The organism is Deinococcus piscis (assembly GCF_014653275.1).
GTDB lineage: Bacteria > Deinococcota > Deinococci > Deinococcales > Deinococcaceae > Deinococcus > Deinococcus piscis.
The window spans coordinates 1-54,294 of record NZ_BNAL01000022.1; the positions used below are offsets into that span (position 1 = coordinate 1).

48 protein-coding genes are annotated in these 54,294 nt (G+C 64.5%); 19 read left to right on the top strand and 29 right to left on the bottom strand.

What is annotated here, in order from left to right:
* Positions 1-44 precede the first annotated feature (44 nt).
* The gene (locus tag IE158_RS08985) at positions 45-1,646 is read right to left on the bottom strand and encodes a hypothetical protein (RefSeq protein WP_189643331.1); all 1,602 of its coding nucleotides are present in this window, start codon (positions 1,644-1,646) and stop codon (positions 45-47) included.
* 306 nt (positions 1,647-1,952) lie between these two features.
* Between IE158_RS08985 and IE158_RS08990 the strand changes: the two genes are divergently transcribed.
* Positions 1,953-4,130: a protein kinase domain-containing protein gene (locus IE158_RS08990; RefSeq protein WP_189643332.1), complete on the top strand. Its 2,178-nt coding sequence runs from the start codon at positions 1,953-1,955 to the stop codon at positions 4,128-4,130.
* Here IE158_RS08990 and IE158_RS08995 read toward each other — a convergent pair.
* Genes IE158_RS08995 through IE158_RS09005 form a run of 3 tightly spaced genes read right to left on the bottom strand, consistent with a single transcriptional unit; the run spans position 4,120 to position 5,880 of the window.
* Entirely contained in the window at positions 4,120-4,794 is a 675-nt protein-coding gene (locus IE158_RS08995) for a YczE/YyaS/YitT family protein (RefSeq protein WP_189643333.1), read from the bottom strand. The genes IE158_RS08990 and IE158_RS08995 overlap by 11 nt on opposite strands.
* Complete coding sequence (locus IE158_RS09000) at positions 4,791-5,525, bottom strand: SDR family oxidoreductase (RefSeq protein WP_189643334.1); 735 nt, start codon at positions 5,523-5,525, stop codon at positions 4,791-4,793. Before IE158_RS09000 ends, IE158_RS08995 begins: the two co-directional genes overlap by 4 nt.
* Before the next feature lie 31 nt (positions 5,526-5,556).
* A complete protein-coding gene (locus tag IE158_RS09005) occupies positions 5,557-5,880 on the bottom strand; it encodes a hypothetical protein (protein WP_189643335.1) in 324 nt (107 codons plus the stop codon).
* A gap of 203 nt (positions 5,881-6,083) precedes the next feature.
* On the opposite strand from IE158_RS09005, the gene IE158_RS09010 reads away from it, so the two are divergent.
* Together IE158_RS09010 and IE158_RS09015 are read left to right on the top strand one after the other, a co-directional pair.
* Positions 6,084-6,854, top strand: coding sequence for a DUF2259 domain-containing protein (locus IE158_RS09010; protein WP_189643336.1), 771 nt, complete (start codon positions 6,084-6,086; stop codon positions 6,852-6,854).
* Positions 6,851-7,411 carry a DUF2721 domain-containing protein gene (locus IE158_RS09015; protein WP_189643337.1) on the top strand — a complete coding sequence of 187 codons (561 nt, stop codon included), beginning with the start codon at positions 6,851-6,853 and terminating at the stop codon, positions 7,409-7,411. The genes IE158_RS09010 and IE158_RS09015 overlap by 4 nt, the downstream gene beginning before the upstream one ends.
* An 81-nt stretch (positions 7,412-7,492) precedes the next feature.
* Here the strand turns inward: IE158_RS09015 and rpoC are convergent, their stop codons facing one another.
* From rpoC to IE158_RS09045, 6 genes are all read right to left on the bottom strand, one after another.
* Positions 7,493-12,148, bottom strand: coding sequence for a DNA-directed RNA polymerase subunit beta' (gene rpoC / locus IE158_RS09020; protein WP_189643338.1), 4,656 nt, complete (start codon positions 12,146-12,148; stop codon positions 7,493-7,495).
* A gap of 166 nt (positions 12,149-12,314) precedes the next feature.
* A complete protein-coding gene (gene rpoB, locus IE158_RS09025; protein WP_189643339.1) occupies positions 12,315-15,764 on the bottom strand; it encodes a DNA-directed RNA polymerase subunit beta in 3,450 nt (1,149 codons plus the stop codon).
* Positions 15,765-16,141: 377 nt separating this feature from the next.
* Positions 16,142-16,573: a CoA-binding protein gene (locus tag IE158_RS09030; RefSeq protein ID WP_189643340.1), complete on the bottom strand. Its 432-nt coding sequence runs from the start codon at positions 16,571-16,573 to the stop codon at positions 16,142-16,144.
* A gap of 28 nt (positions 16,574-16,601) precedes the next feature.
* Positions 16,602-17,963 carry a glutamate-1-semialdehyde 2,1-aminomutase gene (gene hemL / locus IE158_RS09035; RefSeq protein WP_189643341.1) on the bottom strand — a complete coding sequence of 454 codons (1,362 nt, stop codon included), beginning with the start codon at positions 17,961-17,963 and terminating at the stop codon, positions 16,602-16,604.
* A gap of 122 nt (positions 17,964-18,085) precedes the next feature.
* Positions 18,086-18,835, bottom strand: a complete 750-nt coding sequence (locus tag IE158_RS09040; RefSeq protein ID WP_189643342.1) for a desiccation-associated late embryogenesis abundant protein — start codon at positions 18,833-18,835, stop codon at positions 18,086-18,088.
* A gap of 95 nt (positions 18,836-18,930) precedes the next feature.
* A complete protein-coding gene (locus IE158_RS09045; RefSeq protein WP_189643343.1) occupies positions 18,931-19,317 on the bottom strand; it encodes a hypothetical protein in 387 nt (128 codons plus the stop codon).
* 129 nt (positions 19,318-19,446) lie between these two features.
* On the opposite strand from IE158_RS09045, the gene IE158_RS09050 reads away from it, so the two are divergent.
* A complete protein-coding gene (locus IE158_RS09050; protein ID WP_229839028.1) occupies positions 19,447-20,556 on the top strand; it encodes a DUF1517 domain-containing protein in 1,110 nt (369 codons plus the stop codon).
* 244 nt (positions 20,557-20,800) lie between these two features.
* On the opposite strand, the gene IE158_RS09055 is transcribed toward IE158_RS09050, so the two are convergent.
* The 9 genes from IE158_RS09055 to IE158_RS09095 all read right to left on the bottom strand — a co-directional run bounded on the left by IE158_RS09055 (position 20,801) and on the right by IE158_RS09095 (position 30,933).
* Positions 20,801-21,652 (bottom strand): phosphatase PAP2 family protein, encoded by an 852-nt coding sequence (locus IE158_RS09055; protein WP_189643344.1) that lies wholly within the window; start codon positions 21,650-21,652, stop codon positions 20,801-20,803.
* A gap of 24 nt (positions 21,653-21,676) precedes the next feature.
* Complete coding sequence (locus tag IE158_RS09060; protein WP_189643345.1) at positions 21,677-24,568, bottom strand: GAF domain-containing sensor histidine kinase; 2,892 nt, start codon at positions 24,566-24,568, stop codon at positions 21,677-21,679.
* A gap of 4 nt (positions 24,569-24,572) precedes the next feature.
* On the bottom strand, positions 24,573-25,232 hold the full coding sequence (locus tag IE158_RS09065; RefSeq protein WP_189643346.1) for a response regulator: 660 nt from the start codon (positions 25,230-25,232) through the stop codon (positions 24,573-24,575).
* A gap of 153 nt (positions 25,233-25,385) precedes the next feature.
* Complete coding sequence (locus IE158_RS09070; RefSeq protein ID WP_189643347.1) at positions 25,386-27,323, bottom strand: putative bifunctional diguanylate cyclase/phosphodiesterase; 1,938 nt, start codon at positions 27,321-27,323, stop codon at positions 25,386-25,388.
* 81 nt (positions 27,324-27,404) lie between these two features.
* Positions 27,405-28,028, bottom strand: a complete 624-nt coding sequence (gene aat / locus IE158_RS09075; protein WP_189643348.1) for a leucyl/phenylalanyl-tRNA--protein transferase — start codon at positions 28,026-28,028, stop codon at positions 27,405-27,407.
* Positions 28,028-29,059, bottom strand: coding sequence for a DNA topoisomerase IB (locus IE158_RS09080; protein ID WP_189643349.1), 1,032 nt, complete (start codon positions 29,057-29,059; stop codon positions 28,028-28,030). The genes aat and IE158_RS09080 overlap by 1 nt, the downstream gene beginning before the upstream one ends.
* A 99-nt stretch (positions 29,060-29,158) precedes the next feature.
* Entirely contained in the window at positions 29,159-29,548 is a 390-nt protein-coding gene (locus IE158_RS09085) for a hypothetical protein (RefSeq protein WP_189643350.1), read from the bottom strand.
* A 12-nt stretch (positions 29,549-29,560) separates the two neighbouring features.
* Complete coding sequence (locus IE158_RS09090; RefSeq protein ID WP_189643351.1) at positions 29,561-29,815, bottom strand: hypothetical protein; 255 nt, start codon at positions 29,813-29,815, stop codon at positions 29,561-29,563.
* Positions 29,816-29,856: 41 nt separating this feature from the next.
* Positions 29,857-30,933 carry a peptidoglycan DD-metalloendopeptidase family protein gene (locus IE158_RS09095; RefSeq protein WP_189643352.1) on the bottom strand — a complete coding sequence of 359 codons (1,077 nt, stop codon included), beginning with the start codon at positions 30,931-30,933 and terminating at the stop codon, positions 29,857-29,859.
* Between the two features lie 131 nt (positions 30,934-31,064).
* Between IE158_RS09095 and nhaC the strand changes: the two genes are divergently transcribed.
* Positions 31,065-32,519, top strand: coding sequence for a Na+/H+ antiporter NhaC (gene nhaC / locus IE158_RS09100; RefSeq protein WP_189643353.1), 1,455 nt, complete (start codon positions 31,065-31,067; stop codon positions 32,517-32,519).
* A gap of 134 nt (positions 32,520-32,653) precedes the next feature.
* Positions 32,654-33,172, top strand: coding sequence for a hypothetical protein (locus IE158_RS09105; RefSeq protein ID WP_189643354.1), 519 nt, complete (start codon positions 32,654-32,656; stop codon positions 33,170-33,172).
* On the opposite strand, the gene recG is transcribed toward IE158_RS09105, so the two are convergent.
* Positions 33,169-35,538 carry an ATP-dependent DNA helicase RecG gene (gene recG / locus IE158_RS09110; protein WP_189643355.1) on the bottom strand — a complete coding sequence of 790 codons (2,370 nt, stop codon included), beginning with the start codon at positions 35,536-35,538 and terminating at the stop codon, positions 33,169-33,171. The two genes, IE158_RS09105 and recG, sit on opposite strands and share 4 nt — an antisense overlap.
* Positions 35,539-35,655: 117 nt before the next feature.
* Here recG and IE158_RS09115 point away from each other — a divergent pair, with 117 nt between their 5' ends.
* On the top strand, positions 35,656-36,354 hold the full coding sequence (locus IE158_RS09115) for a hypothetical protein (RefSeq protein WP_189643356.1): 699 nt from the start codon (positions 35,656-35,658) through the stop codon (positions 36,352-36,354).
* A gap of 12 nt (positions 36,355-36,366) precedes the next feature.
* On the opposite strand, the gene IE158_RS09120 is transcribed toward IE158_RS09115, so the two are convergent.
* Positions 36,367-37,203 carry an SDR family oxidoreductase gene (locus tag IE158_RS09120; protein WP_229839029.1) on the bottom strand — a complete coding sequence of 279 codons (837 nt, stop codon included), beginning with the start codon at positions 37,201-37,203 and terminating at the stop codon, positions 36,367-36,369.
* Positions 37,204-37,264: 61 nt separating this feature from the next.
* On the opposite strand from IE158_RS09120, the gene IE158_RS09125 reads away from it, so the two are divergent.
* Both IE158_RS09125 and IE158_RS09130 read left to right on the top strand, forming a co-directional pair.
* Positions 37,265-38,059, top strand: coding sequence for a YdcF family protein (locus tag IE158_RS09125; RefSeq protein ID WP_189643358.1), 795 nt, complete (start codon positions 37,265-37,267; stop codon positions 38,057-38,059).
* Between the two features lie 25 nt (positions 38,060-38,084).
* Positions 38,085-38,687 (top strand): DUF1572 family protein, encoded by a 603-nt coding sequence (locus IE158_RS09130; protein ID WP_189643359.1) that lies wholly within the window; start codon positions 38,085-38,087, stop codon positions 38,685-38,687.
* Positions 38,688-38,748: 61 nt separating this feature from the next.
* On the opposite strand, the gene glmM is transcribed toward IE158_RS09130, so the two are convergent.
* The 7 genes from glmM to gyrA form a co-directional block, all read right to left on the bottom strand.
* On the bottom strand, positions 38,749-40,086 hold the full coding sequence (gene glmM, locus IE158_RS09135; RefSeq protein ID WP_189643360.1) for a phosphoglucosamine mutase: 1,338 nt from the start codon (positions 40,084-40,086) through the stop codon (positions 38,749-38,751).
* A gap of 126 nt (positions 40,087-40,212) precedes the next feature.
* Positions 40,213-40,827 carry a DNA-3-methyladenine glycosylase gene (locus tag IE158_RS09140; protein ID WP_189643361.1) on the bottom strand — a complete coding sequence of 205 codons (615 nt, stop codon included), beginning with the start codon at positions 40,825-40,827 and terminating at the stop codon, positions 40,213-40,215.
* An 11-nt stretch (positions 40,828-40,838) separates the two neighbouring features.
* Positions 40,839-41,249: a 2Fe-2S iron-sulfur cluster-binding protein gene (locus IE158_RS09145; RefSeq protein WP_189643362.1), complete on the bottom strand. Its 411-nt coding sequence runs from the start codon at positions 41,247-41,249 to the stop codon at positions 40,839-40,841.
* Positions 41,250-41,253: 4 nt separating this feature from the next.
* A complete protein-coding gene (locus tag IE158_RS09150; RefSeq protein WP_229839030.1) occupies positions 41,254-41,493 on the bottom strand; it encodes a YgjV family protein in 240 nt (79 codons plus the stop codon).
* 147 nt (positions 41,494-41,640) lie between these two features.
* The gene (locus IE158_RS09155; RefSeq protein ID WP_189643363.1) at positions 41,641-42,060 is read right to left on the bottom strand and encodes an organic hydroperoxide resistance protein; all 420 of its coding nucleotides are present in this window, start codon (positions 42,058-42,060) and stop codon (positions 41,641-41,643) included.
* Positions 42,061-42,265: 205 nt separating this feature from the next.
* Entirely contained in the window at positions 42,266-42,904 is a 639-nt protein-coding gene (locus IE158_RS09160) for a helix-turn-helix domain-containing protein (protein WP_189643364.1), read from the bottom strand.
* 501 nt (positions 42,905-43,405) lie between these two features.
* Positions 43,406-45,832: a DNA gyrase subunit A gene (gene gyrA / locus IE158_RS09165; protein ID WP_189643365.1), complete on the bottom strand. Its 2,427-nt coding sequence runs from the start codon at positions 45,830-45,832 to the stop codon at positions 43,406-43,408.
* Positions 45,833-46,175: 343 nt separating this feature from the next.
* On the opposite strand from gyrA, the gene IE158_RS09170 reads away from it, so the two are divergent.
* The 3 genes from IE158_RS09170 to IE158_RS09180 are packed head-to-tail and all read left to right on the top strand — an operon-like array spanning position 46,176 to position 47,256.
* Positions 46,176-46,523, top strand: coding sequence for a roadblock/LC7 domain-containing protein (locus IE158_RS09170; RefSeq protein ID WP_189643366.1), 348 nt, complete (start codon positions 46,176-46,178; stop codon positions 46,521-46,523).
* On the top strand, positions 46,523-46,936 hold the full coding sequence (locus IE158_RS09175) for a roadblock/LC7 domain-containing protein (RefSeq protein WP_189643367.1): 414 nt from the start codon (positions 46,523-46,525) through the stop codon (positions 46,934-46,936). Before IE158_RS09170 ends, IE158_RS09175 begins: the two co-directional genes overlap by 1 nt.
* Complete coding sequence (locus IE158_RS09180; RefSeq protein WP_189643368.1) at positions 46,933-47,256, top strand: roadblock/LC7 domain-containing protein; 324 nt, start codon at positions 46,933-46,935, stop codon at positions 47,254-47,256. The genes IE158_RS09175 and IE158_RS09180 overlap by 4 nt, the downstream gene beginning before the upstream one ends.
* Before the next feature lie 80 nt (positions 47,257-47,336).
* Here IE158_RS09180 and IE158_RS09185 read toward each other — a convergent pair whose 3' ends face one another.
* Positions 47,337-48,137: a PIG-L deacetylase family protein gene (locus tag IE158_RS09185; RefSeq protein ID WP_189643378.1), complete on the bottom strand. Its 801-nt coding sequence runs from the start codon at positions 48,135-48,137 to the stop codon at positions 47,337-47,339.
* Between the two features lie 145 nt (positions 48,138-48,282).
* Here IE158_RS09185 and IE158_RS09190 point away from each other — a divergent pair, with 145 nt between their 5' ends.
* From IE158_RS09190 to greA, 7 genes are all read left to right on the top strand, one after another.
* Positions 48,283-48,894: a nucleotide-binding protein gene (locus IE158_RS09190; protein WP_189643369.1), complete on the top strand. Its 612-nt coding sequence runs from the start codon at positions 48,283-48,285 to the stop codon at positions 48,892-48,894.
* On the top strand, positions 48,894-49,214 hold the full coding sequence (locus tag IE158_RS09195; protein WP_189643370.1) for a hypothetical protein: 321 nt from the start codon (positions 48,894-48,896) through the stop codon (positions 49,212-49,214). The genes IE158_RS09190 and IE158_RS09195 overlap by 1 nt, the downstream gene beginning before the upstream one ends.
* The gene (gene gluQRS, locus IE158_RS09200; protein WP_189643371.1) at positions 49,215-50,189 is read left to right on the top strand and encodes a tRNA glutamyl-Q(34) synthetase GluQRS; all 975 of its coding nucleotides are present in this window, start codon (positions 49,215-49,217) and stop codon (positions 50,187-50,189) included.
* A gap of 77 nt (positions 50,190-50,266) precedes the next feature.
* Positions 50,267-50,635: a phage holin family protein gene (locus tag IE158_RS09205; RefSeq protein ID WP_189643372.1), complete on the top strand. Its 369-nt coding sequence runs from the start codon at positions 50,267-50,269 to the stop codon at positions 50,633-50,635.
* Positions 50,635-51,504 (top strand): pantoate--beta-alanine ligase, encoded by an 870-nt coding sequence (gene panC, locus IE158_RS09210; protein WP_189643373.1) that lies wholly within the window; start codon positions 50,635-50,637, stop codon positions 51,502-51,504. Before IE158_RS09205 ends, panC begins: the two co-directional genes overlap by 1 nt.
* A gap of 169 nt (positions 51,505-51,673) precedes the next feature.
* Positions 51,674-52,822 (top strand): type IV pilus twitching motility protein PilT, encoded by a 1,149-nt coding sequence (locus IE158_RS09215; protein ID WP_189643374.1) that lies wholly within the window; start codon positions 51,674-51,676, stop codon positions 52,820-52,822.
* 136 nt (positions 52,823-52,958) lie between these two features.
* Positions 52,959-53,426 (top strand): transcription elongation factor GreA, encoded by a 468-nt coding sequence (gene greA, locus IE158_RS09220; RefSeq protein ID WP_189643375.1) that lies wholly within the window; start codon positions 52,959-52,961, stop codon positions 53,424-53,426.
* Positions 53,427-54,294 lie beyond the last annotated feature (868 nt).

A 54,294-nucleotide genomic window follows, 5' to 3' on the forward strand; every position in this document is an offset into this window, starting at 1 on the left:
GAAGTGGCTTGGCTGCCATCCGGACATATACGAAGTGTAGCAACTCAGACCTCCACCGTTATCAATAGGGTCGTACGGGTTGCCGGCCACTCCAGCAGGGCGAAGGTCCGGTGATCTGGAAAGCCGCCGCTGTCCAGGGTGCGGGAATCGAAAATCATATCGGGGAGGTGCGCGGTGCCCAGCAGTTCGGACATCAGCAGGCCCTCGGCAGGGCTAAGGCTCAGCGCCTGCGCAGCTTCTTGGAACTTTTGCGTACGTTGCCACTCGGGCAGGGGGCTGCTCAGGGCCAGCAGGGCTTCGAGTGCCCGTGCCGCCAGCTGGCCCATCTGAGCCGGGGTGGCCGGGGCGTAGCGGGCGGCGCTGGCCGCCGAGAAATCGTTGCCTTCCAGTGTGCGTCCCCGCAGCAGCAGTGCGGCGGCGCGGGCCAGCCGCATAGACGCATAAGCTTGGTGCGGTTGCGCCAGATAGGTACACAGCCGCGCGCGGTTGGCGATGACTTGCAGCGCCCGTGGAGCGGCCCGCTCGCTCCGCAGCAGCAGCAGGTCATCTTCAAGCGCCGCTTGGATCAGCTGGCCGCCCAGGTCGAAGTTCCACAGGCGCAGTTCGGCGGGCAAGTCACTTCTGAGCGACAAGGTACGCTCTTTCTCGTCGGGAGCTGCCAGACGCAGCTCGGTGTCTGTGCCGCTGCGGCGCAGGTTCAGCTTCAGTCCCCGCCAAAGGAGTGGGCGCGGACGTTCCTCCAGCTCCGCGAGGTTGACAGCCAGCGCCGACGCTCCAGTTTCATGCAGGTCTGGGGTGAGCAGTTCGGCACTGCCGCGCACCGGATTACGTGTTGGCCACTGTCCGAGCAGGCCCTGAATCGCGCTGACCGTCTGACCGAGGAGCTGCTGTTCTGCGGCCCAGACCGGTGTTTGGTCGGTGAGCAGCAGTTCGGCGCTTCCTGCATTTTCGGCTGGATCGTAGAAGGCGGCAGCCGGTTTGTCGCGGGCATCGCTCTCTCCCCACTGCGTTGGCGCTGTGTGCTGACCTAGAGGAAGTTGGTACGCGTGGCCACCCTGCGACTGCGCGAGGTCCTCAATAGCCCGGTTCAGTCGTTGCCGCCCGGCGGCGGTAGAGAGGACCGACAGCAGAGCGTCGGCCAACGCTGCGATTTGGGTCGGTCTGGTCAGGCCGGTGCCGAGTGCGCCTTCCAGAGTCATCAGTGGCGCAGGGGCCTGGCCGTGCTGTGAGCGGCGCAGGTTCTCGCTGGCACTGGCCAGGATTCGCAGGGCCATCAGGCGCGGTTCACAGCGGGTGGCCCATAGGCGCGCGAACACCCAGCGCTGGGCGTCCGCTTCCCAGAGCCGGTCACTGAGGGCCTGTAGGGTTCCTTGAAGGTCCGATGCCGGGTCCATGGTGGGCGCGGCCCGCAGCTGCGAGGCCACCGCAAAATGCACTCGGCCCTGACGCTGAAGGTCACGGAACTGACGCTCGGTCTGCATCAGTCGCTTGCGGGCGGCGCCATCCAGAGCGTCTGAAAAGAGCAGAGTCTCGCGCAGGGCCTGAAAGCTGTGGCGGTCTCCCCGGGGACTGCGGCCAAAGGTCAGGTCTTCTACCCGGTATTCATACAGCTGCACCAATTCTTCCAGCCACTCATCCGCTCTCATCCGGCTCAGTATAGTGACCTGGTGGGCCATACTTGGCGCTTTTTAATTCGGGGCTGCGCTTGGGTCCCTGTTCCATAGGCGTTCCGTCTGCTCTGCGCACCGTTGTGAGAGCGGCGAGACGTTCGGCTGTTTAAGGTTGAGGCCATGAGCTGCCAGGTTCCCGGCGAAGAAGCCGCCTGTGGCCAGCTCCGCCACGGACCGGCATAAGACAGGAGCCCGCCCTGCGGGTAAGCTGATGGGCACGGAATGGGGCGAGGAGATGAGGACGAGAATGCGTAAAGTAGGCTGCCCCCAAGGGGTGCAGAAGTGACTGAACTGCTCAACGGTGTGTTGCTGCTGGGACTGTTTGCCGCTGGGCTGCGGCTGATGCTGCTGCCTGCAGAAAAGACCCTGCGCGGGCTAATCTTGCTGCTCATGCTGGGTCTGCTGGCGCTGGTGGCAGCGGTCAACTGGCAGGTGGATGCTGAGCAGGCCCTGGGACGTGTACAGGCGGCGCTGATCCTGCTCGCGGTGGCATTGCCGGGCCTGCTGGGACTGCGGATACGGCAGACCGACTGGTTGCAGCAGCTGGTCCGCGGCCCCGAGGGGGTGCCCCGGCGCGGGCCGGGACTGCCGATGGCCCGGCCTGGACCCAATCGCCGAACCTGGATTCCCGGTGCGCCCCCTGTTTCTCCACAGGGAGATACCGAGATTCCGGTCTTCGCTGAATATGAAGTAGAGCGGCGCGTGGGCGTGGGCGGTATGGGAAGCGTGTATCTGGCGCACCGGCGCAGCGACGGGCAGGCAGTGGCCCTCAAAGTGCCGCAGGAGCGCTACTTGGCCGACGAAAAATTCGTGAAGCGCTTTTTCCGTGAGGCTGAAATCCTGAGTCAGTTCAACCATCCCAACATCGTGCAGGTATTCAATTACCGCATGGGTGGGGGTGAGTATTACATCGCCATGGAGTACCTGCAGGGCATATCGCTGGAGGACGTGCTGGAAAGCCGCACCATGACCCTGCCCGAAGCGGTGCAGGTGTTCCGGGCGCTGGCCGACGCCCTGCGGCATATCCACCTGCACAAAGTGGTTCACCGTGACCTCAAGCCGTCCAACGTGATGCTGCTCCAAGATGCTTGGGACGGCTCAGAGTTGCAGCCTGGCGGAGTGAAACTGATGGATTTCGGCATCGCTGTGGGGCAGGCCCTCTCGCGCCTGACCATGACCGGGGCGCGGGTGGGCACGCCCACCTACATGGCTCCTGAACAGGCCAAAGGCATTCGCACCGATGCCCGCAGCGACCTGTATGCGCTGGGCTTGTTGGGATACGAAATGGTCACTGGCCGGGCCGCTTTTGAGGGCAGCTATGAGTCGGTGGTCCACCAGCAGGTGTTCGAGGACCCCAAACCTCCCAACCAGGTGCGGCGCGGGATTCCTAGCCGCCTGAACGATCTGATTCTGTCCATGATCGAAAAAGACCCCGATCACCGCCCCAACCTGGATGAAGTGATCGCGGCCCTGGACGATGACATTCTGGTCGATGAAGCTTTTGAAGACCCCGATGTATTGATGCTGGCGGTGGATGACCCCCAGGGCACCCTGCGGCTGCTGGACACCAGTGGCAAGCTGCGCCAGAGCTGGGGCAGTAGCGGAGCCGAGCAGGGCCAAGACATGCGGTTGCCGGCCATACCGACGGCGCTGGGGCGAGGGAGCGCGGGGCAGCTGCTGGTGGCTTTTGGACAGCACCGGCGGCTGGAAGGTGGCATGGTGTGGGTGCTGGATTCACGGGGCCAGCGGGTGCGGCATTTTGGAAGCTACGGCCTGGGCGAAGCCGAGCTGCTCCGCCCGGTGGGTCTGGCGACTCTGGGTGACCAGTACTATGTGCTGGACGGTGAATCCCAGCAAGTCAAGGTGTACGGGCTGGACGGCAGCTTCCGTTTCCGCTTTGGTGGACTGGGCAGTGAAGAAGGCGAATTTCGCCAGGCGCAGTCCCTGTGTGCCGGTGGGGGATACCTGTATGTGCTGGACTGCGGCAATCACCGGGTGCAGCGCTTTAGCCCACAGGGCAAGTACGTGTCACGTTTGGCCTTCCGGCTTGAACGCGGCTCGGATGATCTGCGCCCTCTGACGGGCCTGACGGTAGACGCGGGCGGCGCGGTCTACCTGGTGGACGCCATCGCTGGCAAGGTGCGCCGCGTGGATGCCGACGGAGCCCCCAGCGCTCCGGTGGCCCTGCGCCGCGAGGTGGGAGAAGGTGCCGACGCCCTGTGGCTGCTGGGAACCGGCCCCCGTGGGCAAATTTACGCTGTGCCGCGTGGTGGGCAGCTGCTGCGGATCTACAGCCCGTCCGGTGATCTGCTGGGCACCCGCAACATGTACACCCCGGTGCAGGCGCTGAGCGCTTTTCGCCGCGATGTGGACCAGTCCGGCCCAGCGCAGTCCAGTACAGGTCAGAGCAGTCCAGAAGAGGCTGCGCTGCTGCCGGACGCGCAGAGCATTAGCGGGTAGGGGGCGGCGGGGCCTGGGGAGCTTGGCGGCTGCCCTGGCCCTGCCCTAACCCGTAGAGGCCCAGGCCCCAGCCCATCGCTGGGCCGCTCAGCAGAGCGAAAGCAGCGGTGCCCAGGCCCACCTGGCCGCCGAGCAGCCAGCCCACCCCCAGCACCCCCAGTTCAATGCAGATGCGCACTGCAGCCACAGGCAGGCCGCTCAGCTGCGATAGCCCCATGACCAGGCCGTCGCGGGGACCGGCACCCATGCCGGCGGCCACATAGGTGCCGGTTGCCAGTCCCAGCAGCAGGGTACCGCCCAGCAGCTCGGCCCAGCGCAGGCCCAGCCCAGTCGGCTGCGGCAGGAAATCGAACAGGTCCAGAAACAGCCCGACCAGCAAGGTGTTCAGTACTGTGCCCAGGCCCACCGGTTGGCGCAGCAGCAGCCAGCTGAACGACACCACCAGCACGCCCATCAGGATGCCAGCCTGTCCCACCGTCAGCGGCAGTCGTCTGGCCAGGCCCGTATGCAGCACGTCCCAGGGGGCTACGCCTACCCCCGCGTCAATCATCAGGCGCAGGCTGAGGCCGTACAGCATCAGCCCGGTCAGCAGGAGGGCCAGCCGGGGCCCAAAACGCCAGCGGGAAACCCCGGCCAGGGGAGCAGCGGTCTGAGCAGGGGTCAAATCGAGAAACCGCCGTCGACCAGCAGTTCCTGTCCGGTGATGTAGCCCGCTTCCTCCGAAGCTAGAAAAGCGATGGCTGCCCCAACTTCACGCGGCTCCCCGAAGCGGCGCAGCGGAATGGTGCGGGCCAGCGCTGCCGCCTGCTCGGGGTCAGTGTGCAGGTTTCTCAGGCGCTGGGTGGCGGTGTAACCGGGTGCCACCGTGTTGCAGGTCACGCCATCTGCACCTACTTCCAGGCTGAGGGTCCGCAGGTGATTGGTCACGGCAGCCCGCATGGCGTTGCTGACAGGCAGATTGAGCGCCGGGTGCCCCACCGTCATGGACGTCACCGCAATGATCCGGCCCCAACCCCGCCTACGCATTCCTGGCAAGGCACCGTCCGCCAGCCGCACAGCGCTCAGAAAATTGGTCCGGTAGCCCTGGTCCCAGGCGTCTTCGGTGACTTCGCTGGGGAGCGCCGGCGGCGGCCCCCCCGCATTGGCGACTAGAATGTCGACCTGCCCTGCTGCGTCCAGGGCGGCCTGCACGCCTTGCGGGGTGCCTACATCCGCCACGGCCCAGTGGGCTCCAATGCTCTTGGCTGCCGCCTGCACCTCCTGCTCGGTGCGGGCCGCCAGGGTCACCTCTGCGCCCAGTTCGCGCATCAGGGCCGCCGCCGCAAAGCCGATGCCCTTGGAGCCGCCCGTGATCAGGGCTCGCTTGCCGTCCAGCCGGAAAGGAGTCGGGGTCATACCGCAGTGTAGCGGCCAGGGCGGGAAGTGGTCAGGTCAGCAGGCTGCGCCCAAGAAAGACCGCCCCCAGCCCCAGCACTGCCAGCAGCGCCGCTCTGCTGATCTGGCGGTCTGTCTGCCAGGCGGTGGCAGCCACCCACAGCGCAGCCAGCACGGGTAGAGACGCTGTCCACCCAACGGCGTAAGGGCTGAGTGGCGGCCAGATCAGCGCGGCGGCCATCAGGACCATGGCCGATGTGGTGCCGGAGGCGTACAGCTGCGCCAGCCGGGAAGAAGTCCGTTCGGGAAGATGTGCGGGAGCGTCAGCAGCGGCCCCAGCGGACCCGGAAGGGGGCGGCGCAGATGGAACGGGCATGGCGGCAGTCTAGAACATTCGACAAAAAGACGGACCACTTTCCCGCAAGCAGGGCGCGTGCAGGACTCCCTGCAGACCGCATTGTTGGGACTTGCAAAGCTGCGCTGCAGCGAACTGCTCTGGCGGTGTATTCCCAGCGGATGCGGCGGATGCTGGTTAAGGCAGGCGCGGGGAGCTGGGCGGGTGAGCGGTATTCTGGGGCCATGAAACGCGCCATATCCCTGTTGCTGACCCTCCTGACGGCCCAGGCGACTGCGGCCAACTTGCCTCAGCCGTACCGCTACGGTTTTAGTCAGGATGGGGCCTATCACCTGATGTTGACCACCTGGACCGAAGACGGCAGCGGATTTCCAGCAGCCAGCTTGCGGGTGGTGCGCCAGGGCGTAGGGGTGGTGCTGGAAGACCGGCAGGTCGTCCGCGAGGAAGCCGCCACTGAGCAGGCCACCCGTGACGTGGCCGATGGTCTGCTGAACCGGCACGCCGCTCGGCTCAAAACCCTGGGACTGGAGCAGCCGGTGCCGGGACAGGTGCTGTGGGCCCAGGCTGTGCCGCTGCCGTCTCTGGCAGGCTGGCCGCCCCAGGAGCCGCAGACCGTGACCCTCGGTAGGGGACTGCCCAGCCGGGTGCAGAGCCTAGAAGTGCGCCCCCAGGCCGCCTACAACACCTGTCAGTCCCCTGGCATCTTGCCTGCTGCGCCCGTTGGCCTGCGGCTGAAGGTGAACGGAGCTGACTGGTTCCGTGACAGCACCCGCCTGCCGGAGAACCGCGCCTGTGTGGCTGGGTACCGCTTGGAAGCGGTCTGGCAGCACGGTGACGCTGTGGCTGTCCTGCTGCGTGCCTATGGTCCAGGCTTCGAGGGACCTGACGCGTTGCCCCTGACCCTGCTGAACCGCCTACCGGCTCAGGCGGCACCGGTCCAACCTGCTTCAGCGCGGCCCAATTCACTTCAGGGAACTTCATCCGCTCAGCCATGATAGACCCCGGCCTGACCATCCTGACCGCCATGATCACGCCAGCGGTGTTGATCAGTGGCGCAGGGGCCATCCTGATGAGTACCACCACCCGCGTGGGCCGCGTCACTGACCGGATCAAGCATTACACCGACCGCTTCCGTGCCCTGGTTGAAGGCGACCACCTGGACGGCACCCTGGCCACGGCGGAAAAGGAAATGATTATGGGACAGCTGGAAATTCATTCGCAGCGCAGCCGCATGCTGCTGCGGGCGATGACGGGGCTGTATGTCGCCATCAGCCTGTTTGTGCTCGCAAGTGTCCTAATCGGTGCCCGTGAGCTGACCCAGGGCACCACCGGCGTGCTGCCGACGGTGGTGGCGGTGCTGGGCTCGCTCTCATTGGCCTACGCCACTTTGATGCTCAGCGTAGAGGTGCGCCTGAGTGCCAAGGCCACTCGCCAGGAGATGAACTTCATGCTGCGCCTGGGCGAGCGCTACGCCCAGTTGTACGACGAGTCCTATCAGCGCTCCGCAGTTCGGGAAGGCGGTGCATCTTCTGTGCCTGCTGAGTCGCCATGAAGCGTGGCTGCCAGCCTATCTGAAGTAGCAAATCCAAAAAGCCCCCGCTCACTGGCGGGGGCTTTGTTGTGAGGGAAAGGCTTAGAGCGTGATGCCGGAAGCCGGAGCTTCGGCAGGCTCGCGCTCCTCGCTGCGGGGAGCTGGGGAGGCGGCCACAGCAGCGGGATTGTAGCGTTCCAGCGTGCGGTCGTCGGCCACCTGAATGTCGCGCACGGCGTTCAGGCCGGTACCGGCAGGAATCAGCTTGCCGAGAATCACGTTTTCCTTCAGGCCGATCAGGTCGTCTACCTGACCGCGCATGGAGGCTTCGGTCAGCACGTGGGTGGTGTGCTGGAAGCTGGCCGCCGACAGCCAGGACTTGGTGGTCAGGCTGGACTTGGTGATGCCCAGCAGCACCGGTTTCCAGCTGGCTGGAGTCTGGCCCGCTTCGAGGGCGTCGTTGGCGTCCTGCACATCCCAGCGTTCTACCAGCTGGCCTTCGAGCAGGTCAGTGTCGCCGCCTGAGGTGATCTCCACAAAGCGCAGCATCTGCCGCACGATGATTTCGATGTGCTTGTCGTGCACCTTCACGCCCTGGCTGCGGTACACACGCTGCACTTCCTCTACCAGGTAGCGCTGCACAGCGTCAATGCCTTTGTATTCCAGCAGGTCGTGCGGGTTCACGGCGCCGCGCGTAATCGGCTGGCCGGTTTCTACCCGTTCGCCGTCGCGTACGATCAGGCGCAGGGTCTTGGGCACCTTGACTGCGGTCTTGGAGGAGAACTCTTCGTCCTCCGCCTCAATGCGGATCAGGTAGCGCTCTTCTTCTTCTTCCACGCGCAGCACGCCGTCACGGTCCGCAATCACGGCCGGGACTTTGGGCTTGCGGGCTTCAAACAGTTCAATCACGCGGGGCAGACCCATGGTGATGTCACCGCCGCCGCCTGCCACACCACCGGTATGGAAAGTACGCATGGTCAGCTGAGTGCCGGGTTCACCAATGGACTCGGCGGCCACAACGCCCACGGTTTCGCCCAGGGACACGGGCGCAGCCTGCGACAGGTCGTAGCCGTAGCACTTGCGGTCCACGCCGTTGCGAATGGTCGAGTTGAATGGGGTAAATACGTGGACTTCACGCAGGTTCTCGGCTTCCTGGCCGATCTGCTGCACGTCTTCCAGGGCCAGCATGGTATCGGCGGCAATGGTGCGGTCACTCAGCTCAATGTCCACTGCCACGGTGCGGCCATAGATGCTGGTTTCCAGTTCACTGCCCTTGCGGGTGCGCCACTCGCCGGTGCGGCTGTCCACTTCACCGAGCGGAATGGTGGTGTAGTCGGTGGTGCCGCAGTCCAGGTCACGTACCACGATTTCGTGGGCCACGTCCACCAGTTTGCGGGTCAGGTAGCCGGAGTCGGCGGTACGCAGCGCAGTATCGGCCCCACCCTTACGCGCACCGTGGGTGGAGATGAAGTATTCCAGCACCGTCAGACCTTCGCGGAAAGACGCGCGAATCGGCACTTCAATGGTGCGTCCGTCGGGGCGGGCCATCAGTCCGCGCATCCCGGCCAGCTGAGTGATCTGCTGGGCGTTACCACGGGCACCCGACTGGCTCATGATCCACAGTGGGTTGAAGGGATAGTTCTCGGAGAAGTTCTGGAACATGGCGTTCTTCACTTCGTCCTTGGTGTCGTTCCACAGGTCCACGACCTGCTTGTAGCGCTCCTCCTCGGTCATGAAGCCGAACTCGTAGTTCTGCTCGATTTCGGCCACTTGAGCGTCCGCTTCGGCCAGGATTTCGGCCTTGGTCGGCGGAATCACGATGTCATCAATGCCGATGGTGATACCCGAAGTGGTGGACAGCTTAAAGCCGCTGTCCTTCAGGGCGTCCAGCAGGTGAGCGGTGGCCTCAATACCCAGCTCGCGGTAGCAGGCCATGACCATGTCCTTGAGGTAGTCCTTTTCGTAGGCCACGTCCAGGCGCACCAGCTGGTCCACCATGCTGGCATTCTCGCCCAGGGCCTCTTGTACCAGACGGCGGAACATCACGCGCCCGGCGCTGGTCGCGTGCAGCTGGCCGTTCAGGCGGATCATCACGTGGTCCTGGTAGTCCAGTTCGCCGCGGTCCACAGCGTGAATGGCCTCGTCGGGGCTGAAGAACTGATAGCGCAGGCGGCCTGGGCTGGTTTCCTCGCCCTTCACAGTTACCGGGCTATTCAGCAGCAGTTCGCCCTTATCGAAGGCGTCCAGCACGTCTTGCTCGGACCCAAACTCACGGCCAGCGCCCAGGTTGTCGCGGCGCAACTGGGTCAGTGTAAAGATGCCCAGGATGATGTCGCGGCTGGGTTTGACGTTCGGCTCGCCGTTGGCGGGTGAGAGCAGGTTGTGGGCTGACAGCATCTGAATGCGGGCTTCGGCCTGCGCCTGAGCGCTCAGCGGCACGTGAATCGCCATCTGGTCACCGTCGAAGTCGGCGTTGAAGGCTTCACAGACCAGCGGGTGCAGCTGAATGGACTGACCTTCCACCAAGACAGGTTCAAAGGCCTGGATGCCCAGGCGGTGCAGCGTAGGGGCGCGGTTGAGCAGCACCACTTTGTCCTCAATCACTTCTTCCAGCGAGTCCCACACGCTGTCCTTGGTGTCACGGTAGCGCTCCAGCATCTTGCGGGCCTGCTTGATGTTGGTGACTTCGCCTTTTTCTTCCAGGAGCTTGAACAGGAAGGGCTTGAACAGCTCCAGAGCCATGCGCTTGGGCACACCGCACTGGTGCAGCCTCAGCTGCGGACCCACCACAATCACCGAGCGGCCCGAGTAGTCCACGCGCTTACCCAGCAGGTTCTGGCGGAAACGGCCCTGCTTGCCGCCGAGCAGGTCGGTCAGCGAGCGCAGGCTACGGTCTGAGCCGGGGTTGGTCACGGGGCTGCCACGGCGTCCGTTGTCAATCAGGGCGTCCACGGCTTCTTGCAGCATCCGCTTTTCGTTGCGGATGATCATATCGGGAGCACCCTGGCTCATCAGCTTCTTGAGGCGGTTGTTGCGGTTGATCAGGCGGCGGTACAGGTCGTTCAGGTCGGAGGTCGCAAAACGTCCGCCGTCTACCTGCACCATCGGGCGCAGGTCAGGTGGCATGACCGGCACAGTTTCCATGACCATCCAGCTGGGGCTGTTGCCGGAGCGCTTGAACGCACGCACGACTTCCAGCCGTTTGCGGGCGCGGGCGCGCTTGTGGCGGCTGTTATCGCTCATCATGCCGTTCAGCTCGGCTTCCAGGCTGTCCAGGTCAATATCGTCCAGCATGTCCTTGATCGCTTCGGCGCCCATCTTGGCTTCGAAGTCGTAGGACTCGATCACACGCACCTGCTTGCGCACCAGGTCAATTTCCACGCGGCCCGAAATCTCGGATTTCAGAGCGCCGGAGTCGGCCAGTTCGTCGCCCGGCTCCACGCGGTCACCGTTGACCACCAGAGGCTCGTCTTGGTAGTCGTACACCTTCGCCTTGCTCACGATGATCGAAGCGGGAGCATGGATGGTCAGGATGCCGTCGGCTTCAGCGATCACTTCCTCGTGCTCGTCAATCGCACCGACCACTTTCTGGCCCCGGCGTACTTCGCTGCCGTCGCCAACCAGCACATGCATGGTGGGATCAATCGCGTATTCGGCGCGGCGGTTCCAGTGCGCGGTCAGGGTGACATTGCCCTTCTTGCTGAAGGTTGCGCCGCTCAGGCGGCTGTCGCGGCTCACACGCAGGATTTTGCCTGCGGCGGCCTGCGCCAACACTGCGCCCGCATCCACGATTTCACCGTGCACCACCTGCACGTCCATGCCGTGAGGAATGTACACGCTGGCCAGCACCTTGGCCTTGGGAGCCTTTTTGGCAGGGGCGGTGGTTTCGGCTTCACCTTCTTCGTCCTCGTCGGTGACTTCAGGCTCGTCCACCTGCTCGCGCAGTTCCAGCATGACCGAGTCTTCGCCCATTTCCTTGAGGAACACCACGCCGGCCACGGGGGCCGCAATGGTCACGTCCTCTTCCAGCTCGGCCAGAATCTCGCCGGCTTTGAAGCTGTCCTGCTGCACCAGCGCGTCAGCACTGATGGGCAAGGTGGCTTCCTGCTCCTCGCGGTAAGCGATTTCGGCGCGGCGGGGGAAGCGGTACTGGGCCAGACCGTCCATTTTAGCCACCACGTTGCCGCCCAGGGTCTGACCCCGAGTCACGTAGTCGCCGTCCTTCACTTCAGCCTCAGCGCCGCCCTGCAGCGCGTAGGTTTCCTGGCGGCCAAAGCGCAGCTCACGGTACTCGTCGTCGCTCAACAGCTCGCCGCGCTTGATGGGGCGGCCTTCCTTCTGGGCGTTGCGGGGATCGGTGACCAGGAAAGAGGAGAAGTACAGCACTTTTTCCAGCTGCCCGGCGGTCAGGTCCAGCAGGGTGCCGATCTTGGAAGGGCTGTCCTTGACGTACCAGATGTGTGCAGCGGGAGTCGCCAGGTCAATGTGGCCCATGCGGTAGCGGCGCACCTTGGAGCTGGTCACTTCAACGCCGCAGCGCTCGCAGACCTTGCCCTCGTAGCGCTGGCGCTTGTAGCGTCCGCAGGCGCACTCGTAATCCTTGATCGGGCCAAAGATGCGCTCGTCAAAGAGGCCTTCGCGCTCGGGTTTCAAGGTACGGTAGTTGATGGTTTCGGGCTTTTCCACTTCGCCAAAGGACCATTCCCGAATCTTGTCGGGGCTGGCGATGGCAATGCGGACTTTGTTGAATTCTTTCATTGGTTCTCCTTCGGAGAATGTCTAAGGGTCTAAGAGCCGAAGAGGTCTGAGGAAAAAACTTCGTTTCCGTATTGCTGCCTTTCGCTCTCAACCCCCGTCAGACACGCTGACTTCTGTTCCCTTAGACTCTTAGACTGTTTGACCTTTGGGCGGGTGCGTCAGCGCCTTACCGCTTAGGCATCATCCCTTCAAAGATGTCCACGGCCTTGTCGGCATTGTCCAGCACTTCCACATCCAGGCCCAGCGAGTGCAGCTCTTTGACCAGCACCTTGAACGACTCGGGAATGGTGGAGTCGGCCACTTGCTCGCCCTTGACGATGCTCTGATAAGCGGCGTCACGGCCATCAATATCGTCCGACTTGATGGTCAGCATTTCCTTGAGGGTGTGTGCTGCGCCGTACGCTTCTAGCGCCCACACTTCCATTTCCCCGAAGCGCTGACCACCGAACTGCGCCTTGCCGCCCAGCGGCTGCTGGGTAATGAGGCTGTAGGGGCCAGTGGAGCGGGCGTGCAGCTTGTCTTCCACCATGTGGTACAGCTTCATTACGTACATGGTGCCGACCACCACGGGGCCGCTGATGGCTTCGCCGGTGCGGCCGTCGAACAGCACGCTCTTGCCGGTGCGGGCCAGCTGACGCAGAGCGCCTTCATAGTCTTCGCCAGGTTCGCTGATCACGCCGATCTTGGCAGCGCGGTCCAGCACTTCTTCCTCGCGCTTGTCGGTCTCGAAGCCCTCGTCCTTGCGCTCAGCCAGGCGCAGATCGGCTTGCTCTTCCAGCATGTCCTTGATCTTGGCCTCAGTGACCGAGTCGAACACCGGGGTCACGAACTTCCTGCCAGTCAGGCGGGCCACTTCGCCCAGGTGGGTTTCTAGAATCTGGCCCAGGTTCATACGGCTGGGCACACCCAGCGGGTTGAACACCAGGTCTACGGGCGTGCCGTCGGCCAGGTAGGGCATGTCTTCGGGGGGCAGAATCTTGGAGACCACGCCCTTGTTCCCGTGGCGGTTGGCTACCTTGTCGCCCACTTGCAGCTGCCGCTTCTGGGCCACGTACACGCGCACCATTTCACGCACGCCGGGCTTGAGGTCCACGCCTTCGTCGCCGCGGCGGAAGCGCACGGTCTTGACCACGATGCCGCCCTGACCGGACTGCACGCGCAGCGAGGTGTCTTTCACTTCACGGGCCTTCTCACCGAAGATGGAGCGCAGCAGCCGCTCTTCAGGGCTGGGTTCCGACTCACCCTTGAAGCTGGTCTTGCCGACCAGAATGTCGCCAGGCTTGACTTCGGCTCCCACGCGCACGATGCCGTCTTCGTCAAGGTCGCGCAGGGCGGCTTCCGAGAGGCCGGGGATGTCACGGGTGATCTTCTCTGGGCCGAGCTTGGTGTCACGGGCTTCGATTTCGTCTTTTTCGATGTGAATCGAGGTGTAGAAATCCTTGCGGACCAGCCCTTCGGAGATGCAGATGGCGTCTTCGAAGTTGAAGCCGTCAAACGGCATGATGGCGATGGTGATGTTCTGACCCAGCGCCAGGCGGCCAAACTCTGAAGCGGGACCGTCGGCGATGACCTGGCCCTTCACGACCTGTTCGCCCACTTCCACGATGGGGTGCTGGTCAAGGTTGGTGCCCTGGTTGGAGCGGGTAAAGCGCACCAGCTCAAAGGTCTGCACGTTGCCCTTTTTCATCCCCAGTTCGGGGGCGTCTTCGGTCAGCTTGATCTGGATGTTGCGGCTGTCTACATACATCACTTCGCCGGTCACGTCGCTCACCACACTGGTGCCCGAGTCGGTGATCACGCGCTCTTCTACGCCAGTGCCCACGCTGGGGCTTTCGGCGCGGACCAGCGGCACGGCCTGCGACTGCATGTTGGAACCCATCAGGGCGCGGTTGGCGTCGTCGTGCTCCAGGAAAGGAATCAGCGAGGTGTTGATGGAGACGATTTGCTTGGGGCTGACGTCCATGTATTCCACGTCGGCGGGGTCGTACAGCAAGGGATCACCCTGCTTACGCGCCAGCACGCGCTCCTCGGCAAAGGTGCCGTCTTCGTTCAGCGGGCTGTTGGCCTGCGCGATCACGAAACGGTCTTCGATGTCGGCGGTCATGTAGACCACTTCATCGGTCACCACAGCGTTTTCTACGCGGCGGTAAGGCGCTTCGATAAAGCCGAGGGGGTTGACCTTCGAGTAACTGGACAGGGAGGAAATCAGGCCGATGTTGGCGCCTTCGGGCGTTTCAATCGGGCAGATGCGGCCATAGTGGGTCCGGTGAACGTCGCGCACGTCGAAGCCGGCGCGCTCGCGGGTCAGACCGCCTGGGCCCAGAGCCGAAATACGGCGCTTGTGACGCAGGTCAGACAGAGGGTTGGTCTGGTCCTTGAACTGCGACAGCTGGCTGCGGCCAAAGAACTCGCGCATGGCGGCCACAATGGGGCGGTTGTTCACCAGTTTGGTGGGGGTAGCGGCATCGGGGTTGCCCAGCAGCATGCGCTCACGCACGCCACGCGCCATGCGGCCCATGCCTACGCGCAGCTGGTCGGCCAGCAGTTCGCCCACCGTGCGCACGCGGCGGTTGCCCAGGTGGTCGATATCGTCCTCATGAACCGGCACTTCCTGAGCTACACCGTCGGCGTCCGCGCCCAGGGTGATGGTTTCTGCGCCGTATTGCAGGGCCATCAGGTAGCGGATCGTGTCTACCAGCCCTTCGTCGGAGAACTGGCCGTCACGGAACGAGAGCAGGGTAGGGGCATTTCGCTGCCAGGTGCCCAGCTTGGTGTTCATCTTGAAGCGCCCGGGTTCGCCCAGGTCGTAGCGGCGGGGGTCGGCCAGCAGGCCGTACAGATACTGGGTGGCCTTGTCACGCTTGGGCGGATCGCCGGGGCGCAGCACAGTAAACAGCCGCAGCAACGCTTCGTCAGCATTCATGCCAGCAGTCTTGTCTTCCATCACGATGTCAGCGTCAAATTCGCTGAACAGCTCGCGGATTTGGCCGTCGTCCATGCCCAGCACGCGCAGCAGCAGAGAGACGGGGAACTTGCGCTTGTTGACCTTCATTTCCAGCATGTCGCCGGCCCATTCCAGCTCGATCCAGGGACCGCGCTTGGGCATGGGAATGATGGCCGCCGAGTACAGCTTCTTCAGGCCCTTGTAGGAGCTGGTGAAGTACACGCCGGGGGAGCGGTGAATCTGCGAAATGACCACGCGGTCCGCGCCATTGATGATAAAGGAGCCGTCTTCGGTCATCAGGGGCAGGTCGCCCAGGAACACCTGATCTTCTTTGATCAGACCGCTATCTTTGTGGATCAGTTGCAGCTTGGCGTACATGGGAGCCTGGTAGGTCAGGTCCTTTTCGCGGCACTCCTCGGGGGTGTAAGGAGCGTCGCCCAAGCGGTATTCCAGATAGTCGAGCACCAGGCCGGTTGAGCGGCCCTTTTCGGTTTCGTCGATGGGGAACACTTCGCGGAAAGCGCTTTCCAGACCAAAGTTGGTGCGCTCGCCAGGAGTCTTGCCTTCTTGCAAGAAGGCCTGGAAGGACTGCACCTGCACTTCGGTCAAATCGGGCAATGGGATCACTTCGGCGATATCACCGAAGCGCTGAATTTCTGGGCGTGACTGCATGTCCACCTCGTGGGAGTGGGGGCTTAAAAATGATGGCGGAAAGTGGGGAGCCAGCGCCCATCCAACGCAGCACAGGCCAACTCCCCAACTGGGGCGGTTGGCCGTTTATTCACTCAGCCGCAGGCCGAGACAAAAAAAGCCGCTTTGCGAAGAAGCGTCCGGTTCCTGGGAAACGGAGCAGGGCAGGGCGGCAGCTGAGGGGGGTGGGCAAGGTCTGGTCCTTTTCTTCTGGGCTTGAGAAAGAAGGCTCCATTCCAACCCATCATGGTTGGCTAAACTTGAGTATAGCCCCTCAGGTCAGCCCGTTGCAAGCGGGTTTGGGCGCGGCAGAGCGGAGTTCCAACTCCCGCGCCCACTTGAAGCAGGCCAGCCCCGAGTTAGGTCAGTGAGCGGTGGTCCACCATGATGCAGCGGTCCTGCACCACATCTACGCCCGCAGCGGTCAGCGCAGCGGCGGTCTGTGGGTCGCGGATGCCCTGCTGCATCCAGACCAGACGTGGGCGCGGATTCAGCGCCAGCAGGTCGTCCAGGTGCAAGTAAACTTTGTCCGAGCGGCGAAAAATCACCACGATGTCTACCGGAACGGTGATGTCGGCCAACTGGGCGGCAGCGGGAGAACCGAAGAACTCCTCGCCCGCTTCGGCCAGGGCGGGATTGACGGGAATCACGCGGAAGCCACGGCGGTGTAGGTATTCGGGAACGTAGTGTGCGGCGCGGCTGGGGTCGCGGTGGAACCCGATCACGGCGACGGTTGCGCCTTCGGGCCGCAGGTGTGCGGCCAGGTCCTGTGGGGTACCGAGCAAGGTCATAGGGGCCTCCAGAAGGGAAAGGGGTTGTTCATCCAAGTTCAGCATAGGCGCGGCGGGCAGCGTCCAGCGTGAGATTCAGCTCGGTGTCGCCGTGGGCAGCACTCACGAAAATGCTCTCGAACTGGCTGGGTGCCCAGTACACGCCCTGGCGCAGCATGGACCGGAACCACGCGGCAAAAGCACTGGCGTCACTGCGGGCCGCCTGCTGGTAGGTCTGCACGCTGCCATGCGGAGCATCCTGGTGAAACGCGGTCAGCATGGACCCGATTTGATTGACCGACACCGGCACGCCCGCTTCCTGGGCAGCGGATTTGAGGCCGTCTGCCAGCGCCGCTGCGTAGCGGTCCAGCTGCGTGTACAGCTCTGGTCGGGCCTGCAATTCGCTGAGCGTAGCCAGGCCCGCGGCCATCGCCAGCGGGTTGCCGCTGAGTGTTCCTGCCTGATACACCGGGCCGCTGGGCGAGACATGTTCCATCAGCTCAGCGCGGCCACCGTAAGCGCCCACCGGCAGTCCTCCGCCGATGATTTTGCCCCAGGTCAGCAGGTCCGGCTGAATGCCCAGCAGGCCGCTGGCTCCCTGCAGCGAGAGGCGGAATCCGGTCATGACTTCGTCGGCAATCAGCAGGGTGCCGTGTTCGCGGACGCGGTGGAGCGCCGCCAGGAAGTCGGGGGTGGGAATCAGCACGCCGGAGTTGCCCACCACCGGCTCAAAGATGACAGCCGCAATTTCGTGCCCGCGCTCCTGCATCAGTGCGTCCAGGGCGGCGGGGTCGTTGTACTCGCTGACCAGGGTCAGGGCGGCGTACTCCTGCGGTACGCCCGCGCTGCTGGGGGCTGCCTCGCCTAGGTGGTGGGCGGTGGTCAGCAGGCCGCTGCCCGCTTCGACCAGCAGGCCGTCGGCGTGGCCGTGGTAGTTGCCCCGGAACTTGACGATGTGGCTGCGCCCAGTCACGCCGCGTGCCAGCCGCAGGGCACTCATGGTGGCCTCGGTGCCAGAGTTGACAAACCGCACCCGCTCCACACCCAGCTCTCGGGTCAGCTCCACCACTTTTTCGGCCAGCAGCACCTCGCGCTCGTTGGGTGCGCCAAAGGACGTGCCGCCCTGCAACGCCCCGGTGATCGCCTCACGCACTGCTGGGTGGTTGTGGCCCAGAATCATCGGTCCCCAGGACCCGATGTAATCCAGCAGCCGTGCGCCGTCAGCGTTGGTCAGGTAAGCACCGTCGGCACTGGCGATGAAATGTGGGTGTCCGCCCACACTGCCAAAGGCGCGCACCGGGCTATTGACCCCACCGGGCGTCACTTGCCGGGCACGGGCGAACAGCCCCTCGGAGACGGCGAGGCGTTCGGGCGCAGGCTGCGAAAGGAGAGAAGTGTCGGAAGTCGTCATGCCCGGCAGTCTAGAGCAGACCGCCTGAGCGCACTTTCCCCAGAGCGCACACTGCCGGGGCAGCAGGGCAGAAAAAAACCCCGCACGTGCGGGGTCTGAGGTGGTTTTTGCGCCTGCGCAGTTTAGAACTTACGCTCGTTGGACTTGTCGTCCGTCTTGCTGGCGGCAGTACCGGTGGTGTAGGGCCAGGCTGCCGACTGGGTGGCGCTTCCTTTGGTGTCCTGAGCTTTGGCCTGAACATCCTGCTTGACTTCGGCGGCTTTGTCCTGGGCTGCGGCTTTGACGTCTTCGGCCTTGTCCTTCAGCTGGGCACCAGCCTGCTGAGCGTCCTGTTTGACTTCAGCCGCTTTGTCCTGCGCGGCAGCCTTGACGTCTTCAGCTTTGTCCTTCAGTTCGGCGCTGGCCTGCTGAGCTGCGTCTTTGGCGTCCTTGGCAACATCCTGGGCCTTGTCTTTGGCCTGATCCACGGCGTCAGCGGCTTTGTCCTGTGCTTTGGCGGCAGCGTCCTGGGCGTCAGCCTTCAGCTGCTGACCGGCGCGCTGCACATCGCCCTGGTTGGCGCGGGCAGTGTCAGCCACGTCCTTGGCGGCTTCGGCGGCGGTGTCCTTGACTTCGGACACCTGAGCGGCAATGGTGCTTCCTGCTTCCTGCGCGGCCTGCTTGGTCTGCTCCCAGCCCTTGGTCACGCTGCCGCTCAGGTCTTCTACGGTGTCCTTGAGGCCCAGCTCGGACAGCTTGGCGTCAATGGCGCGGCGGTTCTGTTCGCGGGTCAGCAGGTAGATGCCGGCACCCAGCACCACGCCGAAGGCCAGCAGGCTTCCAAAAGAGGAGCCAGAAGAGTCACGGTTACGGCGGTTGTTGTATCGTCCCATATCTCTAATTTAGGGCACCCATCTCATGAGGAAGTGAGTGTGAGATATGTATGGATTCAAGGTCGGTGGCGTGGTCGGATGGGGCAGCAACGTTCTTACAAATGGTCGTTCAGCCGCAGCAGCCGCAGCAGCTCAGGCGCGAAGATCCACTCTTCGGGCTCGTCCTGGTCACCTGTGCGCACTTCCAGCAGGACGTAGCCGCGCTCCTGATAAAATGCCTTGATCTCCTGCCACGCCTGGGCGTCGTCGCTGGCCCCTTCCAGCTCCAGGTCCCGGTAGGTGTCCCACAGCTCGCCGTCTACCTCGGCACTCTGGAGGGCTTCGGCGTAGGCGCTCAGGGTGTAGGCATCTACCGGCTCGGCTCCGCGTGGACGCTCGGCAAGGGCGGCGGGTCCACTGGGAAGCTCGCACAGTGAGTCGAGCCAAGTCTGCCACTGGGCTGGGGTGAGGATCAGGTGAAGCGCGTCGGGGCTGGTGGTCATGGGCCGCAGCATAGCCCCTGGAGAGGCCTTGGCGGCGTGCAGCAGAGTGCGGGCGCTCTTGAGCTGGGCCTTTAGCTGGACTTGTCTTCTCAGGGCCCTGAGTCTGCCAGCCCCTAGACTGGGCAGGATATGGCACGTAAGGCAAAGACCCGCAGGGCAACGGCCCACGCAGCGCTGGCCCGCACAGCACAGGCAAAGGAAGTATTGGCTCCAGAGGGGCAGCGCAGCCCACGCATCAGCACGAGCAGGTTTGGCCGCCGCCTGGCTGCGGTGAGCCTGGCTGCCCTGCTGGGCTTGATTCCTGTCCTGCCCGCCAGCTTGGGCACAGTGCACTTGGGCGCGGTGCACTTGGGTACGGTGCAGGCGCAGTCGGGCGGGGGGTTTGGAGGCAGCACCCGTGGCGGTTCTTCCGGCGGTGGATACAGTGGTGGTGGCTACTCTGGCGGCGGCTATAGCGGCGGCGGTTATTCAGGTGGAGGCTATAGCGGTGGCGGCGGGTTCTTTCCGGTGCCGATGGGTGGACCGATCATCGTCGGTGGCGGCGGTGGGGGCGGCGGCATCCTGGGCCTGATGCTGTTCGGCGCGGTGATGGTCATGGTGATGGGCTCCATGCGCCGGGCCATGGGTGGGGGCTCCCGTGGCCTGGCCGGGGGCGGCATGGAGGACACAGGTGCGCGCGCCGTGCTGGTACAGGTGGCCCTGACCCACGGTGATGAGGTCAAAGCGGCGCTTCAGGAAGTGGCGCGTCATGGCGACCCCGACACCGATGAGGGCCTGGCCCGCATGATTCAGGAAGCGGCTGTGGTGCTGCTGCGTCAGCGGGCCCGCTGGACCTATGGCCGCGTGCAGGTGGCGGGCGGCGGCCCTCAGCAGACTGAGGGTCAGGTGGGAGCCTGGGCCACCCAGGCACGCGCCGCCTTTGTTCGGCAGACCACCAGTCACTACCAGAACAACGCTGAAAGTTCGGCCTACGAGCAAGTCGGTGACTATCAGTATGAAAAAGACCCGGGTGACCTGTACTTGGTGATCACGATTGCGGTGGCTGCGCACGCTTTCCCTGCACTGGGTCAGACCGAGATGCCCAGTGCCCGCGAAATCGAGACGGTTCTGCAGGGCATCAGTGGGGTGAGTGGGCGTACCCTGATTCGCGGCGAGGTCATCTGGAGTCCTGATGCCGAGGGCGAATTCCTCAGCGAAGACGAAACCATCATGAAATACGGTGAGTTGAGCAAGATCTAGACTGCGTGCTTTGGTGGGGAGGTCTGGGCGATGGACGGCCTGGACCTCTTTGTCACTTCGGGGCTTCTCCAGACAACGCCGGGCGGCGAACGGCTCCTTGCGCAGTCTTGGTGTCCGTCCTGTGTGTCAAGGTGGGGGCGGTTCACTTGCCGGAAGGATTGCTTTAGATAAGGCGTTTGCAGGTTGGCAGCGCGCCTGAATTTTACGTGTCTGGGTCTGCGTCTCTGGGTCTACGTGTCTGAGTCTAAATCGGGGGGTGGGTCTGAACCGGAGTCTGCTCAGTGGCAAGAGAGACATCCAGCGGCAGCCAGCGCCTCAGCAGGCGGGGCACGGCCACCCCAGCAAACAGGACCAGCGCGGCGTAGCGCAGGGCGGTGACTGCGGCCAGGGCTTTCCAGGAGTCAGGCAGCAGGGCCGACAGCGCCAGATACAGGCCCATGACCAGCGCCAGGCCCAGCAGGGCGACGGCGGCGCGTCCGGTCCAGGTGCGGGGCGGCGTGTAGTCAGGGCGCAGCGCCCAGAATCCGGCCAGCATCCCCAGGCCAGCGGGGAGTTCGCGGGGGGTGCCGGCTGGAATCAGTGTGCAGGCCAGCAGCAGCGCTGCCGGAACTCCCCAGCGCCACAGGCTCTGCGTGGGCAGGGCCCACCGGCTTGTTCCGGCCAGCGCGGCGAAGCCCAGGCCCAAGCCCACACCGGCCAGCACATCGGCGGGGTAGTGGACGCCCAGGGCGATCCGCGAGTAAGCGATCAGGCCCGCGAGCAGCGCGGCCACCACCCAGAAAGAGGGACGCCGCAGCTGCGCCGCCATGCCCAGCCACAGGGTGCTGCCGAGCTGCGCGTGCCCACTGGGAAAGCTGGGCCCGCCTGCTGTGGCCCGCGCCGCCTCGCTGGCCGCAGCTGCGGGGTCGGCTGCAAAGGGCCGGGGCAGGTCCAGCGAGTATTTCAGCGCCGAGTTGACCAGATACGACAGCGCAAACGCCACGCCCAACTGCCGCGCCCGCTGAGGGCTGATCAGCCAGGTATACAGCGCCAGCACGGCAATAAAGACTTCGTCGCGGCCCAGGTTGGTGATGGCCAGCCAGAGTTCGGGGGGCATGGGCCGCAGTCTAGACTCCTGGGGTCAGAGGGGCAGCCAGATGTGAACCTGGGTGCCTTCACCCGGGCGGCTGTCCAGCTCCAGGCGGCCCCCGGCCAGCTGGGCGCGTTCGCGCAGACCGAGCAGCCCCAGATGCCCCTGCGCGGCCAGGGCCGCCGCCCCGGCTGGGTCAAAGCCCTGGCCGTCGTCGCTGATGGTGGTGTGGAGGTCCTGTGCTCCGAAGGTGACCCGAACCGCCGCCGAATGAGCGTGGGCGTGCTTGTCCACGTTCGCCAGGGCCTCGCCGACCAGCCGAAACAGCGTGACTTCCAGGGTGGGGCTCAGGTGCACCTCCTCGCCGCTGATTTCCAGCCGCGCCGGGGTGCGGGCCTGCGAGCAGAGCCATTCCAGAGCAGGAAGCAGGCCCAGGTCATCCAGCACGCTGGGGCGCAGGTGCCGGGCAAAGCGGCGCACCCCAGCGGCAATGTCGCTCAGTTCGCCTGCCAGTGAGAGGATGTCGGCGGCGGCCTGCGGAGCCTGCTTTTCCAGCCGCAGCAACCGGCGGCGGGCCGCCACCAAGAGCTGCGCGGTTTCGTCGTGCAGCTCGCGGGAGATGCGGCGGCGCTCTTCTTCCTGGGCCTGGGTGAACAGCGCCAGAAAAGTCCGCAGCTCGTCGCGGCGGGCCGAGGCGGCAGCCAGTTCCTGCCCACGCTGTGAGATTTGCCCCAGCAGGCGGTACTGCTCGCTGAGGTCGCGGCCCATCACCAGGAGGCCGCCCTGACTGCCTGACAGCGGCCCCAACTGCAACTCCAAGCGCCGGTCAGCCAGCGTGGCCTCGGCGCGCACCGGGGGCTGACCGGGACGCAGGCCCTGAACCTGCCGCCAGAGCGCCGTCCAGTGGTCCAGGCCCTCGGGGTCAACCCAGGCGCTCAGGCCCTGGGCTGGGGGCAAGTCCGCCTGCGGATGTCCCATGAGCAGGGCGCGGGCGGCGGGATTCGCGTACAGAATCTGTCCTGCTGGGTCTGTGGTCAGGATCAGGTCGGGGCTGCTTTCGGCCAGTTGGCGGTAGCCCGCTTCCGAGCGGGCCAGCGCTCCAGCCAGCCGCTGGCGGCTTAGGCGGTCTGCCAGGTGGTCACACAGGCGGCGGGCCAGACGGAGGGTGGCCTGCGGAGGCGGGTCCTGTCCGGGGTCGTCGGCGTACAGCAGTCCCAGCACGTCCTGGCCCAGCCGAATCGGCGCAAGGAGAGCACTGCCCGCGCCCGGTTGTACCCAGCGGCGCGGGAGTGGCCGGGGCCCACGCCCCAGTTGTCCGGCCAGCTCGGTCAGCTCGGTGGCTGGGGGGAGCGGCAAGCCCAGCGCGGCGGCCCCCACGCCATCAACCCACAGCAGCCCGCGTCCGGCGTGCAGGGCGGGCAGCAGGGTGCCCAGCAGCCGCTCCAGGTCGTGGCGGGTCAGGTCATGTTCCAGCCGCTGGGAAATGTGCAGCAGGGTGGCCGCTTCCCGCTCACGTTCCTGGCCTTCACCGTACAGCAGGGCGTTTTCGATGGCGAGTGCGGCCTGTGCGCTCAGCGCGTCGGCCAGCTTCAGGTCGGTGTCGTCAAGCGGCAAAGGGGCGTGGTAGTACAGCGTCAGTACGCCAAATGGTCCCCGGCGGGTGGTGAGCGGCAGGGCCAGCACGCCCCGGAAGGGATACTCGCCCGCCGATAGCAGGTTGCGGGTGTAGCGGCTGCCTCCGCTCAGGCCCGAGGCCGGAAAGTCGCGGCACTCAGCCCGCATGCCCGAGGCGAACACCTGCCCGCTCAGGCCGCTGCCGGGGCGGACCCGCACCCGCAGCACCCAGTCGCTGGGCAGATTCAGGGCCGAGTGGATGCCCAGGGTGCGCCCGCCCGGCTGAGGCGTGTAGAGCGCAGCTGCATCTGCCCCAAACTGTGTGGCGGTGCGCGACAGCAGCTCGGTCAGTGTGTCGCTCAGGCGCAGGCTCCCGCCCAGTGCCAGGCCCAGCTCGCGCAGCACGCTTTCGCCCTGGCGCTGGCGGGTTTCGGCGGCAAAGCGCCGGGCGCTGCCCAGGGCCAGACCGGCCTGCTCGGCCAATTCCAGCAGCAGCGCTTCGTCGCCCGCCGAGAGGCGGTCCACGTCGGAATCGGCATACAGCAGGCCCAGCGGTTCGCCGCGTACCCGCAGCGGAGCCAGAAGCGCCACCTGCGGATTCAGTTCGGCCAGGCTGCGGCCTAGCGGTGTGTCGGCGTCCTGGGCGGCGCGGTAACGGATGACCTCGCCGCGCTCCAGCAGGGCCGCGTAGGTGACCGGCCCTACCCCAATCTGGCGGGGTGCTTCCTCTCCGAACCCGGTGCTCCAAATCTCCTGAAGTGGCACGTAACCCTGCTCACCGGGGGCCGCCGCCAGCAATCCCGCAAAAGCCCGCTGGAAGCCCAGCGCCTGCGCGGCCACCTCGGCCACGGCACTCAGAATCTGCTCGTGGTCCAGGCTGCCGTGGGTGCGGCGGGTCAAGCGGCCCACGGCGGCGGCCACCCGTCCGCGTCCGGCTTGGCGCTCGCGTGAGCGGGTGGCTTCCAGGGCCAGCCCCAGCGTGTCCTTCAGCGCGGGCCACTCCAGCGCCAAACCGGGCCGCCCCGCCACCACTTCCAGCACGCCAGAGGCGTAAGGCGGCAGTCCGAACGGCAGGGTGCACAGCAGTCCTTCTTCTTGTGGGCCACTCAGGTCGGGGCGCACCAGCTGACCGCCTGCCAGAGCCAGCCCCCGCCCGCTCTCGGCGCGCCGTTCCATTCCCTTCTGCCCCTGAATCCAGACGGCGGCTCCGTGCGCTCCGGCCCAGTCACAGGCCCACTCGGCCAACGCCTGGGCGAACGCTGCGACGCTGACCTGTTCCAGCAGGCCCGTCGGCAGGGGAGGGCCGGAGCCCACAGCAGGTCCCGCCATAGCCCTACAGTTCGCGGGGATCGATCCAGCCCCGGCGAATTCCGGCCAGCACGGCTTCGGTGCGGCTGCCGACATTCAACTTGGAAAAGACGTTGCCCAGGTGGACCTGCACGGTGCGCGGCGAGATGCTCAGGGTGCGGGCAATCTCCTTGTTGCTGCCGCCCTGCGCGGCGGCCCGCAGCACTTCCAGCTCGCGGGGGCTGAGGTCCTCGGTCAGGTCTATCTCGGCGGGGGCCTGCGCGCTGAAGCGGGCCATCACCTTGCGGGCGATGCTGGGGTGCAGCACGCTTTCGCCCGCCGCCACCGCGCGTACGGCCCGCAGCAGTTCTTCTTCACTGGCTTCCTTGAGCAGGTACCCCGCCGCGCCCGCTTCCAGCGCAGCAAACACGTAGGCGTCGTCGTCATAACTGCTCAGGACCAGCACCGAGATGCGGCCCTGCTCCGCCTTGATGCGGCGCGTGGCCTCTACGCCGGTCATGTCGGGCATGGACATATCCATCAGGACGATGTCGGGGCGCAGCTCCCGCGTCAGTGCCACCACTTCGCTGCCGCTGCTGGCTTCTCCCAGGACACGCAGGTCCGCTTCTGCCTCCAGCAGTTCGCGGGTGCCTTTTCGCACCACCGGGTGGTCGTCGGCCAGCAGCAGAGTGATGGGGGCTTGCATGGGTTCAAGTGTAGAGGCTGGGTCAGGTGCTGTGCAGTTGGGGGCCATGTGGCTGTGCAGTTGGGGGCTATGGGCTGTGCAAGCTGCCGGCAGATGGCAGCAGCGGACCGGAGGAACGCGGGTCACCCCGCTCAAAGTCACTGGCTTTGTGGTTCAGACTTGTGTAGCTACAGGAACCAGCTGGCGCGGAGGCTGGGTAAACAGTGCCCGCAGGTCCGGGGCCGCCAGGGGCGGAGAGAGCGCGTAGCCCTGACCCAGGGGGCAGCCCAGCGCATACACCAGATCAATGTGTTCCTGGGTTTCCAGGCCCTCGGCGGTCAGGTCCAGGCTGTAGTGGTAGGCCACCGCACTGACCGATTCGGTAATCAGGTGGCAGAATTCGTCCCCTTCGGGTAGGTACTCGGTCAGGGAACGGTCCAGCTTGATGCCTGCAAACCGCAGCGAACGCAGCCGCGACAGGTTGGCGTAGCCAGCACCGAAATCGTCCAGGCTCAGGTGAACCCCCATGCGGTCAAGCTCAGCTAGATTCTGTTCCAGTTGAGCGTCGCCGTAGATTTGCGCGGTTTCGGTCAGCTCCAGTTCCAGGGCATGGCTGCTCAGCCCGCTGCGCTCCAGCACGTCTTGGACCTGCTCGGCAAACCCGCTGCGGGCCAACTGATAGGCGCTCACATTCACACTCACCTTGATGCCTGCTGGCCAGTGCAGGGCTTCGCGGCAGGCCTCCTCAAGTACCCACAGCCCCAGGCGGGCAATCTGACCGGTTCGTTCGGCCACCGGAATAAATTCGGTTGGGGAGAGGTGCCCCAGCTCTGGATGGTCCCAGCGCACCAATGTCTCGGCTTTGACGATGCGCCCGGTCCGCAGATCGTAGATGGGCTGGTACAGCAGCGAGAAGCCTTCGCAGTCTGGATCACACGATTGCCCAATGGCCCTGGCGATGTGCTGAAAGCGTTCGGACGCCTGATCCTGCTCCGCCCGGTAGGGCTTGATCTGCCCGCGCCCTTCCCGTTTGACGGTGTACATGGCGCTGTCGGCGTGGCGCAGCAACTCCTGGGCTGTGGTCCCGTCTTCCGGAAAGCAGCTGATCCCAATACTGATGCTGATGCTCAGGCCCAGTTCCAGGTCGCCGCGCGCAGCGATATCGCGCTGAAACTGACAGGCCAGCTGCTCTGCCTGGGGGCCGTCGGCGCTGGGGAGAAGCACCACAAATTCGTCGCCGCTGAGGCGAAAAGCTTTTGCAGGCGGAACCGCCGTGGTGAACGTCCGCGCCACAGTCTGGAGCAGCAGATCACCCTGATCATGCCCCATGGTGTCGTTGATGACTTTGAACGAGTCCACGTCAATAAACAGCAGGGCGAAAGGTGGGCTGTCTTCAGCCGTCATGTCCCTCAGCTGCTCTTCTAAGCTGCGCCGGTTGGGCAGACCGGTCAGCAGGTCATGGTAGGCCATCCGTGTCAGGGCTTCGCGCTCGCCTTCTTGGAAACGGAGCCGCTGCACTCGCTGGCTGAAATACTTCATCCCCGAATAAGCCAGGAAAGAAGCCAGCAACAGTTGGCTGAGGCTGGTCGCTATGGCAGAATTCCAGCCGGTCTGTGCTGTCCAGTAAGCACCGCCCAGGAGGCTGATTCCGGTGACTGCGGCCAGCACTGTGGCAGGCCAGGATTTTTGCTCTGAAGAATTCGCCATAACCAGCATGCTCCACACCAGCAGGATCGGGAGCCACAGGATGCTTTCATTCATCTCCCGCAGGAACACCTCTGAATCAGAGTTGATGCTGAGCAGCAAGGTCAGCTTGAGCAGGAGCCAGAGCGAGGACAGTTGCAACAGGAACCAGGTCAGCACCATCAGCGGTACGTTGTCCCGGCGGCTCACCGCAATGCCAATCAGCATGATGGCCGTCAGCAGGCCGTACATGGGCTGGTCTATCTGGCGGTCCCAGGCATCGCCTGTGCTCCAGAGCACCGCTGCCAGCGCAGAAACCATGACGGTCAGTGCGCCCTGAATCATCAGCTGTTGCCATCCCCGTGACAAGTCAGGGGCATCCAGCTCCGTAGAGTCTGGCAGCGTAACGGAGAGGCGGCGCTTGTCCATCGGCCACCACTCTAGGAATCCCCTAATGACCCAACCCTCACAGGGGGCCCGGGCATGGGAGGCCAGGGACTGGCGCGGCGCTCAGAAACTGACATCCAGGGCCAGGGCTGCAGGCAGGAGCTTGGCAAAGTCTTCATGTCCGGTTTCGTATACGCCCAGGCGGGCAATGTGGTCGTTCTGAATCTGGGCGTCCAGCACGGTAAAGCCCTGAGCGTGCAGATGCTCGGCCAGCCGCACCAGCGCCACTTTGGAAGCGTCGGTGACGCGGTGGAACTTGCTCTCGGCAAAGAACACCCCGCCCAGCGCAATCCCCATCACACCGCCGGCCAGCTCGCCGCCTTGCCACACCTCGAAAGAATGGGCCAGGCCTGCCGCGTGCAGGTGTTCGTATAGCTCGACCATTTCGTCACTGATCCACTCGCCGTCCTCCCGCTCCGGGCTGCCCGGCAGCCGGCCCCGGCAGCCTTCGAGTACCTCGCGGTAAGCCGCGTTGCGGCGCACCTCGAAGCGGCCCAGGGTGCGCCGCAGCCGCCGGGGCACGTGCAGACCGGCTTCCTCGGTCAGCGGCACCAGGGCGCGGGTGTCCACGGTGTACCACTGCGGCCCAGCGTCCATGTCCATCAGAAAGCCACCCTGCGCGTAGCCAGCAGCCACCGCCGACACCACAGCGTCGGGGTGGTTCAGAAAGTGAAGGGCATTCGGCATCAGGCGCGCCGTGTCCGCGTGCGAATGGCTTTTTCCGAGTCCAGCATCCGCTTGAGGGCCTGCTCGGAGCGGGTCAGCCCTTCCAGCGCCGCTGGGGTGCGGCCCGCACGCGGCTCGTAGTCGTCCAGCACCTTGCCTTCCAGGTAGCGGTCAAAGATAACCGGGCAAATGTAGTGGGCGCGGGTCACGGCGGGGGTGTTGCCCAAGTCCTCGGCCACCGTCTGCACGCACTCCACCAGCACCTTTTTGGTCGTGCGCTCGGTATCTGCAGCCCCGGACTCGGCCAGGAACTCAGCGGCCAGCAGTGTGCCGCCCCAGGTGCGGAAGTCCTTGGCCGTAAAAGGCCCGATTTGCTCGCGCAGGTAGGCATTCAGCTCGGCAGCCTTGACGCGGCGGCGCGTGCCCTCTTCCAGGGTCTGGAACAGGTGCGGCCCCGGCAATTCCAGCAGCTTTTCGATGTTGCCCGCCACTGTGCGGTCCACCAGTGCCTTGCTCTGCTGAATGCCATGCTTGCCCTTGAACTTGAAGGTCACGGTGTTGCCGGTGACCGTCACATGCCGCTGGCGCAGCGTGCTGAGGCCGTAGGTCTTGTGGGCGCGGGCATAGGCGTCGCTGCCCACCCGGAAGTGGGCCACATGCAGCAGCCGGGTCATCAGTGCGAGCACCTTGCGCGGGGGCAGTTCGGCGCGGCGCAGGTCAGCGGTGGTCAGCGCCCTGAGGTCTGCCAGCGTACCCGCGAAACGCGAAAGCCGCTGCCACTTTTTGAGCGCCCGGCCCTGCACGAAATCATTGTGGTAGCGGTACTGCAAGCGCCCCGCCGCGTCGCGACCGAAGGCCTGCAACTCGGCGTCGGCGTCGGGCGACACGTAGACCTTCTGATAGCCGGGCGGCACCGCCAGCGCCGCGATGCGTTCCAGGCCGGTGGGGTCGGTGTAGCGCCTTCCATCTGGATAAAAGTACCGGAACTTGCCCGGCTCCTGGCCCTCGCGGCGCAGATATTCGTCTTGTAGGGCTTCGGTGCGGCTGGGCATATGCATTCAAGCTAAACAAAAACCCCCGCCGCTGCGAGGGTTGGGGCCTTGAGCTGGGGTTGGGAGAAGTGAGTGCGCCTCGCCCTGAACGTCGCTTCCTCACACTGAGGCCGCAAAGTCCCGAATGGCCTGCATCACCCGGCACAGATGCCGAAGTGAAGCGACGGTATCGCCCTGAACCATCAAGTTATGGTGGGCGCCTTCCAGAACCAGCAGCTCTGCTCCGGCGCTGCGAAGTTCCTGGACTCTATCGGAACTGAAATGGGGATCCAGCGTGCCGATGACCACCAGTAAAGTTGCCGCCCGCTCCAGGATGCGTGCCTGGACTTCTGGGCGCCCCAGCAGGGGCGTAAGCCACACCAGGCGCGCTCCCGGCAATGCTTCTTGGCTGAGCAGCAGGTGTATTCCCAGCGTGCCCAGGGACTTGCCAACGATACAGACCTCAGCGGACGCTCGGGCGGTCTGAGCGGCACGGTAAGCAGCCAGCACGTCTGCCTTGAGCTAGCGTGCAGCCTCATCCGCTGGGGCGTCCGCAAAGGCTGGGGTGTGGTAGCGCGTTTCCAGGCCGAAAGTATCGAAACCCAGCTCGTCCAGCACAGAGGTGGCGTACTTCAGGCCGGGCTGCTCCAGGCCGTAGCCCATGCCTGGCAGCAGCAGCCCCAGCTTGCCGGTTGGTGTCTCCTGCTGCTGATAAACGTACTCTAGGGCGTCGTCCCGGTAACCCCGCACGTCCAGCGAATGTTGTTGGGCAGACATGGGAGACAGTGTATGGGCCATAAGCCCAAACCGTCATCCGCTTAGGGCAACAGATTCCCCACCCAGCGGGCCGGGTCCACCGCCTCGCCGCGCAGGCGCATTTCCAGGTGCAGGTGCGGCCCGGTGGAGTAGCCGGTGGAGCCGACCTCGCCGATTTTCTGGCCCCGGCTCACGCTCTGGCCCGGCTTCACGTCGATTTTGGACAGGTGAAAGTAAAGGCTCAGCAGCCCTGCGCCGTGGTCAAGCACCACCAGGCCGCCGCGCACTGGGTAATTGGCCGCCAGCACCACCCGGCCCAGGTTCACGGCCTGCACGCGGGTGCCTTTGGGGGCCGAGTAGTCCATGCCGTAGTGGTAGTTGATTTTGGCTCCGGCCCGCTCACGCCGGGGTTGCCCGAAGCCCGAAGACCGCCGCCCGTTCGCAATGGCATTCGCAAAAGGCTCGGTCCACATGGGTGCGCCCCGCAGCTCGTAGGCTTTTTCCACGGCGGCAGTTTCTTCGGCGCGGCGGGGGTCTTGCAGCACGGCGGCGATGCTGGCGGGCATGTTCAGGTTCTGCACCGGCTGGCCCAGCGGTCCTACCGGCACTTGCCCGGCGCTGCTCTGGCCGTCCAGCTCCACTTCGAAGCGCACTGGAGCGCTCTGACCCAGCACCACCCGGCCCAGCACGGCCCACTGCCCGCCCACCTGCACGGGGCTGAGCCACTCGTTGGGGCGGCGCACGTCTTCATCCAGCTCGGAAGGAAAGCGGACCCGCACCCGCCCAGCGTTCTGACCGCTCAGCCGCAGGACGAAAGCGTCGCCTTCCTTGACGCGGGCTGGGGCCTGGACCTGCACACCGGGCAGGCTGGCCCCTGATGTGGGGCTGGTTGCCGTGCTGCTTGCTGGGTTAGGGGCTGCTGGGGACACGGGTGTGGCTGCGGCAGTGCCGGGCAGCTGAAGCACCTGGCCCACGCTGAGCGCACTGCCGCTGAGCCCATTGGCAGTCTGGAGCGCAGTCACCGTGGTTCCGTTCGCCTGGGCAATTCGCCATAGGGTGTCACCCGGCTGCACTGTATAGCTGGCGGCCAGCGCAGGAGAGAACAGCAGCAGGGCAGTGAGGGCAGCGGCTCGTTTCATGCGGCCCAGTGTACCGGCTGGGGATGAAGGCAGGCTGACGGTGTTATGGTTGGTGGGCCTGTCAAGTCATTCGCCGTCAAGGGAATCATTTGATAGTGTTTTGGTGCTCAATTTGTCTGAGAGGGAAGCAAATGTCAGAAAATCCACAAGTTTTGAGTCCGCCGCCCCAGATCAGTTTCGGCTGGGCGCTGGTGCCACTGTTGCTGATGATGCTGGCGATGGGAATAGGCGTGATTGTGCTGGGCGTGGACGCGCACCTTCCGCTGGTGCTGGGCACCGTGATTGCCGGGCTGGTGGCCTGGCGACACGGGTTTGCCTGGGATGACCTGGAACACATGATGTATCAGGGCATTCGCCTGGCACTGCCTGCGGTGCTCATCATCATGCTGATCGGAATGGTGATCGGTTCCTGGATTGGCGGTGGCGTGGTCGCCACCATGATTTATTACGGTCTGAACATCATCAGCCCGGCCTTTTTTCTGGCAGCGAGTTGCCTGCTGTGCGCTGTGGTCGCGCTCGCTATCGGCAGTTCGTGGTCCACCATGGGCACGGTGGGTGTGGCCTGCATGGGCATCGGCACGGCGCTCAACGTCCCTTTGCCGATGGTGGCAGGCGCAGTGGTGTCGGGGGCCTACTTCGGAGACAAAATGTCGCCGCTCAGTGACACCACCATCTTGGCTTCGGGCCTGACCCATACCGACTTGTTCGAGCATATTCGCCACATGGTCTACACCACGGTGCCGGGCCTGCTGATTGCGCTGGGCGTCTATCTGTATCTGGGCCGCTCGACTGGGCAAAACGCTGACCTGGCAGAAATTGCCGCCACGCAGGCGGGGGTGGCCCAGGCATTTACCGTGTCGCCCTGGCTGCTGCTGGTGCCAGTTCTGCTGATCGTGCTGGTGCTGCGCCGCATGCCCGCCATGCCCGCGCTGGTGGTGTCCATCCTGGTGGGGCTGGCCTGTCAGGTGGTCGTGCAGGGGGAGAGCCTGACCGACGCGCTGAGCACTCTGCAAAACGGCTACGTGCTGGAAAGTGGCAACGAAACGCTGGACAACCTGTTCACCCGTGGCGGCCTGCAAGGGATGATGTACACCGTCTCCCTGGTGCTGATTGCCATGACCTTCGGCGGCATTCTGGAGTATTCCGGCATGCTGCGGGCGATTGTGCAGCGCATTCTGTCGGTGGCGCGCAGCACCGGCAGCCTGATTGCCGCCGCGATTTCCTCGGCCATCGTCATCAATGTGGCCTGCGCGGAGCAGTATGTCTCGCTGGTGGTGCCCGCGCGCATGTACGTGCGTGGCTTCGTGGAACGCGGCCTGGCCCCCAAGAACCTCTCGCGCTCGCTGGAAGATGGCGGCACGCTCACCAGTGTGCTGGTGCCGTGGAATACCTGTGGCGTGTTTGCGCTGGGCGCGCTGGGCATCTCGGCCTGGGAATACGCGCCTTATGCCGTGCTGAACTACGTAGTGCCCATCATCGGTATCTTGTACGGCCTGACGGGCAGCTTTATCACGTACCTGACCGACGCCGAGGTCGAAAAATACAAGCGCGAGTTTGCGCAGGATGGTCAGTCGGTAGTCCTCTAAGCCCACTGCTACGGCCCAAGAACTGTGGCTGGGACAAGCGCCCGCTTCCAGATGGAGCGGCGCTTTTTTTGTGGCCGCCGCTGAGACTGTGTCCCTCTAGCGCTCTTTGCCCGTCCCTGTGCGACACTTGCCCTATGAACGGCAAACATCTGGGCGCGCTGGTGTCGGCCATCGGCGGCCTGGCTTTTGTATTGCTCAATGCAGGCAGCCTTCCCAGCGTCTGGCCCTGGCTCCTGCGTGGGCTGGGTGTACTGGCTTTTGCCTGGGCGCTGCTCCGTCTGACTCGGCCCGGCACTTTCCCCTCGGGCCGCCGCCCGGATGCTCGCAGCTGGCGTATGTACATGCTCAGTGTGGGCCTGATGGTGCTGGCCTTCCCGCTGGGAGCGAGGGCGCTGAGCCTGTCTGGGCACGTGGAGTACATCCTCTCCTGGGTCGTGCTGGTGGTAGGGCTGCACTTTTTTCCGTTCGCGTCGGCCTTCAGTGCGCCCATCTTCCGCAGTGTGGCGGCTGGCTTGGTGGCTGCGGCCCTGCTGGGCGTGGGGCTGACGGCGCTGGGCCTGCCCTGGGGACCGGCGGCGGGCGCAGTGGCCGCCGGGTTTATCCTGCTGGCGTACAGCGGCGGTCTGGGCCAGTCCAAATCGCTACCGCTCTAAATCACTTCCCTGAACGCCACACTCTGGCTGCGGTTTTGCAGCTCGCTTCTCAGGTATTGCAGGCGTGGATGCTCCAGCCGGGGGTCGTTGGACAGAATGTGCTTGGCGAGGCGGCGGGCCTGTTCGATCACTTCGGCGTCGTTGGCGAGGTCGCCTAAGCGCAGGTCAGGAATCCCGCTCTGGCGGGTGCCACGAATCTCGCCGGGGCCACGCAACTTCAGGTCGGCTTCCGCAATCACAAAGCCGTCGGTGGAGCCTTCGATAATCCGCAGCCGCTGCTCGGTCTTTTTGCTCATTTCGCCGGCAATCAGCACGCAGTAGCTCTTGGCACTGCCGCGCCCCACCCGCCCGCGCAGCTGGTGCAGCTGGCTGAGGCCAAAGCGCTCAGCGTTCTCAATCACCATCACGCTGGCGTTGGGCACATCCACGCCCACTTCAATCACGGTGGTGCTGACCAACAGGTCGAACTCGTGGGCGCGGAAAGCGTCCATCACCTCATCCTTTTCGGCGGCAGTCATCTTGCCGTGCAGCAGCCCTATGCGGGCTTCAGGAAGCATCTCCGCGAGGTTCTCGGCCAGCTCGGTAGCGGCCAGCAGCTCCAAGTTTTCATTTTCTTCGATCAATGCCGTGACCACGTATGCTTGGCGGCCCTGGCGAATCTGGCCCATCACGAAGCCGTAGGCCTGGGCGCGGTAGCCGTCCTGAATCAGTTTGGTTTCGACGGGTGTGCGGCCTGGCGGCAGTTCGTCAATCACGCTCAGTTCCAAGTCGCCGTAAGCGGTCAGCGCCAGCGAACGGGGAATCGGCGTGGCCGACATCACCAGCACGTCAGGTCGGCTGGACAGCAGGCGGCGGCGCTGCATCACCCCAAAGCGGTGTTCTTCGTCAATCACGGCCAGGCCCAGATTGTCCCACTGCACATTGTCCTGAATCAGCGCCTGGGTGCCCACCACGATGTCTATCTCGCCCAGCGCGATGCGGCCCTGCATCTCCAGCTTCTGCTTGGGGGTCATCGCACCCACCAGCAGGCCCACCCGCACGTCCAGCGGCCCCAGATAGCCACTGAGGTTGGCATAGTGCTGCCGCGCCAGGATTTCGGTGGGGGCCATCAGCGCGCCCTGGTAGCCGTCGCGCACGGCCAGATAGAGGGCGCAGGCCGCCACCGCCGTCTTGCCGCTGCCCACGTCGCCCTGCACCAGCCGCGCCATCTGGCGGTCCGAGCGCATTTCTTCCACAATTTCGCCCAGCACGCGCCGCTGCGCTCCCGTAAAGCGGAACGGCAGTGCGCCCTCAAAGCGGTCAATGTCCTCCGGGTGCGCCTCGAAGCGCTTGCCTTGCAGCACGGCGTCCTCACCTTGCAGCAGCATCCGCAATTCCAGAAACAGGTATTCGTCAAAGCGCAGTCGGCCCATCGCCCGCGACAGGTGCGCCTCGTCGGCAGGAAAATGGATGCCCTGAAGCGCGTCGGCCAGTGGGGTCAGGCCGTACTCGCGCCGCCAGTGAGCGGGAAGGTAATCGTCCAGCGGTGCGGCCTGAAGCGCGCGCCACGCCGCCCGCCGCAGGAATTCCTGGCTGATGCCCTCTTTGGCGTCGTATACGCCCACAATCCGGCCAGTGCTGAGGCTATCTGCGGCACTGTCCAGGCTCTCTAGGTGCTCGGCGGCCAGCTGGGCGGTGCGCCCGAACTTCTTGACCCGCCCGGTCACGATGACTCGGGCCCCTTCACGCAGTTGCCGCTCCATCCAGGGCTGATTGAACCAGGTCGCCTTGACCCGGTTGCCGCCTTCCGTTTCCAGGGTGGCTTCCAAAATGGTCATGCGCGGCTTGGGCGTGCGCTTGAAACGGCTGACCACCACGCCCTGCACGGTGACTTTCTGGCCCTCGTCCACGTTCATCAGCGAGGGCAGCGCCCGGCGGTCCTCGTGGCGGTGGGGGTAGTAGTGCAGCAGGTCGCGAAGTTGGTGCAGGCCCAGGCCCTTCAGCTTGCGCTCGCCGCCGCGCCCGCTGTCCAGCCGCTCAATGGGGGCGTCCATAGGCAGCTGCTCTCCGGTGGGGGCAGGGGGCACCGTTTCCTGCGCTGTAACCTTCGAGGCTGCCACTCTAGGGGGACGCTGCCGGGCCGGGGCGGTTTTCGCTGCTTTGGCGGCCAGCGTTTCCAGCGCCCGTCCCAGCGCTTGCTCACGCTCAGGGGGGCTCCAGCCCGCGTAGCCGTCCAGCAGTTCGCGCACCTGCGGAAAAGGGTTCGCCAGTGGCCCGCGCAGCAGCCCTTCGAGCCCGCCCGACACGGCCCGGTTCTGGCACCCGGATTTCAGTTCCAGGGTCAGCGGGCGGCTCAGGCGTTCGGCAAGTTCAGCAACGGTGGGCACGCGCACGAGGCTAGCAAATGCGCTGCGGGGCGAAGGTGCCTCTGCGCCCAGGGCGAAACTGGTGGGCGGTTACAATCGGAACCGGTGGCCTTCTTCCTGGCTCGCCTGCCCCCACCCATGTCCCAGATGTTTCTCCGCTCTATCTGCACCTTTCCTGTCGAGCGCGGCCACGACCCGCTGGACATTGAACTGTGGGCGCAGATGTTCACCGGCTGGTATCTGGAATATCTGCCTGAAGACCCGCCCAGCCAGGGCGCAGCCGAGGTCATTGAGCTGGTGCGCCGTGAGGACCGTGACGAGGTGCGCGAAGGTGCACTGGTGTTCGCCCGCTGGCCGCAGTCCAGCCACCCCGTGCTGGCGCTGGTCAACCTCTCGCGTGACCGGCGGCTGGTCACGGTGCGCATCTTCGGGACGCAGCTGACCGAGGTGCAGCAACAGGCCGAGGCCGTCACGGCCCGCATGGTGAATGAACCGGGCCTGCGGGTAGGGGCGGGCACCCGCGTCAATATTGCCCTGGACGTAAACAGCCAGCGCATCGAGCTGACCAGTGGCCGGGTCCGGGGGCGGCGAGGCGGAGCGGCCCGCAACTTTTACGAGAACAACAAGTACCCCCTGACCGTGACACTGGGCGTGCTGACTTTGGCGCTGTCGTTCGTGGTGCTGACGGTGCCCAGCGGGCCCTACACGGCGGTGGGCAAGCTGTATGACCTCTCGGGCCGACTGCTCTCGGCGGTGATGTTCAATGCCCTGCTGCTGCTGTCGCAGTTCGTATACTTTGCCCGCCACCGCCACGTGATCGAGTGGGAGCGGGCCTGAAATTTCCGGGGGTTACAGCCCCAGGCGGCGCAGATAGTCCTCGCAGGTGTCCCACAGGTCCAGCGCCAAGCCGTCGTCCAGGGCGGCGGGTGCAGGAGCAGTCAGGTGGGACTGGGCCCAGTAGCCGCCGCTCACGCCCAGCTCCGGCTGGCTGGCCACCAACACACTGGTCTGCGCTCCTTCTTCGGGAGAAATGGCGAACAGGTTCATTACTTTCCACAGTGCCGCTTGTAGGCCGCTGTTGTTGGCATTGAAGCTGCTGCGGACCATACCAGGATGCAGGGACGCCGAAACCAGCCAGGCTTCCCGGCGGGCCAGCTCGCGGCCAAACAGCACGTTCGCCAGCTTAGAAGCGTTGTAGGCGGGCCAGCCTCCGTACCCGCGCCTGAATTCCGGGTCGCTCAGGTTCAGCCGCGCCAGGCGGTGGGCGTCCGACGCCACTGTGATCACGCGTGGGTCTGTGCTTGCCCGCAGCGCCGGGAGCAGGTCGCGGGTCAGTATGAAGGGGGAGAGGACGTTCAGCGCCCAGGTCATCTCGATGCCTTCGCGGGTTTCCTGGCGGGTGCCAAAGATGCCGCCTGCATTGTTGATCAGCACGTCAATTTGGGGTTCGGTGCGCCGAATCTCATCGGCAATGAGCGCCACCTCTGCCAATTCGCTGAGGTCGGCGCGGTAGGTTCCTGCGGCGCCAATCTCCTGCGCGGTAGCGGCCAGCTTCTGCGGGCTGCGGCCCAGCAGCAGTACGCGGGCTCCGCGCCGGGCCAGTTCGGCGGCGGTGGCTTTGCCGATGCCCTCGGTGGCTCCGGTAATCAGGATAGTGCGGCCATTCAGCGGAGCGTGTCGGGTCATGTTCAGCAGCATAGAGGCCCCGCGCGCCCGGCAGCGGTGATGGCCGTTATGCTGAGCGGTGATGCAGCGCTTTCTCTCCACACCGCGTGCTCAGGCGCTGGCGTTCGGCCTGCTGGCTGGGGCACTGCTCGCGGCTGCGGGGGTGAGCATCGGCTACCGGGGGTTCGGCTGGCTGGGAGCGCTGCTGCTGGTGGGCCTGTCGCCACTGCTGGCGCTGTGGCCGCCGGGCCGCGCGGCGCTCTGGACCGGCTTGGGTGCGCTGGCACTGCTGTACGCGGCGGCGCTGTTTACCCCGCTGGTGCCCCGCACCCTCAGTGCGCTGACCGAAGCCCAGGCCCCCGCCCCCGCTGACGCCATCATCGTGCTGGGCGGGGGGCTCAGCTGCGCCGAAGGCACACTGGAACCGGCCAGCGCCGCCCGCCTGAGCCGGGGCCTAGACCTGTGGCGGGCAGGTTACGCGGACACCCTGGTGTTCAGCTCGCAGTCAGACGTTCTAACCCCGCCCGAGTGCCCGCGCATGTCGGACCTGCAAGCCGCTCAGGTGCGCCGTTGGTTCGATTCTCCCCCACGCATTCTGACCCTACAGAACGTGACCGATACCGCCGATGAGGCCCGCCGCGCCGCCCGGCTAGAGGCCGAACACAGCTGGACACGGGTACTGCTGGTCACCAGTCCTTCGCACTCGGCCCGCGCCGCTGCGCTGTTTCGGCGCGAGCTGAAGGCCGAGGTGCGCAGCGTCCCAGCTGAGGAATGGCGCTTTTCGCTCAGTGGAGAAACGGCGCAGGGCCGTCTGGCGGGGCTGAACGTGGTGCTCTACGAAGGGCTCTCGCGGGTCAAGGCATGGCTGCTGCACTGAAGCGCTGGAGGTGCCAGACTTAGCTATGGACACCTCAGTACCATCCGGCCTGCCCGGCAGCGACTTGGGTCAGCTGTATCTGGACGACGCACGGGAGCGCTCAGCACAGACCCGCCGCCTGGGAGAGAAGGCCCTGGCCCAGCTGGAGCCGGGCGACTGGCACCGCGTCCACACAGCGGGCGACAACTCCGTCGCCGTGCTGGTGCAGCATCTGGCCGGGAACATGCAGTCGCGCTGGGGATTATTTCGCGCTGGCTACCGCCCCGGTGTGGATGGGGAATCCCCAGACCGTAACCGTGACAGCGAGTTCGTGGATCAGGACCTGGACCCGGCTCAGCTACGCGAGCTTTGGGACCGGGCCTGGACCATCTTTGAAGAGGCGCTGGCGGCCCTGCGGCCACAGGACCTGAGCGGGCAGCTGACCATTCGCGGCGAGCCACATACCGTGCTGGGTGCGTTGCAGCGCCAACTGCTGCACAACAGCGGCCACGTCTATCAGCTGGTGATGCTGGCCAAGTCACTGCGGGGCAGCGAGTGGCAGACCGCCAGCATTCCGCGTGGGGGATCGCAGGCCCACAACCACGACTTGGCCAGCAGATTTGGGGTGTCTGGGGACGGGCAAAAGTAGGCAAGTAGGGCGAACAGCTGTTTCGTGTTCGCCCTCCCCGCCTGCGCTACCAGTTCTGCAGTCAGCTTGCCGCGCCGCCCCGCTGGCGGACCACGCCTGCCAGTCGTTCGGCCACGTCCATGATCTCGCCGTGATCTGGGCCTTCTACCATCACGCGGATCAGTTGCTCGGTACCCGAGGGCCGCAGATTGACCCGGCCACGGCCCGACAGCGCCGCCTCGGCTTCGCTCACGGCAGCCTGGACCTGCGTATCGCGGGCAATCGCTTTCTTGTCGGCCACCGGCACGTTGATCAGCGTCTGGGGGAACATCACCAGCTCGTCGAACAGGGCGTCCAGGGTGGTTCCCAGTCCCTTCATGCTGGCAAGGGTCAGCAGCGCGGTCAGCACGCCGTCGCCGGTTGGGGCAATGTCCAGGAATAGCATGTGGCCGCTTTGCTCGCCGCCCAGGCTTAGGCCTTTGGACTTCAGGCGCTCGTGGACGTAGCGGTCCCCTACCGCAGTGCGCTCCAGCACTTTGGCTTCCTCGCGCAGCTTCACTTCCAGCGCCATGTTGGTCATGATGGTTGCCACCACGCTCTCCTCGCGGCGGGCGCGGGCATTGAGCAGCAGCATGTGGTCGCCGTGAATCAGGTTGCCGCGTGAGTCCACCATCAGGGCGCGGTCCGCGTCGCCGTCAAAGGCAATGCCCAGGTCGTACTCGCCCTCGGCCACAATCAGACGCAGGTGGTCCATGTGGGTCGAGCCGCAGCCCCGGTTGATGTTGCGGCCATCAGGGGTGGTATAGATGGCAAAGATGTCCGCTCCCGCCGCCTGGAACACCTTGGGCGCAATGCGGTAGGCGGCTCCGTTGGCGCAGTCCAGCGCAATCTTGAGGCCCGACAGGTCCGGGGCATGCTCACGCAGAAAGTTCAGGTAGATGCGCTCGGCCTCGGCGTAGTTGGTCACGCTGCCCATTTCCACGCCGGTAATGGGGTCCAGCTCACCCACTCCGTCAATCATGGCCTCAATTTCCAGTTCGGTGGCGTCCAGCAGTTTCTCGCCGTCGAACCCGAAGAACTTGATGCCGTTGTCCGCTGCCGGGTTGTGCGAGGCGCTGATGACCACGCCTGCGTCGGCATTGAGGTAGCGGGTCAGGTAGCTTACGCCGGGCGTGGGCAGCACGCCGAGGTGAATCACGCTGACGCCCCGGCTGGTCAGTCCAGCAGCCAGCGCGGCGGCCAGCATATCGCCGCTCTGACGGGTATCTTTGCCGATCACAACGGTGGCGCGTTTGCCTGCGCGGCGGTTGAGAACTTCACCGGCGGCCTGTCCCAATTTGAGAACCCAGTCGGCGGTCAGTGGGGCCAGGCCCGCCACCGAGCGCACTCCATCGGTGCCGAAATATTTCCGTTCACTCATGGGGGAGATGATACCTGCTTCCCTGCTGACCCGGCGGTAGGCCCGGATGAACCCTGCTTGTGAATTGCGGCCTCGCCCGGTTCCGCTGGCTTTTGGCTCGGGCTATAGCCGCAGGTCGGGGCCGCCCTACGGGTGCAGGTCCGCTGCCGCCAGCTCCATGCTGGGCACGCCCGGCGAGACCCAACTGCTCCCGCGCAGCACGAAGCGCCAGGGCAGATTGCGGCCTTCTTTGATACCAACCCGCGCCGTGACCTGTACCTGCTCCGGCGGCAGTGGAGCTGTCCAGTCCAGGTGCAGGTCCGGGCGGTTGACCGGAGTCTGCGCTACCGACTGCGACTGAATGCCCAGGGCGTACACGAGCTTGGCGGGGCCGTTGGTCAGGTCGCGCTCGCGGGTCACCGGGCGGTGGAGCAGCATCTGGCCTACGCCGTCTTGCGGTTCCAGCGCCCGAATCAGCACGCTGGCGCTGACCCCTTCTTCGCGGCAGCTCACCTGCAAGAGTGGATGCCCATGTGCCGCCCAGAACAGCCAGTGCCCCGGCGCAATGCTCATCTCGGCGCTGCGGGCCGCGTGAAAGCGCCCGGCAGTGCAGGCCGGGTCGCGTGGGCAGTCGTAGGCTTCGGTTTCTACGACCTGGCCGCTCATGCGCTCGCCGTAGCGGTCTATACAAACCAGCGTTGCGCCCAGCAGCTCGCGGGCCACGGCCACCGGGTCGCGGGCAAAAAAGTCGGGGGAGAGCATCGGCAAAAGCTTTAGCCCTCGGTGCTGGCCCCAGGGCGCACCGTCCACTGCGGCTCAGGCTGAATGTCCTCGCTGACCGCTTTGCCGCGCTCCAGGCCACTGCTGCCCTCGGTTTGCAGCACGCGCAGGCTCATGCCCTCGGTGCAGCGAATCTGGCAGGAGAGCCGGGCCACGTTCAGCAGGTCTTTTTCGGTCAATTTGTCATATTCCGCCAGCGTCATTTCGTCCGGTTCGCCTTCCAGAAACTCCACTCGGCAGGTGGTGCACTTGGCGACCCCGCCGCAGCGGTGCAGGATATCCACGCCGCCGCGCTCCAGGGCCACGGTCAGGCGCTCGCCGCTCAGGGCTTCCAGTTCGCCAAATCCCTCCACGGTCATGGTGATGGGCTGGGCTTCTTGCTGGGCAATCACGGGTTCGGTCATGGGGTCAGGATACGTCTTTGGCGCTCCGTAACCGCAGCAGATGATAGATGTTCACGCCAGCGCCGAACAGATTCATGGCGGCCACAGGGTAGGCCCCGATCATCAGCCCATAGACCGTGAACAGGACGCAGCCGATCAGGTTGATCACCCGCAGCCGGTGCATATCGCCCATCAGCAGCGAGATGCCCACAAATACGGATGCGGCGTAACCCAACCACTCGGACAAGGGCAGATTCAGAAACATCCCGTTACTGTAGGGCACGCGGCCAGCGCCACCCCGCATCTCTGCGCAACATGGAATGTCCTGCAGCTAAAGCACACGAAAAAGCACCCCGCAGGGGGTGCCTCTTTGTGTCAGGGCGTGTGGCCCGGTCCTAAATGGGGCTACGGCTCAGTCGGCTACGCTGACGGTGGTCTGCATATTGCCCTTGGTGGCGCGGGAATAGGGGCATACGTCTAGGGTTTCTTCCATCAGCTTCTGGGCCTGCTCACGGTCCATGCCAGGGAAGCGGCCCACCAGGTGGGCATTCAGCACAAAGGACACGTCGTCTTTTTCCATGCCGACGGTGGCCGTGATAGAGCTGTCTTCAGGCAGGGTCAGGCCCTGGCGGCGGGCGACCAGCCCCATCGCTCCCTGGAAGCAAGCGCCGTAGCCAGCCGCAAACAGCTGCTCGGGGTTGGTGCCCTGGCCGTCGTCGCCGCCCAGCGCTCCGGGTACGCTGAGGTCCAGCTTCAAGCGCCCGTCTTCGCTCTGAATGGTGCCGCTGCGGGCACCCTGGGTCTTGACCGTCGTCTCGTAAAGGTTAGCCATAAGGCGAGTTTAGCGGCTGGAGGGAGGGGCAAGGGTGACAGCAACCCGAAAGGAACCACAAGGTGGGGAGCGGCGCAGGCGTCTGGCGGATGCTAGGAAGCGAGGTTCCTAACCTGCCACGGCCAAAGAGAACACAGCTACGGCTGAAGAAAACACAGCAAAACCGCCCAGCGTTCAGGCCGGGCGGTCAGGGAATGCTGGGCGGTCAGCTGGCGGCAATCTCGGCCAGGGCTGCTTCATCCTTGAGGGTGATCTTGCCGTAACCAGCGCTGATCACACCGTCGCGGCTGAGTTCGCCCACCACTTTGGTTACGGTTTCGCGCACGCTGCCCACGGCGGCAGCCAGCTCATCGTGAGTGGCGTAAATCATGGTTTCGCCGCTGTCCAGTTGGGTGGCCAGTGCGGTGTCCTTGAGTTCCAGCAGCTCGGCGGCGATGCGGGCGCGCAGGCGCTTGCCCACCAGCCGGAAGATGCTTTCATAGGCGCGCTCCAGGGTGCGGACCAGGTGGCCGGTCACCATCAGGTTGTCTTCGCTGCTCATCAGCGCCGGGTTGATCACGTCTACTGCCGAGTCGGTCACCGCTTCGGCAAAGTAGGCGCGCTCGGTGCCACTGAGGGCTTCTTCACCGAAGTATTCGCCGGGTTTCACATAGCGCAGGGTCAGGCCGTTGCCGTCGTCGTCCATGGTGTGAATACGGATCAGACCGCTCTGAACGCGGTACAGCATATCGCTGGAGCCAGGGTACAGAATCACTGAGCCGGGACGGTGGGTCACCGTGTCCACATAGTTCTCGCTGAGGGCTTTGGTTTCGGAAAGGTCTTGGTTGTGAGTCAATTGAGTCATAGATGCCTCCTGCGACACCACTTGAAAGAAGGGTTTGGGAGAAGGATATTTCCTGGCAGCGTGAGCCAATCAGGAATCATTCCTATCACTGACCACAGTGTACACCTACGTCACAATTTTGTAAACACTTTTGTTGCGCGAATGGAGCTTCATGGCACATTAATTCTGCTGGATACAGAACTTCCCGCCCGCCCTCATCCTAGTCCTGGGACCGGGGAGAATGTGTCAGTGCTGACATTCATCAAGGACAAGTCAAGCTCCGGTGAGCGGCACTGTTGGGCGGTCTTCCGGCCCGGCTGTGGGCCACACCTACCTTTTGACGCCCTTTGGATGAGGTCCCTTAGATGAAGTGGCCGATGATGCTGAGTTGAGCCGTACTGCAAACGGCCCAACTCTCCAGCACTTCATTGCCAAAAGAGGGAAGGCCCCCAACCTCCGGGGACCTTCTGCCACTGCATTCCATTGGTGCACCAGGCGTCTTGGCCCAGTTGCTGACAGCGTTTACAATTCGTCTTCCTTGCGGATGGGGAAGGCGCTGATCACGCAGTCCTTGTCGGACAGATTGATGACCTTCACGCCCTGCGCGTTGCGGCCAGTCACGCGAACTTCTTCCACGCGGGTGCGGATGACCAGGCCGCCCTGGGTTAGCACCATCAATTCCTCACCGCCGTCTACACGGGCCAGGGTCACCAGCTTGCCGGTCTTCTCGGTCACGTCCAGGGTAATCACGCCCTGGCCGCCGCGTCCTTTGCTGGGGTAATCACTCACCGGGGTGCGCTTGCCCAGACCGTGCTCACTGATGGCGAGTAGTTCACTCTCGGTGTCGGCGGGCACCAGCGCCATGCTCACCACACGGTCATCCCCCTTGAGGCGAATACCAATCACGCCCTGGGTGGCGCGGCCAGTGTCACGCACCTCGTCCGCGGCAAAGCGCATGGCTTTGCCGCCACGGGTCGCCAGCACGATATCGCTGCCGTTCTTGACGATGCCCACCGAGATCAGCTCGTCACCGTCTTGCAGGTTGATGGCAATCAGGCCCGCCGAGGTGATGTTGCCGTAATCGGTGATCAGGGTGCGCTTGACCATGCCCTTCTTGGTGGCGAACACGAATGAGCCTTCTTCGTCAAAGCCGTGGATGCTCTGCACAGATGCGATGTTTTCGTCATCGCGCAGCGAGGGCAGCAGGTTGCGGATGTGCGAGCCTTTGGCGTCGCGGGCGGCTTCAGGCAGATCGTAGATTTTCTCGTGGAACAGGCGGCCCTGATCCGTGAAGAACAGCATGTAGTCGTGGGTGCTGCCCACAAACACGCGGGTATTTACATCTTCCTCGCGCAGCTTGCCACCGCGTGAGCCACGCCCGCCACGCGACTGGGCGCGGTAGGCGTCCAGGGTGGTGCGCTTGAGGTAGCCCGCCTCGGTCATGGTGATCACCATGTCCTCAACGGCAATCAGGTCTTCCTTGGAGATGTCTTCTTCGAGGGCCGTGATGACCGAGCGGCGCTCATCGCCGTAGTGGTCGCGGATGTCACGAATTTCCTTCTTGATCTCGCGCCACAGCAGCTTTTCATCGCCCAGGATGGCACGCAACTTGCCAATCAGGGTCTGCAATTCGTCGTACTCGGCTTGCAGCTTCTCGCGCTCCAGGCCGACCAGACGTTGCAGGCGCATGTCCAAGATGGCCTGGGCCTGCGGCTCGCTCAGCTCGAAGCGGGCCATCAGCGCGTCGCGGGCCTCGGCTCCGGTGTTGCTGGCGCGAATCAGGGCAATCACTTCGTCAATGTGGCCCAGTGCCTTGATCAGGCCTTCGAGGATGTGGGCACGTTCTTCGGCTTTGCGCAGCTCGTACTGCGTGCGGCGAGTCACCACATCGCGGCGGTGCTCCAGGAAGTAGCGCATGGTGTCAATCAAGGGCAGCACACGCGGCTCGCCGTTCACGATGCTCAGATTGATGACCGTGAAGGTGCTTTGGAGCTGGGTGTACTTGTACAGCTGATTGAGCACCAGGGTAGGAATCGCGCCGCGCTTGAGCTCAATCACGATACGCACCGGCTCCTTGCGGTCCGATTCGTCGCGCAGGGCCGAGATATCAGGAATCTTGCCCGCTTTGTACATGGCCGAGATGGTCTGAATCAGGTTGGTCTTGTTCACCTGATAGGGAATCTCGGAAATGATGATCTGCGAGCGGTTATTCTTGTCCTCGATGCGGGCCTTGCCGCGCACCTTGAGGCTGGCGTGTCCGGTGGTATAAGCGTCCTGAATGCCCTGCTTGGAAATGCGTCCGCCAGTGGGGAAGTCTGGCCCCTGTACATGCTCCATCATTTCCAGCAGGTTCATGTTTGGCTGGTCAATCAAGGCCAGCAGCCCGTTGCAGATTTCGGTGAGGTTGTGCGGCGGGATGTTGGTCGCCATGCCCACGGCAATGCCCGAAGCCCCGTTGATCAGCAGGTTGGGCACGGCAGCCGGCAGCACGCTGGGTTCTTCGGTGGTTTCGTCATAGTTGGGCTTCATGACGATGGTTTCTTTTTCCAGGTCGGCCAGCAGTTCCTCGGCCAGCTTGGTCATGCGGGCTTCGGTGTACCGCATGGCGGCAGGCGGATCGCCATCAATCGAGCCGAAGTTGCCCTGCGGATGCACCATCGGGTAGCGCATGTTCCACCACTGGCCCAGGCGCACCATGGCGTCATAGATAGAGGTGTCGCCGTGGGGGTGGTACTTCTTCATCACTTCGCCCACCACCGACGCCGACTTGGCGTGCTTGTGGTTGGCGTAAAGGCCTTCGAGCATCATGGCGTACATGATTCGGCGCTGCACCGGCTTGAGGCCGTCGCGCACATCCGGCAGTGCGCGGTCCACAATCACGTTCATGGCATAGTTGATGAAATTGGTCTTGACTTCGGACGTAATGTCCACAGGTTGGATTCCGGTCATGCAAACTCCAGTTCTAGGCCAGGGCCCTTACTCCACGGCGGAGTCAGAGCACCTGAAGGGGAAGAAGGCGGCACCAGTCGCAGCTCCGGCAACTCCGGAGGCGGCGGTCATTCCGTAATAGTATAACGAAAAGCTCTAAATTATGCCAGTAGCGTAATTGCTCGCCCTCAACTCGTAAACGTAGTCTAGCGCACTTCGCCCCTGTCCTGCCGCTGACCGCCCCATAGACGCCTGGCCTGCTGAGGCTACGGGGTGGAGGACGTGGCGTGCCGAGGCCAGAAAGTTGGGGCTGCTGCTCAGAGGTGACAACTGTGACAGCTCCATTTCATTATGATGATGAGCAATGTTAACTGTACTCACACAACTGGTAGCGGATGTGGACGGGGCCTGGGCCGCCGCCATCGGGGGGTTGGACGGTCTGCTGGTCGAGGGGCACGGCGTCAGTGGCGTGAGCCTGGACCTGCTGGTGGCGGAGCACGCTGGCCTGATGCGTGCGGTGAGTGACGCTTACAGCATGGTGGGCGGCGGCGCGGCCCGCGAGCTGTATATCCGGGGCGAGAGCCTGAGCGTGTTCGTGCAGCCGATTAATGCCGAGTTCTTCGTGCTGCTGGCGCTGGATGGCCGCGCCAACTTGGGCCAGGCCCGGCTCTACGCCCGCGCCGCTGCCGCTCAGCTGGCGGGTGAACTCTGATGGCCCCGCGCCTGGACAGCCTGCGGGAACTGCCGGGCGTGTCGGCGGCGGCGCTGCTGGGCACCGATGGGTTGCCGCTGGCCGCCGTGGGCGAGGGCGCTGAGCTGCTGGCCGCCGAGTTGGCGTCACTGCGCGGCTCATTGGACCGCTTGGGCCGCCGCCTGGGCGTGGGCGAGGTCTCACGTCTGGCCCTGACCACGCCCACGCTGGAAGTGGTGGCGCTCGCTCAGGGGGAATACACGCTGGGTGCTGCACTGGCACGCGGAGTAGACACGTCTGCGGCCCGTCAGCACCTCGCCGCCCTGATGGAAGACGTGCTCAAGCAGCTGCCTGCCTCTGCCGACCCTGTGAGCGCCGTCCCTGCTGCCTCTGACCGCGCTGGTACCAACAGTGCCGAAGGTGGCCTGCTGTGAGCGCTGCGCTGGAAACTTTGCTGGAAGGACGCGGCCTGCGCTCGGCGGCGCTGTACAGCGAGCAGGGCGAGGTGCTGGCCTCGGCTGGAGACGAACAGGGCACCGCTGGTCTGCTGACCCCCGCGCGCGCCATCGTCCAGACGCTGGAGCACACCCTGAAGGCTGAGGGCTGGACCGAACTGCTGCTGGACCTGGAAGGCGGCCCTGTTCTGCTGACCCCCGGCCAGAGCGGGCAGGTGCTGGCGGTGGCCTTCGATGATCTGTCCAGCCTGGGGCGTGTGCGCCTGGGCGTGCGGCGGGCGCTGGAAAACCTGAGCTAAAGGGCCGATTTAAGAGTTGAGGGCAGCCTCAGTGAATAAGCTGCCCTTAAATTTACCTGCGCCGCTGTGCTGCGCTTGCTTTAGCGGCCCGTATCCACCCCGCTGAGCAGCTCCGGCAGGGGAAAAGCGCTGATGGGGGTGCGGGTGCCGCCCAGCGAGTACCACTCCTGGTCGACCATCTGCGCCTCGAACTGCTCGCGGCGTTCGGGCGACAGCCGGCCCAGGGCGCTGCCCGGTCCCATTTGGGTGCCGTGGGCGGCCAGGGCGGCCTTCTTTTGCGCGGCATAGGCCGATACATCCAGGCGCACGGCAGCGGTGCCCTCGCTGATGCCGTAGCGCTCGGGTTCGAGCTCACGCTCAGAGTCCATCATGTTCAGGTGGCGGGCTACGTCGGTCGAAAAGACCGTGTAGTACAGCCGCTGCGGGCCGCCGTAGGGCAGGTGCCCCGTCGAGAAAAAAGCGCCTACGCTGGCCCGGTGGATTTGGAGATGGTCCACATGGCCGTAGCCGCCGTGTGGATCGAAGGTGATCAGGACATGTGGCCTTCGCTGCTCAATCAGGGCGCGCAGTTTGTCTTCGATGTCTAGCACGTCCACATTCATCAGGGCTTGCGGATCGTCATGCCGGGTGCGCTCAAAGCGGCCTGAGTCGTGGTAGTTCAAAAAGACGGGCGCTGGAATCCCGATGGCCTGGCAAGCGGCGCGCAGCTCGGCTTCACGCTGCTGGCCGAGGTCGTCTACGGTCATGCTGGGGTCGGTGATTTTGCCCGCTTCGCCGCGTGTGGCGCACACCAGCGTCACCTCAGCTCCGGCCTGCGCGTACGCGGCCAGGGTGCCAGCTACAGCAAAGGCTTCGTCGTCGGGGTGGGCAAAAATAGCCATGATGCGTGCGCCGTGGGCGTTGAGATTCTGGACATCTGCCAGGGACGTGGCGGGGCTAGAGAAAGCAGTCGTCATGCCGGGCAGTGTACTCCTCAGCGCAGCTGCGCCGCGGCAAAAGCTGACCCGCTTCGGGTAGATTGCCCCTATGCCCAAAGTCATTGCGGTCACGTCTGAAAAAGGAGGCGTGGGGAAAAGTACCCTGGCCGTTCACCTGGCCGGAGCGCTCAGCGAACGCGGCCTGGAAACGGCCCTGATTGATGAAGATGGGCGGGTCGGCAGTTCGCTGCGCTGGCAGCAGCGTGGGCCGGGGCTGCCTTTTCCAGTGCTGGACCCAGATGATGTAAAGCCCAAGCGCCTGGCGCGGCTGGACGCCGTCATCATTGACACGGAGGGTCGGCCCCGCCGCCGCGATCTGCGCGAGCTGGCGGGCCGCGCCGACCTGATTCTGGTGCCCAGTGGAGTCTCGCCGCTGGAACTGGACGCCACGCAGGAGCTGATGGGCTTTTTGGGAGCCGAGCCGGGTGCGGCCCGCCGCAGCATGGTCGTGCTGACCCGGGTGCCCCCAGTGGGCCACGCCGCCGATACGGCCCGCGAAGACCTGCGCGAACTGGGCATCCGCGTGGCAAATACCGCCGTGCGCCAGTACGCCGCCTACCAGAAGGCCGCCGAGCAGGGCGTGCTATGCCGCGACGTGCGCGATGAACGCTCGGCTGCGGCCTGGGCTGACCTGCTGGCGCTGTCGCGTGAGGTGATCTGATGTCCCGCTTTGATTACCTGGACACTGGCGACAAGAAGGCCGCCAAGAAAGCCGTCAAAAAGGCGAAGAAGCTAGAAAAGGCACTCAGCGACGATAAAAAAGCTGACCACCGACGCCGCGTCCGGGCTGAGGAGCAACAGCTGGACCAGGGCAAGGTGGAGGTGGTTTACGTGCGCCGCGAAACCATTAGGGCAGCCTGGCGTGAGCTGAAAGCTGAAGGCGGCGAAAGCCTCAGCGAGCTGGTGGATGATCTGCTGCTGGCCTGGTTGCAGGAGCGTCAGGCCGAGCATGCGGCGCAGTTGCCGGAGAATGAGGACTAGATGCGGTCCGCTCCCACTCCGGTGGGCCGCTACGCTCCCAGCCCCACTGGGGCGCTCCATCTGGGCAATATTCGCACGGCGCTGCTGGCCTGGCTGCACAGCCGCGCTCTGGGCGCAAGGCATCTGCTGCGCTTTGAGGACCTGGACACGGGCCGGGTGCGGGCCTGGGCCTATGACATGACCCGCCGCGATCTGGAGTGGCTGGGCCTGGACTGGGACGCGGAGTACCGCCAGTCCGAGCGGCTGGAGCTGTACGCGGCAGCACTGGCACAGCTGGAAACTTATCCCTGCACCTGCACCCGGCGTGACATTCAGGCGGCGGTGGAGGCGTCGGCGGGAGCGCCGCATGGGGCCGAGCTGGTGTATCCCGGCACCTGTCGTCCAGAATTTGGTCGTCCAGAATTCAGTCGTCCGGCATCTGGTCGCCCAGAAGCTGAGCACCCAGGAGCCGAGTGTCCGCTGCCTTCTGGCTCACCGCGCCCCGCAGCTCAGCGTTGGCGGGTGCCGCCGCAGGAAGTGTGCGTCTCTGACCGCCTGAGTGGCGAGCTCCTCTGCCAGTTCCTGCCCGCTGAGGTGGGCGACCCGGTGCTGCTCCGGGGTGATGGTGCTTACGCCTACCATCTGGCTGTGGTGGTGGATGACGCCGCGCTGGGTGTGACTGACGTGGTGCGCGGCGCGGACCTGTGGCCAGCCACTCCCCGGCAGGTGGCCTTGCAGCAGGCGCTGGGCTATCCGCAGCCCGCCTACTGGCATGTGCCGCTGATGACCGACTACCGGGGGGAACGTCTCGCCAAGCGGGGGGGCGCACCTTCACTGCGAGACCTGCGCGAAGGGGGGACCGTGCCGCCAGAGCGCGTGCTGGCAGACTTGGCCCGCTCGCTGGGCTGGGAGGTACCGCCGCAGGTCCGCGCCGCCGAATTGCTGCCGCTCTGGCGGACGTATGCCGGACTGGAGCCTCGGGCGGGGCAGGCATAGCGCTGGCTCTCCTTTTCGGTGCCCAGAGCTTCTTGGAGGCGGGCGGCTGCACTCGGAAGCGGCGCTATGCTGCGCCCATGACTTTTCTGCTGAATCTGATTGTCAGTGCGCTGGCCCTGTATGCCGTCAGCCAGCTGTACAGCGGCGTTCACTTCGCGCCTGGCGCTGGTGCATTCGACATTGCCCTGGCCGCTCTGGTCCTGGGCCTGGTCAACGCCCTGATTCGTCCAGTGCTGGGGTTGCTCTCACTGCCGATCACCCTGCTGACGCTGGGCCTGTTTGCTCTGGTGCTCAACGGGCTGATGCTGTGGCTGACCGCGCAGTTCACCGCGCTGGATGTAGACGGTCTGGGGGCTGCCGTGGTGGGAGCCCTGCTGCTGAGTCTGGTGACCTGGGTGCTGAACGCCGTGACCGGTGCCCTGGGCACAGGCGGGGAACGCCGCTGATGGCGGACCTCCAAACAGTCGTGACTCCCGCCGAACTGCGGAGCGTACTGGCAGCGGCCCATGCTGAGGGTCAGAGTGTAGGCCTGGTGCCCACCATGGGCTTCTTGCACGAGGGACACGCCACCCTGATTCGTCGCTCGGCCGCCGAGAATGCCCTGACGGTGGTGAGCGTGTTTGTCAATCCCACTCAGTTTGCTCCGACGGACGACTTGGCTGCTTATCCCCGTGACTTGGCCCGCGATCAGGCTGTGGCGCAGGAAGCAGGGGCTGCGCTGCTGTTTCATCCTCAGCCACAGGAGATGTATCCGGTGGGGCACGCCACCTCGGTCAGCGTGGCTGGCCTGAGTACGCGGGTCGAAGGAGCTTCGCGGCCCGGACATTTTGATGGTGTCGCCACCATCGTGCTCAAGCTGATCGGACTGGTGCAGCCGACCCGCATCTACTTTGGAGAAAAGGACTGGCAGCAACTGGCGGTGGTGCGCCGCATGGCCGCCGACCTGTTTCTGAGCACTGAAGTGGTTGGCGTGCCCACCGTGCGCGCCGATAGCGGGCTGGCCCTGAGCAGCCGCAACAGCTATCTCAGCGCCGAACAGCAGGTGCAGGCCGCCGTGATTTCGCGGGCGCTGCGGACCATTCAGGCGGCCTACGCGGGCGGCGAGCGGGACGCGCAGGTGTTGCTGCAAGCAGGCCGCGCCGTCCTCATGGAGGAGCCAGTGGAGCTGGACTATCTGCACCTGCTGGACGCCGAGCTGGAACCTCTCCAGGGCTACCTGACGTCAGACCAGGCCGCAGCCTCTCGCTTGGTCTTTGCGGGGCGGCTGCATGGTGTGCGCTTGATCGATAACTTGCCTTTGATTGCCCAGGAATAGCCCCCGGTGGAAGGACCAATCTCCTGGCCGCGCCGCACGCTGTGAGGAGATTGATTCGGTTGGTTTTTTTGTGTCCTGGACATGCTGGAAGTGAAGTTGTCAGGACTGTGCAGGCATACTGAAAAGTAAACGCCTGCACATAGAAAGCCGGGCGGTCCCAAGGAGTCCTATGATTCGAATAGACGAGCTGCTGATAGAGATGATCAATGCCGGTGCCAGTGATGTCCACCTGCAAGCCGGAAGCCCTCCGATGGGCCGCGTTCACGGGGAGCTGGTTCAGTTCGGCTCCAAGGTGCTGCGGCCTGATGACACGGCGGCCTATGCCCAGGCCCTGCTTAGCGCCGAGCAGTGGGAAGATTTCGAGTTCCGCAGTGAGCTGGACGCGGCCTACAGCCTGCCCGGTCACGGGCGTTTCCGGGTTAATGCCTTCCGGCAGCGCGGGTCGGTGGGCATCGTGATGCGGGTAGTGCGTGACCAGATTCCCGACTTCGAGTCGCTGGGCCTGCCCGAAGGCGTGATGCGGACCATGGCCGAGTCCCCGCGTGGCCTGATCCTGGTGACGGGTCCCACCGGCTCGGGCAAGAGCACCACCCTGGCCAGCGTGGTAGACCACATCAACCGCACTTACGCCAAGCACATCATTACCATCGAAGATCCCATCGAGATCATGCACCGCAACCGCAAATCTATCGTGGTGCAGCGCGAGGTGGGCGTAGATACCCGTGATTTCCGCACCGCCCTGAAGTACGCCATGCGCCAGGACCCGGACGTGATCATGATTGGGGAGATGCGTGACAAGGAGACGGTCGACGCAGCCCTGACGGCGGCACAGACTGGACACCTGGTGCTCAGCACCCTGCACACCCAAGACGCCCTGCGGACCATCAACCGCATCATTGACTTTTTTCAGCCGCACGAGCGCAACGAGGTCCGGACGCTGTTCGCTGAGTCTCTGGTCGGTATCGTGTCGCAGCGCCTGCTGCGCCGGGCAGACTGCGAGGGCCGGGCCCTGGGCACCGAAATTCTGCTGGGCACGCCGCTGGTGGTGGAGTCCATCAAGGATGAGGACAAGACCCCGCTGATCAAAGACGCCATGCTGGAAGACAATCTGCGCGGCATGATCACGTTCGACAAGCACCTTGCCGAGTTGTACATGCAGGGCGTCATCAGCATGGAAGAGGGCCTGGAAGCGGCCACTAGCCCGCACGAGTTCCGCCTGATGGTCACCAAAGCCGACTTCGGTGAAGAGACGGGCGAGCCAGAGCTGACCCAAAGTGGCTTTGGCCGCAAGCCTGGCTCGTCCTTTGGGCGGCGCTGAGCTCACGGCTGCCCCTTGGGTCATGCTTTGGGCCCCAGCCTGCGCCCTGGACCTGGCGAGTGCAGGGCCCGGGCGCGGCATTGCTCCGCCCGAGTGTGTCTCAGGGGGTGGCTGCGGCCCGCTATAGTGGAGTGCTATGACAGGACCCAAGATTTCGATTACCCAGCGCGGCTATGACCGCCTGAAAGAAACGCTGCATCATCTCAAGACCACGCGCCGTGAGCAGATCAGCGAAAACATGGGCCGCGCCATTGAGGACGGCGACCTGCGCGAAAGCGCGGCCTACGACGAGGCCCGCATGGAGCAGAGCGAGAACGAAGCCCGTATCCGTGAACTGGAAGACCAGCTGGAACGCGCCGTAATCGTCGAAGAGGACGCGGCAGGCGGCGCTGGGCTGGGGGCCAAAGTCAAGGTCCGCAGCGGCAAGACCGAGCGCACCTTTGAGCTGGTAGGCACCTTCGAGGCCGATGTGCGGGCCGGCAAGGTGAGCGACGCCAGCCCCATCGGTCAGGCCCTGCTTGGAGCGCGTGAAGGAGCCAAAGTCAAAGTGCCTGGTCCCAAGGGCGACATGGAATTCGAGGTGCTGGAAGTCATCTACGAATAACGAGTCAGGCAACGAGTGAGATGAAAGAGTCGCCGCCCTGGCGTTATTGCGGGCGGCGGCTCTTCGCTGTGATTAAGGCACCACTTCGAGACGCGGAATTCTGTGTCTCTTCCACAGGAGGAAAGAGCGGAATTTCACGGCTCATCACTTCTCCTGGCATCCTTAACAGTTCGGCCACCATAGAAACAAAGCTCAGACCTGCTGAAAGGTGTGAAGAAAGACTCAAAGGTGTAAAAAACTCCTGAACGCTTATATTCAAACCACGCCCACATATTTTCCTCATAGGGTGACCGGGAGGATGCAAATGTATAAATCCAAGAGAATCCAGACTGGATTGACTGGCTTATTGCTCGCTGGCTTGCTGGTCGGTTGTACGGCCAGTGTGACTCCGCCTCCTGCTGGTCAGGCTCAGGCCGTTCAGGGTTTTGAGGTTGCTGGACAGTCCGATATTGACCGCCGCAAAGTCACGCTGCCACCACTGACGACTATGGCTGTACCGACCACCCTGCAAGCTCAATCTGCCGGGCCCTCGCCATTGCCCACCTGGACGGGTCCACGCTCATATCGGCTGGCATACACGTCTTTATATGCTAATGCTAAACCTCAGTTGGCCCTCAATTCCCGTGGGGACGTCTATCTCAACACGGCTTTAGCTGGGTACAGTGAGGCGGGCCTGCCCGTGCTCCAGAAATTGACCTCCAATGGTCAGCTTCTAGGGAGTCAGACCGCCAAAGCCGACCCGAACACCTACCTACTGAATTCTTTTGTCGTGGTGACTGAAGACGATTCACAGCGCGAGGCCCTCAGTAGGTGACAACTTCAGTTTGACCTCGTTCCAGACGGCAAAAACCAACAGACGGCCCCATCA

Excerpts from the sequence above, each read along its gene's own strand:
- IE158_RS09205 (WP_189643372.1), top strand. The coding sequence starts at position 50,267 with ATGACTTTTCTGCTGAATCTGATTGTCAGTGCGCTGGCCCTGTATGCC.
- IE158_RS09190 (WP_189643369.1), top strand. The coding sequence starts at position 48,283 with ATGCCCAAAGTCATTGCGGTCACGTCTGAAAAAGGAGGCGTGGGGAAA.
- IE158_RS09045 (WP_189643343.1), bottom strand. The coding sequence starts at position 19,317 with ATGACCACCAGCCCCGACGCGCTTCACCTGATCCTCACCCCAGCCCAG.
- hemL (WP_189643341.1), bottom strand. The coding sequence starts at position 17,963 with ATGACGACTTCCGACACTTCTCTCCTTTCGCAGCCTGCGCCCGAACGC.
- IE158_RS09055 (WP_189643344.1), bottom strand. The coding sequence starts at position 21,652 with ATGCCCCCCGAACTCTGGCTGGCCATCACCAACCTGGGCCGCGACGAA.
- IE158_RS09150 (WP_229839030.1), bottom strand. The coding sequence starts at position 41,493 with ATGTTTCTGAATCTGCCCTTGTCCGAGTGGTTGGGTTACGCCGCATCC.
- IE158_RS09080 (WP_189643349.1), bottom strand. The coding sequence starts at position 29,059 with ATGCCCAGCCGCACCGAAGCCCTACAAGACGAATATCTGCGCCGCGAG.
- IE158_RS09130 (WP_189643359.1), top strand. The coding sequence starts at position 38,085 with ATGGACACCTCAGTACCATCCGGCCTGCCCGGCAGCGACTTGGGTCAG.
- IE158_RS09090 (WP_189643351.1), bottom strand. The coding sequence starts at position 29,815 with ATGTCTGCCCAACAACATTCGCTGGACGTGCGGGGTTACCGGGACGAC.
- IE158_RS09105 (WP_189643354.1), top strand. The coding sequence starts at position 32,654 with ATGAACGGCAAACATCTGGGCGCGCTGGTGTCGGCCATCGGCGGCCTG.
- aat (WP_189643348.1), bottom strand. The coding sequence starts at position 28,028 with ATGCCGAATGCCCTTCACTTTCTGAACCACCCCGACGCTGTGGTGTCG.
- rpoC (WP_189643338.1), bottom strand. The coding sequence starts at position 12,148 with ATGAAAGAATTCAACAAAGTCCGCATTGCCATCGCCAGCCCCGACAAG.
- IE158_RS09170 (WP_189643366.1), top strand. The coding sequence starts at position 46,176 with ATGTTAACTGTACTCACACAACTGGTAGCGGATGTGGACGGGGCCTGG.
- panC (WP_189643373.1), top strand. The coding sequence starts at position 50,635 with ATGGCGGACCTCCAAACAGTCGTGACTCCCGCCGAACTGCGGAGCGTA.
- IE158_RS09120 (WP_229839029.1), bottom strand. The coding sequence starts at position 37,203 with ATGACCCGACACGCTCCGCTGAATGGCCGCACTATCCTGATTACCGGA.
- IE158_RS09005 (WP_189643335.1), bottom strand. The coding sequence starts at position 5,880 with ATGCCCGTTCCATCTGCGCCGCCCCCTTCCGGGTCCGCTGGGGCCGCT.
- IE158_RS09065 (WP_189643346.1), bottom strand. The coding sequence starts at position 25,232 with ATGCAAGCCCCCATCACTCTGCTGCTGGCCGACGACCACCCGGTGGTG.
- glmM (WP_189643360.1), bottom strand. The coding sequence starts at position 40,086 with ATGAGTGAACGGAAATATTTCGGCACCGATGGAGTGCGCTCGGTGGCG.
- gluQRS (WP_189643371.1), top strand. The coding sequence starts at position 49,215 with ATGCGGTCCGCTCCCACTCCGGTGGGCCGCTACGCTCCCAGCCCCACT.
- IE158_RS09140 (WP_189643361.1), bottom strand. The coding sequence starts at position 40,827 with ATGCTCTCCCCCGACTTTTTTGCCCGCGACCCGGTGGCCGTGGCCCGC.
- nhaC (WP_189643353.1), top strand. The coding sequence starts at position 31,065 with ATGTCAGAAAATCCACAAGTTTTGAGTCCGCCGCCCCAGATCAGTTTC.
- IE158_RS08985 (WP_189643331.1), bottom strand. The coding sequence starts at position 1,646 with ATGAGAGCGGATGAGTGGCTGGAAGAATTGGTGCAGCTGTATGAATAC.
- IE158_RS09000 (WP_189643334.1), bottom strand. The coding sequence starts at position 5,525 with ATGACCCCGACTCCTTTCCGGCTGGACGGCAAGCGAGCCCTGATCACG.
- IE158_RS09095 (WP_189643352.1), bottom strand. The coding sequence starts at position 30,933 with ATGAAACGAGCCGCTGCCCTCACTGCCCTGCTGCTGTTCTCTCCTGCG.
- IE158_RS09015 (WP_189643337.1), top strand. The coding sequence starts at position 6,851 with ATGATAGACCCCGGCCTGACCATCCTGACCGCCATGATCACGCCAGCG.
- IE158_RS09215 (WP_189643374.1), top strand. The coding sequence starts at position 51,674 with ATGATTCGAATAGACGAGCTGCTGATAGAGATGATCAATGCCGGTGCC.
- IE158_RS09175 (WP_189643367.1), top strand. The coding sequence starts at position 46,523 with ATGGCCCCGCGCCTGGACAGCCTGCGGGAACTGCCGGGCGTGTCGGCG.
- rpoB (WP_189643339.1), bottom strand. The coding sequence starts at position 15,764 with ATGCAGTCACGCCCAGAAATTCAGCGCTTCGGTGATATCGCCGAAGTG.
- gyrA (WP_189643365.1), bottom strand. The coding sequence starts at position 45,832 with ATGACCGGAATCCAACCTGTGGACATTACGTCCGAAGTCAAGACCAAT.
- IE158_RS09070 (WP_189643347.1), bottom strand. The coding sequence starts at position 27,323 with ATGGACAAGCGCCGCCTCTCCGTTACGCTGCCAGACTCTACGGAGCTG.
- IE158_RS09195 (WP_189643370.1), top strand. The coding sequence starts at position 48,894 with ATGTCCCGCTTTGATTACCTGGACACTGGCGACAAGAAGGCCGCCAAG.
- IE158_RS09030 (WP_189643340.1), bottom strand. The coding sequence starts at position 16,573 with ATGACCTTGCTCGGTACCCCACAGGACCTGGCCGCACACCTGCGGCCC.
- IE158_RS09155 (WP_189643363.1), bottom strand. The coding sequence starts at position 42,060 with ATGGCTAACCTTTACGAGACGACGGTCAAGACCCAGGGTGCCCGCAGC.
- greA (WP_189643375.1), top strand. The coding sequence starts at position 52,959 with ATGACAGGACCCAAGATTTCGATTACCCAGCGCGGCTATGACCGCCTG.
- IE158_RS09040 (WP_189643342.1), bottom strand. The coding sequence starts at position 18,835 with ATGGGACGATACAACAACCGCCGTAACCGTGACTCTTCTGGCTCCTCT.
- IE158_RS09185 (WP_189643378.1), bottom strand. The coding sequence starts at position 48,137 with ATGGCTATTTTTGCCCACCCCGACGACGAAGCCTTTGCTGTAGCTGGC.
- IE158_RS09050 (WP_229839028.1), top strand. The coding sequence starts at position 19,447 with ATGGCACGTAAGGCAAAGACCCGCAGGGCAACGGCCCACGCAGCGCTG.
- IE158_RS09115 (WP_189643356.1), top strand. The coding sequence starts at position 35,656 with ATGTCCCAGATGTTTCTCCGCTCTATCTGCACCTTTCCTGTCGAGCGC.
- IE158_RS09160 (WP_189643364.1), bottom strand. The coding sequence starts at position 42,904 with ATGACTCAATTGACTCACAACCAAGACCTTTCCGAAACCAAAGCCCTC.
- IE158_RS09010 (WP_189643336.1), top strand. The coding sequence starts at position 6,084 with ATGAAACGCGCCATATCCCTGTTGCTGACCCTCCTGACGGCCCAGGCG.
- IE158_RS09125 (WP_189643358.1), top strand. The coding sequence starts at position 37,265 with ATGCAGCGCTTTCTCTCCACACCGCGTGCTCAGGCGCTGGCGTTCGGC.
- IE158_RS09060 (WP_189643345.1), bottom strand. The coding sequence starts at position 24,568 with ATGGCGGGACCTGCTGTGGGCTCCGGCCCTCCCCTGCCGACGGGCCTG.
- IE158_RS09145 (WP_189643362.1), bottom strand. The coding sequence starts at position 41,249 with ATGACCGAACCCGTGATTGCCCAGCAAGAAGCCCAGCCCATCACCATG.